This window comes from Parasegetibacter sp. NRK P23, assembly GCF_023721715.1.
GTDB lineage: Bacteria > Bacteroidota > Bacteroidia > Chitinophagales > Chitinophagaceae > Parasegetibacter.
In genome coordinates this window covers 1,059,098-1,116,768 of sequence record NZ_JAMDLG010000001.1, presented here as the reverse complement: position 1 = coordinate 1,116,768, position 57,671 = coordinate 1,059,098, and the positions used below count along the sequence as shown (strand labels likewise).

Genomic DNA, 57,671 nt, shown 5'->3' with positions numbered 1-57,671 from the left:
CGACTTCGCGCCCTATATCTACAGCACCGAAGATTATGGAAAAACCTGGCGGAAAATAACTACAGGTATTCCATCCATGCACTTCACCCGCGTGGTTAGGGCGGATAAAAAACGTGCGGGACTATTGTATGCCGGTACCGAGTATGGCATGTACATTTCGTACAACAACGGGGCGGCATGGCAACCCTTCCAACTGAACCTTCCCATGGTGCCCATCACTGACCTGACGATCAAGAACAACGACCTCATCGTGGCTACACAGGGCCGTTCTTTCTGGATGATCGATGACCTTTCAGTGGTGCAGCAGGCCGATAAAGTAACAAAAGGCGGCAAGCCTTATTTCTTTGCGCCGGATACCGCCTGGCGGATGGCCGGCTATCAGCAGAAAGACCCGGTGAATGCAGGCATGAATCCGCCCAATGGCGCGGTGCTACGCTATTACCTGTCGGCTGATACAGGGAAGGCGCTGGTGAAAATCATCGATAAATCCGGGAACGTGATCAGGTCGGTGGAAACGAATGGCAAGAAAGAACAACTGCCCTGGAAGAAAGGCATGAACACCTGGGTATGGAACATGCAGGATGAACCCCTTGAACGGGTGGAAGGCATGATCCTTTGGAACGGCGTACCCGGTTCTGTGAAAGTGCCGCCAGGTAACTATACCGCACGGTTCGTGTATGGAAAGGATTCCACGGACCTGCCTTTCGTAATTGCGGGCGATAAGAATTTCACAACTTCAAATGCAGATTACGAAGCACAATACGCTTTTCTGAAGGAAGTGAAAACCACTTTCAAAGATGTGCAGGATGCTATTGTGAACGTGCGTTCCATCCGCAACCAGCTCAACAGCCTGAAAGAACGGACCGATTCCACGCAATGGAAAGCGCTGCAACCTTTGTCGGACAGTATCCACAAGCAGATCACCGCAATCGAGGAAACGCTTCACCAGACCAAAGCGAAAAGTGGTCAGGATGTGCTGAACTACCCGATTAGGCTGAACGATAAAATATCAGGCGTATTCGATGCGGCAGCAAGCGGCAACATGGCCCCGTCTAAACAGGCAAAGGATGTGTTCGCTGAACTGAAGGCAGCCGCCGACGCTGAATTGAAGAAGCTTAAACGTATTTTGGAGCAGGATGTGCCATCGCTGAACAAGTTGGCAAGAAACAGCGAAGTTCCTTTCATTTATATCAAAAACTAAACAGGCCTGTCTGCACAACTGGTTTTTTCTGCTCTTGATGGGGCGGAGAAAACCAGTGTTTTTATGTGAGGATTTGACATAAACCCCAAACAGGAAGTTTATGGGGCAGGGCTTGCGCCACAAACTTTTTTTCTGAATTGTAGCATTTACACTTATCTTTAGTCTGCGGTTAAAGTTATAAGTGTAAAAAGTACAAATAACTGTATGATTGGTTGCGTTGCTATGCTGCGCATACTTTTTATTAAGGGCTTTTATTCTTAATGTAAACTGATTTATGCGATTGTTTTGCCTGCTTCCCCGGCGCCTTGCGCCATGGGTTCAACCATATACCGTGGTAAACTCTCCTCCTTATAGGAATTCTCCTCTTTATTCTTTCAACACAAACAACAACTGATAATGAAACGTTTTCTACCATTCGCCGTAGCGGCGGTTTGCGCGCTGCCGGCTTTCTCGCAGAATGCGGGTGTGCTCCAGGCCGATTCCGTGAAACAACAGATCAGCAAGCATATTTACGGGCATTTCGCCGAGCACCTGGGAAGATGTGTTTATGACGGTTTTTATGTGGGTGAAAAAAATACCACGATCCCGCACGTGAACGGCGTGAGAAAAGATGTGATTGACGCGCTCAAAAAATTGAAAGTGCCCAACCTGCGCTGGCCCGGCGGTTGCTTCGCGGATACCTACCACTGGAAAGATGGTATTGGTCCGAAAGAAAGTCGTCCTTCAATCGTGAATACCTGGTGGGGCGGTGTTACAGAAGACAATAGCTTCGGAACGCACGACTTCCTGAACATGTGCCAGTTGCTGGGCGCCGAGCCTTACCTGGCCGGGAACATAGGCAGTGGAACGGTACAGGAGCTGATAGACTGGGTGCAGTACGTGAACTTTAATGGAAAGAGCCCCATGTCGGACCTCAGGAAGCAAAACGGCCAGGATAAACCCTGGAACGTAAAGTTCTGGGGCGTTGGCAATGAAGCCTGGGGATGCGGTGGCAATATGCGCCCCGAATATTATGCCGACCTCTATCGTAAATACGCCACGTTCATGACCGGCTGGGGCGATGCCCAGGTGTTCCGCATCGCGTCCGGTGCGAACGGTGATGATTACAATTGGACGGAAACACTGATGAAGCAGATCCCGCTCAACATGGTGAATGGCGTGGCATTGCACCATTACTCCGTGATTAACTGGGGCAAAAAAGGTTCCGCCACCAATTTCGATGACAGCATGTATTTCAAAACCATGCAGCAGGCTATTTTCATGGATTCACTGGTTGCCCGCCACTCCCGCATCATGGACAAATATGATCCGCGCAAACGCGTAGCGCTGGTGGTGGACGAATGGGGCGGATGGTACGATGTGGAACCAGGCACCAACCCAGGTTTCCTTTACCAGCAGAATACCATGCGCGACGCCATGATCGCTGGTGTTACCCTGAATATCTTCAACAACCACAGCGACAGGGTGCGTATGGCCAACCTTGCGCAGACCATCAACGTATTGCAGGCGGTGATCCTTACAGAGAAAGAAAAAATGTTGCTCACGCCCACCTACCACGTGATGGAGATGTACAACGTGCACCAGGACGCGAAGCTGCTGCCACTTAAAATCCAATCTGCCGCTTACGAATGGAAAGGACAGAAACTGCCTGCCGTATCGGGTTCCGCCTCCAAAGATTCCACCGGCATTACACACATGTCTCTTGTAAATATCCACCCCACGCAGGCACAGGACATCACCATTGATGTGCAGGGTGGAAATTATAAGAATATAACAGGACGAGTACTGGCAAGCAAATCTTTACAGGATTACAATTCCTTCGATAACCCCAATAAAATCAAGCCCGCCGTATTCCGCGACGCGGTATTGCGCAACGGGAAACTACAGGTGAAGTTGCCGCCCTTCTCCGTGGTGGTGCTGGAAATGAAGTAAAGAAGAACATTGATTAATATCCTGAAACATCTGTCAGGGATAACAAACTGTATGAAGCAAAAAATAAAATTGCTGGGATTACTGGCCGGACTTTGTTCCGGTCAGTATGTTTCAGCGCAGCTGAAAGTGAATGTAAAGAACCACGTGGCGGAAGTGAGTCCGGTAATGTGGGGTGTTTTCTTTGAAGACATCAACATGGGTGCCGATGGTGGTATTTACGCGGAACTGGTGAAGAACCGTTCCTTCGAGTTCTACAAACCATTAATGGGGTGGACCATTCAGCAAAAACATTTCCGTGAAGGAACAGTGATTGTTCAGAACCGGCAGGAAAAAGAATCGGCCAACCCCAGGTATATCCAGGTGCTGCTGAACAATACTTCAAAAGGTGAACTTGGCTTAACGAACGAAGGATTCCGCGGAATGGGCGTGAAGAAAGATGTGCGCTACGATTTTTCACTGCAATACCGAACAGAAAACAGCGGTATAAAACTGCACGTGGAACTCGTGGATGAAGCGGGGAAAACACTTGGCGGTGAAACGATTGAACTCACGCCCACCAACGGGAAATGGACCAAAAAGAAGGGGGGTGGATTTGTTGCCGGTGGAACGGCGATGAAAGGTAAACTGAACATCTGGCTGGAAGGGAATGGTAAGGTGGATATGGATATGCTTTCTCTTTTTCCATCGGATACCTGGAAAGGCCGTCCCGGGGGCATGCGCGCGGATATGATCCAGATGCTGGCCGATATGAAACCCGGGTTCATCCGTTTTCCCGGCGGTTGTATCGTGGAAGGGCACGACCTTTCCGTAAGATACCAATGGAAAAAAACAATAGGCCCCGTTGAGGAAAGACAACTGATCGTGAACAGGTGGAACACGGAATTTGCACACCGTCCAACACCGGATTACTACCAGACCTTCGGTCTCGGTTTCTTCGAATACTTCCAGATCGCCGAAGATATTGGCGCGGAACCCCTGCCCATCCTGAACTGCGGCATGGCCTGCCAGTTCAATACTGCTGAAGTGGTACCGATGGATGAGCTTGGTCCCTATGTACAGGACGCGCTCGACCTGATTGAGTTCGCCAATGGCGATACAAACACGCCATGGGGAAAGAAACGTGCTGAAATGGGACATCCCGCACCGTTTAACCTCAAGATGATCGGCATCGGAAACGAAAACTGGGGACCGCAGTACCTGGAACGTCTCGCTGTTTTTCAAAAGGCCATCAAAGCAAAATACCCTGAGATCAAAATTGTTGGCAGCTCTGGTACCGATCCCGACGGGGATCGCTTCAACCTTCTCGATACCGCTATGCGTCGCATGAAAGTGGACATCATCGATGAACACTATTACAGGAGACCCGAATGGTTCCTGCAGAATGCTTCCCGCTACGACAAATACGACCGGAACGGTCCCAAAATATTCGCAGGTGAATACGCGGCCCAGAGTGATAAAACCGTAAGTGTAAAGAACGAAAACAACTGGCAGACCGCGCTCGCTGAAGCGGCTTTCCTTACCGGGCTCGAACGGAACGCAGGCGTGATCCACATGGCATCCTACGCGCCGTTGTTCGCGCATATCGATGGCTGGCAATGGCGCCCGGATATGATCTGGGTCGATAACCTGCGCATTCACGGCACCCCCAATTACTACGTGCAGAAGCTGTATTCCACGAACAAAGGAACACATACGCTTTCGATTGCCGGGAATAATGGTGTGCCCGCTGGACAGGATAGCCTATATGCCTCCGCTGTATTGGATCGGCCCAATAAAGAAGTGATCGTGAAACTGGTAAATGCCTCGGGTAGCGCGAAGGAGGAACTCGTTCAGTTGGATGGCGCGACGCCTGCTGGAAAAACAGGAACGGTCGTGGTAATGAAAAATGAGCTTTCTACTGTAAATACACTCGATAACCCGGAAGCGGTTGTGCCTTCCGCGGGAACGTTGCCGGTAAAAGGAAATAAAATTTCCATAACATTGCCTCCTTATTCGCTGACTGTCGTTAAAATTCCGGTTAAATAACAGATACGGGTATGCGGAAAATAATGGTATTGCTGGTGTTGCTATTTGGAGCGGGGCGTGTTTCGGCGCAGCCTGATCCGGCAATTTCAGTGCATGATCCCGTAATGATACAGGAGAATGGTACTTATTATATTTTTTGTACCGGAAGGGGGATATCGGTGTTCTCTTCAAAAGACATGAAAACATGGAGCCGGGAAAAGCCTGTGTTCAACACGCCACCGCAGTGGGCCGTGGAAGCGGTGCCGGGGTACAGTGGACATACCTGGGCACCCGATATCAGCTTTCATAACGGATGGTATTACCTGTATTATTCCGTATCGGCCTTCGGGAAAAACACCAGTTGTATCGGAATGGCCGTAAACAAAACACTGGACCCATCCTCCCCTGATTTCAAATGGATCGATAAAGGAAAAGTAATTCAATCCGTTCCCGGACGGGATCTCTGGAACGCAATCGATCCCAACCTGCAACTGGATGACAAAGGTGCGCCCTGGCTGGTATTCGGTTCTTTCTGGGATGGCATGAAACTCGTAAAACTGGATTCAACCTTTTCGAAGCCCGCTGTTCCTGAAAAATGGGTAACCGTGGCCAGGCGGAGCAGGAATGGATTTATAAACGATACACTCGCAGGAAACGCCGCCATTGAAGCGCCTTTTCTGTTCCGGAAGGGGAAATATTACTATCTTTTCGTTTCCTTTGACTACTGTTGCCGGGGAGAAAAAAGCACCTATAAGATGATGGTGGGCAGGAGTGAAAATATTGAAGGTCCTTATTTTGACAAAGAAAAAAAGCGGATGGACGAAGGAGGCGGAAGCCTGGTGCTGGAAGGAAACAAACGCTGGAATGGCGTGGGGCACAACGCGGTGTGCAGCTTCGATGGAAAGGAGTATCTCGTGTTCCACGCGTATGATGGAAAAGACAACGGGCGTTCCAAACTGAAGATCATGCCGCTCACCTGGGATGAAAACGGATGGCCCGTTACTGAACAACTGGATCAATAACATTAATATACAAACGAAAAGATCAACAACATGCGTAAATTGTTTGCCGGCGCAGCCCTGCTTGCTTTAGGTACATCATTGTTCACGGCTTCCTGCGGGAATGCTCCCGAAACACCGGGTGCAGATTCAGCCCTCGTTAACACCGCGGCTAAAAGTTCCGTAACCGTAGCCGATTGGGGCGAAGCCGATGGTAAAAAAGTTTCCCTCTACACCTTGACTAACGGTGTGGGCACCCAGGTGAAGATCACCAACTATGGCGGCGTGGTAACGGCCTGGAACGTAGCCGATAAAAATGGCAATTCCGGCAATATCGTATTGGGCTTCGACAGCCTTTCCGGTTATCTGGCCAAACCACCTTATTTCGGTGCCATCATCGGCAGGTATGGCAACAGGATCGCGAAAGGTCAGTTCCAACTGGATGGTCAAACCTACAAACTGGCCACCAACGATGGTCCTAATCACCTGCATGGCGGCAATAAAGGTTACGACAAAGTGGTATGGGATGTGGCGCCTTATGCGGATTCCGTTTCCGCACTCACGCTCTCTTATATAAGTCAGGACGGGGAAGAAGGCTATCCCGGTAACCTCAAAATATCCGTTACCTACACGCTTACTAACGACAACGAACTGAAAATCGACTATTCCGCTGAAACCGATAAGGCCACGCCTGTTAACCTGACCAACCACAGTTATTTTAACCTGACGGGCAACGTGGAAAACACCATCCTTGACCATCAGCTCTGGGTTGATGCCGATAAATATACTCCGGTAGATAAAACACTGATCCCAACCGGTGAACTGGCTCCTGTATCCGGTACCCCTTTCGATTTCAAAAAAGCGGAAAAGATCGGCGCCCGCATCGCGAATGTGCCTGGGGGGTACGACCATAACTTTGTGCTGAATAAAAAAGAGGGGTTGGCCCTGGTAGCCTGGCTGAGCGATTCCACTTCCGGCCGCAAACTTGAAGTGTACACCACCGAACCCGGACTGCAATTCTATTCCGGCAACTTCCTGGACGGCAAAATCAAAACTTCAGATGGAAAGGCCATCAATAAGCATACGGCCCTTTGCCTGGAAACGCAACATTATCCTGATTCTCCCAACCAGCCTGCTTTCCCCTCCACTATCCTGAAGCCGGGAGAGAAATACAGCACTTCGACTATCTATAAAATTGTAGTGGCGAAATAATCTGAACAAGACCATTAATATATGAATAAGCCCATCTTCTTTTTCCTGTTCCTGTTTGCATCCCTCCGCGTGCTGGCTGCACCTCCGGTTGTATTGAGCAGTCCCGACCGCAAAATAGCCGCGCGTATTTTTTTGAATGAGGCCGGCAGCGCTTTGTATGAGATTTCTTACCTCGGAAAGCAGGTGCTGTATCCTTCGGCGCTTGGACTGAAAAGAGAAGATGGCGATTTTATGGATGGGCTCACGATGGAGCCTGTTGGCAATGAGTTGACCATTACGGACAAGTACAACTTGTTGCACGGCAAAAAAAAGAACGTTACCTATACTGCGAAGGAAAGAACCATCCGCCTGCGTAATAAAGCGGGCAAAACACTGGATGTGGTGTTCCGTACTTCCAACGATGGCGTGGCCTTCAAATACATGCTCCTGGGCAACGATCCCGTGATCCGCAAAATTGAAAAGGAGTATACCGCCTTCGCTTTCGATACAGCCACACGCGCCTGGATACAACCGGTGGCGGTGGCCAAATCAGGATGGGAAGCCACCAACCCGTCTTACGAAGAGTATTACGAACAAAACATACAGGCAGGGAAGGAGTCGCCCACCCAATCCGGGTGGGTGTATCCTGCCCTTTTCAGGACCGGAAACGCCTGGGTCTTAATTACCGAAGCGGGCATGGATGGCAACTACTGCGCCACCCGTTTGGTGAGTGATGGGAAATCCCCCGTTTACCAGATCGGCTTCCCCGACCCGAGAGAAGTGATCTTCGGGAAAGCCCTCGTGCCCACTTCAACCCTGCCCCAGGTTTCACCCTGGCGCATCATCACCATCGGTTCGCTCAAAACCATCACCGAATCTACGCTGGGTACCGACCTTGCCGCTCCGCAGAAAGAAAACATTCCAACTGATTGGATAAAGCCCGGAAAAGCCTCCTGGAGCTGGATCATCAGCAAAGATGATTCCATCGTATACAACGAACAGGTGCGCTACATCGATCTCGCCCACCAGATGAAATGGCCCTATTGCCTGATAGACGTGAACTGGGACCGGAACATCGGATACGATAAAATGAAGGAACTGTCGCGCTACGCCGCTTCAAAAAACGTAGGCCTTATTTTATGGTACAACTCCGCCGGAGATTGGAACACCGTGAAATATACGCCGAAGAACAAGTTGCTCACCAAAGAAGCCCGCGACGCCGAATTCGCCCAGCTTCATGAAATGGGCATCAAAGGGGTAAAAATAGATTTCTTCGGCGGCGATGGACAAAGTGTGATCCAGTATTACATCGATATCCTGGAATCCGCGGCAAAACACCAACTGCTCGTGAACTTCCACGGCGCCACGCTGCCCCGCGGCTGGTACCGCACCTACCCCCACCTCATGACCGCCGAAGCGGTCCTGGGCTTCGAAATGGTGACCTTCACACAAAACGGAGCCGATAAACAGGCCAACCATTGCGCCATGCTGCCCTTCACCCGCAATGTGTTTGATCCAATGGACTTCACGCCCGTGAACCTCACTTCTTATCCTGGTTCCTCCAAACGGAGGACGAGTGCAGGCTTCGAGCTGGCGCTCTCCGTGCTTTTCGAATCCGGCATCCAGCATTACGCGGAATCTCCCGGAGGCATGAACAGCGTTCCCGCGTATGTCCGTGCTTTCCTCACCAACCTTCCCTTCACCTGGGAAGACATCCGTTTCATCGACGGGTTTCCGGGTGAATACATAGTACTCGCCCGCAAAGCCGGTACCCGCTGGTATTTCGCGGCCATCAACGGCACTGCTTCTCCCAAAAAAATCACCATCGATCCGAAGCAGTTCGGGGCGAAAGGGGCTTATGTGATTGCCGATGGGGCCGAGGCGGGTGGTTTCAGGGAAAGCAATGTGGCGGGGGCTATAACGGTTGAGCTGGCGCCCGCTGGGGGTGTTACGGGGTATTTCAGGTAAGGGTGAATGTTTTTTTCACGCAACTGCTTTGTGCTTCGCACTGCGCAGCGCAAGGGGGCAGGGACGCAAGGAGCGGCTGATGTGCCGCGGGTTGAGGGATGATGCACTACTTCGTTCCTCGTAGGAGCTGTTTATTATTTCTACTCTTTCGGGAAGATTGCTTTTATACAGGTGTTATTTATGGCAAAGGTTGAATGATTTTCTCGCAACGACGCTACGGCGCAACGCGGGTAAGCGTGCGCAAGGACGCTGGAAATTTTCCCGCAACTGCTTTGTGCTTCGCACTGCGCGGCGCAAGGGCGCGGAGACGCAAGGGACGGTTGAGGTGCCGCGGGTTGAGGGATAATGCACTACTTCGTTCCTCGTAGGAGCTGTTTATTATTTCTACTCTTTCGGGAAGATTACTTTTATACAGGTGTTATTTATGGCAAAGGTTGAATGATTTTCTCGCAACGACGCTACGGCGCAACGCGGGTAAGCGTGCGCAAGGACGCTGGAAATTTTCACGCAACTGCTTTGTGCTTCGCACTGCGCGGCGCAATGCTTCGTTACTCGCAGACTAAAGGAGTTGTTGTGGTATGGGGGGCTAAAAAAATAATCCTGTCACAAAAAAACCAAGGCTTTGCGTCGTGGCGTCGTTGCGAGACAATCCTTTCTTTAGCACAATAGCCGATACACTCCTCGCCCGAGAGGCACGAAGCAGCAAGAGCCAAAAAATCTTCCCCTTTCAGCAAGCTGCCCAACAAACAACGCCTTGCGTCCGCGAGGAACGAAGCGGTGCTCCCTTGCGTTGCGCAGTGCGAAGCACAAAGCAATCGCGTGGAACCTCCCCTATCAAAATCCGCTAACTTTTCGTTCAAATCATATAATTGTAACTTTTACACTTCAAAAGAAATACATTACCTTTAGCGGAAATTTATTGTTTGCCATGGCTTCTTCAAATTATGTGATCGGAGTGGATTATGGTACCGACTCCGTTAGAAGTGTGATCGTGGATGCCGCCTCCGGCAAAGAGATGGCAGCTTCCGTGTTCTATTACCCCCGTTGGAAGAAAGGTCTTTATTGTGATCCCCGCAGCAACAGGTTCAGGCAGCACCCGCTGGATTATGTGGAAGGACTGGAAACCAGTATCCGCCAGTGTGTTGAAACCGTGGGCAAAGAGGTGGCCGCGAATATCCGTGCCATTTCCATTGATACCACCGGTTCCACGCCCATTGCCGTGAATGCCGATGGTGTGCCCCTGGCGCTGACCCCCGGTTTTGAAGAGAATCCCAACGCGATGTTCGTGTTGTGGAAGGACCATACTTCCGTAGATGAGGCGGCCGAGATCAATGCGCACGCCGAAAAATTCGATACCAATTACATCCAGTTTATAGGAGGAATTTATTCTTCAGAATGGTTCTGGGCCAAATGGCTGCACATCCTCCGGGGAGATAAAGCCGTTCGTGAAGCCTGCCAGTCGTGGGTGGAACATTGCGATTGGATTCCCTTCCTGCTTACCGGAGGTAAGGGGGTTGAAAATATCCGTCGAGGGGTATGTTCCGCAGGACATAAAGCATTGTGGGCCGAAGCCTGGGGCGGACTTCCGCCAGAGGAATTCTTCGCTACACTTGATCCACTGCTGGCCGGAAGAAGGGACCAGTTGTTCACCGAGGTGTACGATTCCGCGCAGGAAGCGGGCACCATCAGCGCTGAATGGGCCGCTAAACTGGGCGTTCCTGCTGATGTAAAAGTCGGTATCGGCGCCTTCGATTGCCATATGGGCGCAGTGGGCGGACAAATAGAACCTTATTACCTCAGTAAAGTGATGGGTACCTCCACCTGCGATATGCTGGTGGCGCCCGTTGATGAAGTGGGCGATACACTTGTAAAAGGCATCTGCGGTCAGGTGAATGGCTCCATTATCCCCGGAATGATCGGGATGGAAGCCGGGCAATCCGCTTTCGGGGACGCTTACGCCTGGTTCAGGAACGTACTCGCCTGGCCCGTAAAGGAACTGGTAGGAAAATCTTCCCTGATAGATGCCGATACCGCTGATAAATTAGTGAATGAAGCCGTAGATAAGATCATTCCCATGCTGGCGCAGAAAGCCGCTGAAATTAGTCCGGATGAATCGACCGAACTGGCCGTGGATTGGTTGAATGGAAGAAGAACACCCGATGCGAGCCAGTTGCTGGAAGGCGCTTTCGCCGGACTCAACCTGGGAACCGATGCACCGAGAATGTTCCGCGCATTGGTGGAAGCCACCTGCTTCGGCGCTAAAGCCATCGTAGATCGTTTCATACAGGAAGGTATTCCTGTAAAAGGATTGATCGGAATGGGCGGCGTGGCCCGCAAATCGCCTTTCATCATGCAGATGATGGCCGATGTGATGAACATGCCCATCAAGATTCACCGTTCCGAACAAACCTGTGCCATCGGCGCGGCCATGTTCGCCGCCACTGTGGCTGGTCTGTACCCCAAAGTGGAAGACGCCATGAACGCGATGGGGCAGGGCTTCGACGCGGAATACCATCCCGATCCCGCACGCGTGGCCATCTACAAAGAAAAATACAATCTTTACCTCCGCTTCGGCAAACAGGTGGAAACACTTTTTCCAGCTGAACAACCTGCCCTTCAACCCGTATGAGCTACCAACATATAAAAGAAGAAGCATACGCCGCGAATATGCAACTGCCCGAACTCGGGCTCGTGATATTCACCTTCGGTAACGTGAGCGCCGCCGACAGAAGCAAAGGCGTTTTCGCCATTAAACCCAGCGGTGTACCTTACAAGGACCTTTCACCCGACAAAATGGTGATCGTGGATTTCGACGGCAACACCGTAGAAGGTACATTGCGCCCGTCATCTGATACCCTTACCCATGCTGTATTGTACAAACACTGGGAAGGAATTAACGGTATCGTGCATACGCATTCCACCTACGCCACTGCATGGGCACAGAGCCAGCGCGATGTTCCCATCTTCGGAACAACGCACGCCGACCACAACACCCAGGATATTCCCTGCGCGCCTCCAATGAGCGATGAAATGATCGCAGGCAATTATGAATACGAGACCGGGTTCCAGATCCTGAACTGCTTTAAAGAACGCGGGCTCGACCACAAAGAAATGGAAATGGTGCTTGTAGGCAACCACGCGCCTTTCACCTGGGGCAAGAATGCCGACAAAGCCGTGTACAACAGTGCGGTATTGGAAACTGTGGCCCAGATGGCGCTGCTCACCGAGCAGATCAATCCCAATGCGCCGCGCTTGAAAGACGCGCTCATCAAAAAACATTTTGAACGCAAACACGGACCTCATTCCTACTACGGACAATAAACTCAAAACACCATTATGATCGATTTTAAAAAGCTTGAACTCTGGTTCATTACCGGTAGCCAGCACCTGTATGGCGAAGAGGCCCTGAAACAAGTGGCCGCGCACTCCGAGATAATCGTAAAAGAACTTAACGGCGCGGGAAGAATTCCCGTTCAGATCGTATACAAGCCCCTGGTGACCACACCAGAGGAAATCTACAAAGTTTGTGTGGAAGCCTCTTCCTCTACTTCCTGCGTAGGCATCATCACCTGGATGCACACTTTCTCTCCCGCCAAAATGTGGATTGGCGGACTGAAAGCGCTCAGCAAACCCATGCTGCACCTGCACACCCAGTTCAACCGCGATATTCCCTGGGGAGACATTGACATGGATTTCATGAACCTGAACCAGAGCGCCCACGGCGACCGTGAATTCGGGTTTATGGTGAGTCGTCTGCGCCAGAACAGGAAGGTATTGGTAGGACACTGGCAGGAAGAAGAAGTGCAGGACCAGATCGCCTCCTGGAGCCGCGTGGCCGTAGGTTGGCACGACTGGCAAAACGCCCGTTTCCTCCGCATTGGCGATAACATGCGTTATGTGGCCGTAACAGAAGGCGATAAAGTAGAGGCTGAAATGAAGTTTGGCTATGCCGTAAACACCCATGGGGTGGGCGATGTGGTGAAAGTGATCAACGAAACCACCGACGCGGAAATCGATAGCCTGGTACAGGAATATGCCGATACCTATTCCCTGATGACTTCCCTGCTGAAAGGCGGAGAAAAACACGAATCACTGCGTGATGCCGCGCGCATCGAGATCGGCCTGCGTCGTTTCCTCGAAGCCGGCAACTACAAAGGATATACCGATACTTTCGAGGACCTGTATGGCATGAAGCAACTCCCCGGCATCGCCACCCAACGCCTTATGGCCGATGGCTATGGTTTTGGCGGAGAAGGCGACTGGAAAACCGCTGCGCTCGTGCGGGCCATGAAAGTAATGGGCCACGGCCTGGAAGGTGGTAACTCCTTCATGGAAGACTATACCTACCATTTTGAGCCGGGCAACAACCTGGTGCTGGGATCACACATGCTGGAAATCTGCCCAAGCATTGCTTCCGGCAAACCAAGTTGTGAGGTCCACCCCCTGGGCATCGGCGGCAAGGAAGATCCCGTGCGCCTGGTGTTCAACGTAGCGGGTGGTAACGCGCTCAACGCGTCTATCGTGGATATGGGCAACCGTTTCAGGATGATCGTGAACACGGTGGAAGCGGTTTCTCCTGTGCATGATCTCCCCAAATTACCCGTGGCACGCGTGCTTTGGAAACCAATGCCGGATATGAAAACGGGCTGTACGGCCTGGATACTGGCCGGCGGCGCGCACCACACCGGCTACAGCCAGAACCTGAGTGCCGAACAGATGCAGGACTTCGCCGAAATGGCCGGCATCGAATTCGTGCTGATCGGTAAGAACACCAATCTCTACGACTTTAAAAACGAGCTGCGTTGGAACGATGCAAGTTTCCGGCACGGTTGATATGAGTAATCGTTAAATTGGCGCTGCCTTTTGGCGGCGCTGATTTTTTTATCTTAAACCAAACAAACAATTGCTTCCAGATGAAAAATGGACTCATTTTCTCGGATTACCTGGTTTTCGTGATCTACTTCGTGATCGTAGCCTCTTATGGGATATGGATCTACCGGAAGAAAAAGCATGAACAAGCCAGCACCAAAGACTACTTCCTGGCGGAAGGTTCCCTTACCTGGTGGGCCATCGGCGCTTCGCTGATCGCTTCCAACATCTCCGCCGAACAGTTCATCGGTATGAGTGGTGAAGGCTTCTTTGTAGGCATCGCCGTAGCCGCGTACGAATGGGTGGCCGCCATAGCCCTCATCATCATCGCGGTATGGTTCATCCCCATCTACCTCAAGAACAAGATATTCACGATGCCGCAGTTCCTGACGCGGCGCTACAACGAAACGGTGGCCATGATCATGGCTGTCTTCTGGCTGTTCCTGTATGTATTCGTGAACCTCACCTCAATTTTGTACCTCGGCACCCTGGCCATTAACGGACTGGCGGGTGGGGAATACCTGCATACCATTATGCTGGGTCTCGCCATCTTCTCCATCTTCATCACCCTGGGCGGTATGAAGGTGATCGGTTATACCGATGTGATCCAGGTGGCCGTACTCATCATCGGCGGATTGGCAACAACTTATATGGCGCTTACTCTGGTGAGTGAGAAGTTCGGTCTGGGCAAAGACGCCATCGCGGGCTTCGGCGCACTGATGAAAGACGCGCCCGATCACTTCAAAATGATCCTGGAGAAACCAGGTCCCGACGCGCCACAGGAATACATCAACAAATACCTGGTACTGCCCGGCATCGCCATGTACCTTGCCGGCCAGTGGATCGTGAACCTGAACTACTGGGGCTGTAACCAGTACATCACCCAGCGTGCGCTGGGCGCGGACCTCAAAACCGCGCGTACCGGTATCCTGTTCGCGGGTATGCTGAAACTGATGATGCCCATCATCGTGATGCTCCCCGGTATCGCCGCGTATGTACTGCATAAGAACGGACATCTTCCTGAGCTCACAGGCGGTAAGGACGGGGCTTATTCCGCGATCCTGGGCTACCTGCCCAACGGGCTGAAAGGCCTTTCCATCGCTGCGCTCACCGCGGCCATCGTGGCTTCGCTGGCGGGAAAGCTGAACAGTATCTCTACCATCTTCACACTTGATATTTACCAGAAATACATGGGCAAACAGTCCAGCGAGAAAAAACTCGTTTGGGTAGGACGCGTTACGGTGGCCATCTCCATGCTGGTGGCTGTATTATTTACCTGGGACGACCTTTTGGGCATCGGCGGAGAAGGCGGGTTCACCTTTATCCAGAAATACACCGGCTTTATTAGTCCGGGCGTATTCGCCATGTTCATCCTCGGCATGTTCTGGAAACGGACCACAGGCGCAGCCGCCATCGCGGGTGTGATCGCCGGGTTCCTGCTTTCCGTATTATTCAACAACTACGCGCCGGGCATCTTCGGCAACGAAACGCTGTTGTACACCGCGTTCCCCAACGGAAAAGGCGGATACGAAATTCCTTTCCTCATCTGTATGGGCTGGTCCTTCTTCTTTACCATGGTATTGATGATTGGTATGAGCCTCGCAGGTCCGAAAGTGAACCCGAAAGCATTCATCCTGGACAAAGGCATGTTCAAAGTGGAAACCTCCACCATCGTGCTTATTATTATGACCTTCCTGATTCTGGCTGCCCTTTACGCTAAATTCTGGTAAGGATAGGATAAGTATTGAATTTGATATATTAAAACAGGTTGTTATTTTCGGGCAGAAATAACAAAGAAATAATGATTGCTGAGTACCAACAATACGACCGCCTGCTTGTAGCGATAGATTGTATCATATTTGGTTTCGATGGAAACCGGCTCAAAGCCCTGCTCATCAAGCGGGGTTTTGAGCCGGAACTCGGCAAATGGTCGTTAATGGGAGGTTTCGTAAACAAGGCCGAAGGGGTGGACGATGCCGCCCGACGGATCCTCTACGAACTCACCGGTCTCGACCGTATTTACATGGAACAACTGCACTGCTTCGGCGATACCGACCGCGATCCCGGCAGCCGTGTACTCTCCATCGCCTACTATGCGCTCATCCGCCTGGAAGACTACTCCGAAGAACTGATGAGCACCCACAACGCCAAGTGGTTCGACCTCAAAAAGATTCCCCCCGTTATCTTCGACCACAAAAAAATGATCCGCATGGCCAAAGAACGCCTGCGCCAGAAGGTATTGAACCACCCTATCGGATTTGAATTACTCCCCCATAAGTTCACACTTCCTCAACTGCAATCCTTATACGAAGCGATCTACGAATCCCCGTTGGATAAAAGGAATTTCTCGAAAAAGATACTCTCCCTTCAGATACTGAACAAGTTGAATGAGAAAGAAAAGGAATCATCCCGCAAAGGAGCGTTCTACTATGTTTTCGATGAGCAGAAGTATATGGAGTTGGATAAGTCGGGGCTGAAGTTGATTTAGTTTTTTACTTCATTGCACTAACGCAGATACACAAACGTTTGCGTAGCGCTTTCATATTCACTTTATTCTCAATTCATGATTTGGTAAAGGCCATTTAACAATCTGTTAAAAGGACACAGCTACGTTTGCGGCACAACACTAAACAACCATTTCATGAAGAATTTCCTGCGTGGCTGCACCCTTGCGGCCGTGGCAAGTTTTGCCTGTACCGGTTCGTATGCCGGGGATCTTTCAGGTGAAAAACCTTTGTTCTCTTATTTCCAGCAACAAACTATTTCCGGGATCGTAAAAGACAGTACAGGTGCGCCTTTGCAAGGTGTTTCCGTAGCCGTAAAAGGGAGTCCGCTCACCACAGTAACCGGCGCAGGTGGCGCTTTCAGGATCGCCGCCGACGATAATGCCACCCTCGTTTTTTCAATGATCGGTTTCGCGCCGCGGGAAGAACAGGTGAATGGCAGGAACAACCTTACTATTACACTGCAACCAGATGCCGCAAAACTGAATGAAGTGGTGGTAACGGCCATCGGTATCAAACAACAGAAAAGAAAACTGGGTTACGCCACGCAGGAAGTAAACACAGATGTGTTAGCGGAATCTAAAACATTGAATATAGGTTCAGCGCTATCCGGCCAGGTGGCGGGTTTAACCGTAACCAACCCAACAGGATTGTTCCAGACCCCGGGCTTTTCGCTCCGTGGAAAAAGTCCGCTGATTGTTATTGACGGCGTTCCCGTTGAAACAGATTTTTATGATGTGTCAGGCGAAGACATCGCGAACATCAACGTGCTGAAAGGCACTACCGCCGCTGCGCTCTACGGCTCACGCGGAAAGAACGGCGCCATCCTCATCACCACGAAAAAAGCTTCAAAAAGCGGCTGGAACTTTAATGTGGGAACCAACAACATGGTTACCGCTGGGTTTACCGTTTTTCCTGAAACGCAAACCGAATATGGCAACGGTTCCAACGGTAAATACGAGTTCTGGGATGGCTCCGATGGCGGTATTTCCGATGGCGATATGATCTGGGGACCAAAATTCGGCACCGGTATCAAAGTAGCCCAGTGGAACAGTCCCATCCGCAACAAACAAACCGGTGAAGAGATTCCCTGGTGGGGCGATGTGCGCGGAACGGTGTACAACGATAAATCTAAATACGAGCGTGTGCCCATCGACTGGGTGCGGCACGATAACCTGAACGATTTCCTCCGCACCGGGTTGGTGACCGAAAATACTTTTTCAGCCGCTTACAAAGGGGAAAAAGGACAATTCTATTTTTCAGGCAAACAGGCCTACCAGCGCGGTCAGGTGCCGAATACTTCCCTGAATACCGGTGGACTTACTTTCAACGCCAGTTATGAACTCGCGAAGAATGTGACCATTGATGCCGGTCTTTCCTACAATAAAGTGTTCTCGCCTAACTATCCCCGTTATGGATACGGTCCTAAGAACCACATGTACACCATCCTCATCTGGATGGGAGATGATGTAAACGGGAAAGAACTGAAGGAACACATGTATGTTCCGGGAATGGAAGGTTACCGCCAGGCCAACTACAACTATGCCTGGTACAACAACCCTTACTTCGCATCTTACGAACTGGAGCAGAAGCAGAACAGGAACACCCTGAACGGCCAACTGAAACTCGCCTGGGAAGTAATGCCCGACCTTACTTTGCAGGTGCGTGGCAATGCGCGTGAACGTTCTTCTTTTGAAGACATGAAGAGTCCGAAGTCTTACATGAACTACGGCGATTCCAGGAATGGCGATTACAAAATGTGGAACCGCTCCCAGCTTAACCTGGACGGGGATTTCCTGGCCGCTTACAACAAAGAAATCAGCGACAATATCCAGTTTGGCATCAATGCGGGCGCATCTACTTTCTACCGGAATTACCAGGAAGAATATGCTTCCTCCGACGGGTTGATCGTGCCGTTTGTGTATAGTCTGAACAATACACAAGGTCCTGTTCAGGCCACGAACTACCTCGAAGAAAAAGCCATCAATAGTATTTACGCTTCGGCGAACCTCGATCTTTACCGTGCGGTGTACCTGAACTTTTCGGCGAGGAACGACTGGTCATCCACTCTTCCTTCCAAAAACAATTCTTATTTCTATCCCTCGGTTTCCCTCAGTACCATCGTATCAGAATACCTGAACCTTCCTTCTGCGGTGGATTACCTGAAACTCAGCGGGTCCTGGGCCGAAGTATCCAGCGACCTTTCTCCTTACAGCATTGCCTCTACTTATTACAAGGGCGTTACTTACGGAAGTACACCTTCAGTGTATTATCCTGCCTCTCTCATCAATCCCGATATCAAACCGGAGAAATCCACTTCGTATGAATTCGGTCTGGCTACTTCTTTCCTGAAGAACAGGTTCTCGGTGGAAGCAACCTATTACAATATTGTAGATGAGAACCAGATCATTGACCTTTCCGTTTCAGAAGCTTCCGGCTTCAATTCCCGGAAAGTAAATGGCAACCAATACACGACCAATGGTTTTGAAGTGGTGGCCGGTATTAAACCGATTCTTCAGAAGAATTTCTCCTGGAACATGGGCCTGAACTGGAGCCGTTCTGTCCGTAAACTCACAGAGATTTACAATAACCAGGCGAAGTACGGCAACTTTGTAGTGGGCGACCGCGCCGATGCTTACTACAGCACGGTTTGGCAGAAGAGTGCCACCGGAGAAGTGATCCTGGACGGCAATACAGGTCTGCCCATCAAAGACCCATTTGTGAAAAACGTGGGCAACCTGGATCCGAACTGGAGACTGGGTATGCAGAACAGCTTTAAGATTGGAAACTTCACCGTGAACCTGGACATCGACGGCGCATGGGGTGGCCTGCTCCGCTCCGTGACCATCGAAAAAATGTGGTGGGGCGGAAAACACCCGTCCTCCGTGGAATACCGCGATGCTGAATATGCTGCCGGTCAACCGGTATATGTTCCCCAGGGCGTAATCGTTACAGGTGGTACGCTGCAAAGAGATGTGAACGGAAACGTGATCTCCGATACCCGTACCTACAAACCCAATACCCGTGCGGTGAACTGGCAAACCTGGTCGCAGGTGTATCCCTACCAGGCAAGGGTAACCGAACAGGAAAGCGAGAAATTCGCGAACATCTTCGATCGCTCTTACTTCAAACTGAGAAGACTTTCCATTGGATACGACCTCACCAAACTCGTGAAACTGGGCAGTCTGAAAGGTGTGGATCTTTCGCTCTACGGTTATAACCTGCTTATGTGGAAGAAAGTGCCGTACCTGGATCCGGATTACGGTAACGACGACAACCTCCAGGACCCTTCCGCCCGCTATGTAGGCTTCTCCATCAATGTTAAACTCTAACTGAATTAACCTGTCATCATGTTGAAAAAAACACTCCATATAGGACTGATCGCCGGAATGAGTCTGCTCTTTTCCTGCAAGGATTTCTCTGAAATGAACACCGATCCCAACCGTGCAACCACCACCCACCCGCAGTTGCAACTCACCAAAATTGAGTGGGAAGCGTTCCGCGATTTCGGTGGAACAACACCGCTGTACGCCACGAAAATGCTGGTGCAAACCGATGGTGAAAACACCGCGCAGTATTACAAATGGGGACGGGGCGATTTCAGCGCCTACGGCAGGCTCCGCGATATCACCAAGATGAACGAAGAAGCGATCCGCATCGGCGTTCCATCTTATTCGGCACTGGCTAAGTTTTTCCGCGCGTACTATTTTTATAACCTCACACTTACTTTCGGAGACGTGCCCTATACCCAGGCACTGCAGGCTGAATCGGAAACAGAACCTTATTTCGCCCCGGTATACGACGACCAGAAAACGGTATTAAAAGGTGTGCTGAAAGAACTGGAAGAAGCGAATGATATACTCTCCAAAGAGAACACAATCATCAACGGAGACATCATCTACAGTGGAAGTGTGGCACAATGGAGAAAGCTGGTGAACAGCTTCCGGCTGAAAGTATTGCTTTCGCTTTCCAAAAGAACCGGCGAAGCCGACCTGAACATCGTTTCTTCCTTCAAAAACATCTACCAGACCCAGCCCCTGCTTTCCGGTACGATCGATAATGGCCAGCTTGTTTTCCGCGATCAGCAGGACAACCGCTATCCTGAATTCAACTCCAGTGGTTTCGGCTCCGGCATGTACATGGATTCCACTTTTATCAAATTGCTACAGGACAAGCAGGATCCGCGCCTGTTCATCTTCTGTACCCAAACCAAACTGGGCAAAGAAGCGGGCAAACCGGAAAGTGATTTTACTTCCTACGAAGGAGGCGATCCCGCCGCGCCTTACGCGCAGGTGAACCTGAAAGCCGCTGCCGGTAAAACATCTAAAGTGAAGGAACGGTACTACCAGGATCCAACAACAGAACCGCGTGTTTTGGTGAGTTATGCCGAACAACAACTCATCCTGGCTGAAGCGGCCGTGCGTGGCTGGATCGATGGGAATGCAGGCACTTTCTTTAACCAGGCGGTGAAAGGTTCTTTCAAATTTTATGAAACGTATGCCAAAGGCCTGAACGCTTATGTAAGTGAAGATGCCGCCGGTATGTATCTGGCGCACGCCGCCAACAATTTCTCTGCTGCCGCAAGCGATGAAGAAAGAATCAAGATGATTATCACGGAAAAGTACATTGAATCTTTCTTCCAGAACGGCTGGACCGCTTTCCGGGAACACCTCCGCACCGGGTATCCCGCTTTCCGCAGGCCTTCCGGCGTCACCATTCCATTCAGGTGGATCTATCCGCAGTCGGAATACAACTTCAACGCGAAGAACGTGGGAGCCGCCATCAAAACGCAGTTTGGAGAAGGCAACGACGAGATCAATAAAGCCACCTGGTGGGTGAAATAACCAAAGTTCAGTAACATTGCCGCACAAATTATAAGCTTCAGCAACATGCAGGATTCAAGGAGAGACTTCATCAAAAAAGCCACCATGCTGGCCGGCGCAACGGGTATGGCACAACTGCTGCCCGCTTCCATTCAACGGGCCATGGCCATCAGCGCCGATCCCGGTACCACGTTCATGGACGCCGAGCATGTGGTGTTCCTGATGCAGGAAAACCGCTCCTTCGATCATTGTTATGGCAGGCTGAAAGGGGTACGCGGCTTCAACGATCCGCGTGCCCTCCGTTTACCCAACGGTCTCCCGGTATGGTTCCAGCAGAATAAAAACGGTGACACCTATGCGCCGTTCCGGCTGGACATCAAAAACTCGAAAGCCACCTGGATGGGTTCATTGCCCCACTCCTGGACCGATATGACCGATGCCCGCAACAACGGGAAAATGGACAACTGGCTCGAAGCCAAAAAGCCCGGCAACAAAGCGTACAAAGAAATGCCCCTTACCATGGGCTTCTACGACCGGAACGATATTCCCTTCTATTATGCCCTGGCCGACGCGTTCACGGTTTGCGACCAGCATTTCTGCTCCTCTTTAACAGGAACCAGTACGAACAGGACTTTTTTCTGGTCCGCGGCTTTCCGGCCCGAACCCCACAACCCACAATCTCTGCCCCACGTGATGAACGGGCAGATCGACCACAAAGACATCACCTGGAAAACATTTCCCGAACGCATGGAAGAAGCCGGCGTTTCCTGGAAGGTGTACCAGAACGAACTCAGCATTCCCGTAGGATTGGGAGATGAAGAAGATGGCTGGCTCGCCAACTTTACCGACAACAGCCTTGAATTTTACAAGCAGTACAATGTAAGGTTACATCCCGCGCACCTCGATTTCCTGGCCAAACTCCTTAAAGAACTGCCCGGTGAAATAGAGGCGTTGACCAAAGATTTAAACGAAAATCCCGCGGATACTGAGAAAACTAAAAAGCTGGAAGAAAAGAAGAAGTTGATGAAGCAGGTAGAAGAAGCTTCAAAAGAATGGAACGCAGCACGCTGGGAAAAACTTTCTGAATTTGAAAAGAACCTCCACAAAAGGGCGTTCGTTACCAATACGGGTGATCCCGATTACCATGAAGTGGAATCCATTTTTTACGGAGAAGGTGCAGAAAAAAGAGAAGTGAAAGTGCCCAAAGGCGATATCTTCCACCAGTTTCGTAAAGATGTGAACACAGGGGAATTGCCCGCCGTATCCTGGTTGGTGGCGCCCTGTAATTTCTCCGATCACCCCGGGGCACCCTGGTATGGCGCCTGGTATGTTTCCGAAGCGCTGGACATTCTTACCAAAAACCCGGAAGTGTGGAAGAAAACCATTTTCATCCTCACCTACGATGAGAACGATGGCTATTTCGACCATGTTCCGCCTTTTGTGCCGCCACATTCCGATAAACCCTGGACGGGCGCTGTTTCCAAAGGAATGGATACCCGCTCCGAATGGGTAACCATGGATATGGAGGAGAAAAGAACTTCAAAAGCGGAGAGCCGCCGGGAAAGTCCCATCGGACTGGGCTTCCGCGTTCCACTGGTGATCGCGTCACCTTGGTCGCGCGGCGGTTGGGTGAACTCGGAAGTGTTCGACCATACTTCTTCCCTGCAATTCCTGGAAACCTGGCTCTCGGGCAAAGGGAAAAATGTAAAGGAAGCAAACATTACCGAATGGAGACGGACGGTTTGCGGGGACCTTACTTCGGTGTTTCGTCCCGCGGTAAAAGAAACCGGCACCAATCCCACTTTCCTCGAAAGAGATAAGGTGGTGGAAGACATACACCGCGCCAGTTTCAAGGAGCTTCCCGGCAATTACAGGAGACTCGATGCCACACAACTGGGTAATACGGCAAACCAGGTAAACGCCGTTCCTCAACAGGAACCCGGTACACGACCCGCCTGCACAATTTCGTCCGAATGGTACGCTGATGCCGCCGTGAAGAACGGGACATTGGAAATAAACATGGGTGCCGCGAATAAACTCTTTAGCAAACGCGCCATAGGCGCTGCTTTCCAGGTGTATGCGCCGGGTAAGTTTAAACGGGAAGATGGAGAAGCGTTGATGCACAACTGGAACTTTACCGTAAAACCCGGAGATGAAATAGGTTATTCCTGGCCGTTAGTTCAATTTGAAAAGGGGCGGTACCACCTTCAGTTACATGGTGCAAACGGGTTCTTTCGCGAATACAAGGGGGATGGCAGTGATGCGCTGCAGGTAAAGCTCACCTACACCAAAGGACTGGAGTATGCTACGCTTATAATTACGAACACAGGGAATACCAATACTCAATTGGAAGTGGCAGATCCTTCTTACGGTACCGGCGGGAAAAAAATGGCTGTTAAAGCCGGTGCTTCTGTGGAATACAAAATCCCGCTGCAAAAAACCAACTGCTGGTACGACGTGGTGATTCGTAAATCGGATGCCGCCAACTTTTTGTGGCGCTTCGCGGGCAAGATAGAAACGGGTAAAAGCACCACTACCGATCCTTTGATGGGGAAGGCGCTTTCGTAGCGTCGGGTTCCATCAGGTCGGGGCGGCGTTGGGTGGTGCGGCGGATGGCTTCTTCGTGGCGCCATTCATCCACTTTACGGTGGTTGCCTTCCAGCAATACTTCGGGTACTTTCCAGCCCCTGAATTCCGCGGGCCGCGTGTATACGGGCGGTGCGAGCAGGTTATCCTGGAACGAATCGGTGAGGGCGGAGGTTTCATCGCTCAGTACGCCGGGTATAATCCTGCCGATAGCATCTACCACCACGGCTGCGGCCAGTTCCCCGCCACTCAGTACATAGTCGCCGATGGATATCTCCATGGTCACAAAATGTTCGCGTACGCGTTCGTCGATCCCTTTGTAATGTCCGCAGATGATGAGCAGGTTCTCTTTTAAAGAAAGCTTGTTGGCGGTTTTCTGGTTGAAAGTGGCGCCGTCGGGCGTCATGTAAATGATCTCATCGTAAGGGGTTTGTGCCTGTAATGTTTCAATGGCGTTCACCAGTGGCTCTATCATCAGTACCATACCAGCGCCTCCGCCAAAGGGGTAATCGTCTACCTGGGCGCGTGGCAGCGGCGTATAATCTCTCAGGTTGATGAGGTTCACTTCCAGCAGTCCTTTGTCCCGCGCACGTTTCATGATAGAGTGGGAGAAGGGGCCTTCCAGCAGGTCGGGCACTACGGTGAGGATATCTATTTTCATCAGTATCTTATCATTTTGCTTTGGCCGGAGGAATGCCCATCCGGTGCCGGTTTACGGCCTTGACCCGGCGAAGATACGATCAATCTTCATCGTCCATAAAACCTTCGAGGTCGCGGCGTTGCTTTTTGGTGGGGCGGCCGATCTTGCTGAGGCGTTTCCCGGTGTGGAACGTATCGGCCTGGAACTGGATGCCATCAACTTCTTCCGGTGGGGTAAGGTCGGTATAATATTTAATGGCTTCGCTGTAGGCCTGTCGGGTATGGAGCAATCCTGTAACTTTGATCACCCATTTCCGGGTTTCGGCGCGCACTTCATATTCATCGCCCACATTCACTGTTTTGGCGGGTTTGGCGGAAGCGCCCATGAATTTCACTTTCCCTTTTTCACATGCTTCGGAAGCGATGGAGCGTGTTTTGAAAAGGCGGATGGACCAGAGGTATTTATCGAGCCGGAGTTTTTCTTTTGCTACTGCCATAATTGTAAAAGTTCCTTTGAAAGCGGTTACCGGCCCTTTTTCCTGAAGACTGTCCTGAGGAGAAAAAAACCGGCAAGGAAGCCGACGAGGAACAAAAGGGCTGTATTCATGATAAAGTTTTTTATGCTTAAATATGGGCCATTATTTCCTTCGGTTCATAGGAGCAAATTTAAAAAATACTGTTCAAGCGGGCCCGATTAATTGTTGTTCCGGGAACAACTTCAGTGTTTGCGGGGCAGATTTTCGGAAAATTGATATAGTTTGCGCACTTAGCGCAATTCAAATTCACCTGTTGTTGACCGATCAGAAATATTACGACGAAGCGGCTTTGCTCCTGCGGATGGCGGAAAACGATCAGGCTGCACTGGGGGCCATCATGGACCATTATACCCCGGTTGTCTATCCCTATCTCCTGTATTGGGTGAAAAACGCGGAACTGGTGCAGGAAATTTCCCAGGATGTTTTTATCAGTGTGTGGCGGAACAGGCACAGGTTGCTTGAAGTCAGTAACTTCTCCGGCTACATTTATACCATTGCCCGCAACAAAGCTATTTCGGCCATCAATGCTGATCTTTCCCGTATGCGGAATGAAGTAAAGGAGGAGGCGCCTGAAATAACGGCCACTTCAGCACCGCAGGTGGAGTTGAAAGAACTTTCCAACCTTATTGATGCCGCCGTGGCCACGCTTCCACCCAAAAGAAAAGAAGTATTCCGCCTGAGCAGGGAAGAGGAGCTTACGTATGAAGAGATCGCAGAAAGGCTGAGCATTTCCAGGAACACCGTGAAAGGGCATATGGTGGCCGCGTTGGTATACCTGCGGGATTACCTGAAAACACATGCGGATATAGTATGGATACTGCTGTTGTTCTGGTGAAGCCTCACCCCCGGCCCCTCTCCCGGGGGAGAGGGGAGCTGAATGGGTTGGCATGTGGGTGAGTTTAATGGATTGCTTTTAAAACACGAGATGTGGTGGAATTTCTTTTGGCTGTGATTTAGTTGAATGGATTGCCATAAAAACCTTGAGCAGCGTGCAGGCCTCTTACGTGAAAAAAAATTTTAAAAAAACTTTACTCCTGACCGACCCTATCTTTCAAAACCCCGGTCTATTAATACAAGAACATGGTAAATAAGTCGCTTTCATATTATATGACCCGCTACGCGGAAGGCAATCTTTCGGAGGAAGAAAGGGCGCATTTAACCGAAATGCTGCGTTCTCCCGCCCACCAGGAAGAACTGGCCGCGTTGCTGGAAAGCGACTGGGCATTCTGGGAAGCTTTGGGCCTTGATTTGCCCGAAAGGTACGCCGCGGTAAAGAAAGGTGTTTTCGCGCAGCTGCAGGCGGAAGAGGCCGTTGTACCCGCCGCGCCTGTGGTGAAAGCGATACCGTTGTACCGCCGTTGGTGGGTCGCCGCCAGTATTCTGCTGCTGTTGGCCGCGGGTGGCTACTTCATGACGACGTACACAACTGATGTTCCCGATATGGTGGAGGTGGGCCCGCCTATGATAGCTCCCGGCAAAGAGGGCGCGGTGCTTACGCTGGCAGATGGTTCTCAGGTGTTGCTGGATACCATAACGAGTGGAACCGTGGCTTTGCAGAACGGCGTAACCGCCAAAGTAGTGGATGGCGCACTGGTATATGAAGGCAAAGGCAATGCGGTGGTGTACAATACCATGTCTACGCCCAAAGGACGACAGTTTCAGCTTACCCTTCCCGATGGTACAAAAGTGTGGCTGAACGCCGCGAGTACGATCCGTTACCCGACCGCGTTCTCCGGTACTGAACGTAAAGTTGATATTACCGGCGAAGCCTATTTTGAAGTAACCAAAGGCACGATCCCGTTTGTGGTGAATGCCGATAACCGTGCTGAAATAACGGTGCTGGGCACGCACTTCAACGTGAACAGTTACAGCAATGAGGAGGGGCTGGCCACTACCTTGCTGGAAGGATCAGTGCGTGTAAGCAAAGGAAATACAAGCAGGCAGATAAGGCCCGGGGAGCAGGCGCTTGTAACGGAAAGTGTTCAGGTGGTGAGCGGTGTGAATACGGCCCGGGTAGTAGCCTGGAAAGACGGACTTTTCGATTTCGACGGAGCATCGCTGGAACAGGTGATGCGCCAGTTGGAACGCTGGTACGATATCGAGGTAGTGTACAAAGGCAAGGTGCCGAACATTACTTTCTGGGGTGGGATCACAAAAGACCTGGCCCTGGCCGATCTGTTGACAGGCCTGAAGCGTTCAGAGGTGAATTTTAAAATAGAGGGCAGGCAACTGATCGTACTCCCTTAACATCATTACACCGCATCCTATGTGGCCGTTCCGATGGAACAGGCGGCTTTTTAATAGTATTGGGCGACCCCAAAAAACAAACCGGAAGTGTTTGCTCCACTCCCGGTAATATTGGGTTGCTCCAATGACGTGATACCATTTTTAACAACCAAAACAGTGCACAATTTATGCAAAAAACTGCTGATTGTGGCAATCCCCTCGTGTCCGTGAACATGTTGTTGCGGAGCCGCAGGCCCCGGGATCGTCACCGCCTCGCTAAAATGTTGAGGATTATGAGACTAACTGTTCTTTTTCTGATTGTAGCTTTCATGCACACCTATGCTGCCGGAACGGCGCAGAACGTGACATTGACCGGCAGGAACCTTTCGCTGAAACAGGTATTTTCCGCCATCAGGAACCAGACGGGTTATGTCGTATTCGCGAACGAGAGAATTATTTCAGGCACAAAACCGGTGTCTGTATCCGCAACGGGCATGCCCCTGGAAGAATTGCTGGATATTGTGTTCCTTGACCAGCCATTGGATTATTCGATAAAAGGAAAAACCATTTTTCTTTCGCGGAAGCCGGTGGTAAACCCGTCGCTGCCGTTGGGGAACGAAATTTTCCTGGCCCCGCCCGTGAAGTTGCGCGTGGTGGATTCTACCGGTCGCCCGCTTTCCGGCGCATCGGTAACATCGCGGAACGGACAGGTATCGGGTGCCACGGATGCTGATGGTTTCTTCAATGCGACTGTGAAGGAAGGAGAGGTGCTTATCGTTTCTTATATCGGTTTCGAAACGCGGCGCATAACGGTTACGGCTGCTATGCTTACCCTGAACGATGTGGTGATCAGGCTGGTTCCCGCTGAAGAGCGGTTGGAAGATATACAGGTTTCCGTGAACACCGGTTACCAGCGGATTCGCCCGGAACAAAGCACCGGTGCGGTATCCAGGATCAGCACCAAAGAATATGAATCCCGGATCAGCACGAATTTCCTGGATGGCCTGGTGAACAGGTTGCCGGGACTGATGATCAACAACGATGTGAATTTTACGGCTAACGGCACCTCGCGCCCGCTGTTCAATATCCGCGGTATCTCTACCATGTCTGCCAACCAAAGTCCGCTTATCGTGATAGATGGTTATCCTACGGAGCTTACGTTGGATATGATCGATCCCAACGAAATAGAATCCGTCACCATTCTGAAAGATGCGGCCGCGGCTACCGTTTATGGGGTGCGCGCGTCAAATGGCGTGGTGGTGATCGCGAGGAAACAGGCGGCGCAGGGCAAAACGCGGTTCACGTTCAGGACCACATTGGGCATTACACCCAAAGAGGATTACAGCAGGTTCCGGTGGGACGATAACGCCGCTTCCATTGTCGCCAATTACCAAAGAACCCTTTCCTCTTCCAGCATCAACGCCAGTTCATGGGGCCAGTTGGCTACCTCCACCGGTGGTGCGGTGCAACGCAATATGGTGTACTACCTGCTGGCGCAATCCGCCGCCAATATGGTAACGCCCGACCAGGCGGCGAAGTCGTTCGCTGAGCTGGAAAATTATGATAACCTCGAAGATTACAGCAGGCTGTTCCTGCGTTCCGCCGTTACCCAAACCTATAATTTTAATGTGTCGGGCGGTTCGGCGAATGCCACTTATTATATCACCGGGAATTATACCGGAAACCGTTCTTCACAAATTAAAAACACCAACAACCGGTTCCTGCTTTCCGCACGCAGTAACCTGAAACTGTCCAGGAAACTTTTCCTTGAACTGACCACCGATTACCTGGAAAGAAGGGTGAACAGTGCGCCCGTGCCCGGCGTAACTTCCTTTTCACCTTATGAGCGTTTCCAGGACGTGAATGGCAACCCTGCTTCTATTGTGGGTTCCGGAATTTCTCCCTGGTACAACAATGTGCTGATTTCTCAAGGGTTGTACGATCAGTTGTATTACCCCTTGGTGGATGTGAACGAGGTGTCGGACAAAACCCGTACCGTAAACAACCGCTTCAATGCCAACTTCAACTATGCCATTGGCGGCGGCTTTAATCTTTCTTTCGGCGGTATTTATGAAACCTCTCGTTCCGATATGGATTACTTCGCCTCCGAACTTTCTTCGGTGGCCAGAAGGTACACCAACAGTTATGTGGTGGTGAACACGGATGGCACCATGAAGTACAATATCCCGAGAGGTGGTTATCTCCGCCAGATAGCGGGCAATACATCCAGTTATACGGCACGCGCGCAGTTGAATTATGACAAAAGGATTAAAGACCATTCCTTTAATGGCATCCTGGGTGGTGAAATAAGAAGCCTGGTGGATAAAAGCAACCGCGCCTCTTACTTCGGTTACAACAATGAAACATTGCTGCATCAGCCGGTAGATTACGCGGCCATTACCACGGGCTCCGTGCGGGGAACATTTAACCTTGGCTCTCCTTTCCAGAACGGGTTCACCACCCTGTTCGATCAGCAATATGTGGAAGACAGGTTCCTTTCCGGTTATTCCAACCTGGTGTATTCGTTCAGAAATACGTATTCCCTTACCGGCAGCGCCCGTATCGACCAGTCCAACCTGTTTGGTACGAATCCCAAATACAAATACAAACCGCTTTGGTCGCTGGGTGCCGCCTGGAACATCCACAATGAAGCTTTCCTGAAAGAAGTGAACTGGCTCACGCAACTGAAACTGCGGGTGGCTTACGGGTTCAACGGAAACGTAGCTAAAATGTCGCTCCCTCAGGTGATCGCCCAATCTACCCTGAACAATTATACGGTGCCCGCCAGTCCGGCGCTGCGCCTTGCTTCTTATGCCAACAGCAGTTTGCGCTGGGAGCAAACCAAGAGTTTCAATGTGGGGGCAGACTATGGCATTCATAAGAATATTTCAGGAAGCATTGATTATTACAGGAAGAACAGCACCGACCTGCTGGGCAACGCACTTATCGATCCCACGATAGGCGTGAGTCCTTCTCTTATCAACCGCGCGGTCATCCAGAACAATGGTATTGAATTCGCGCTGCGCGCGGATTGGATCAAAACCCAAAAACTGCACTGGAATATGGGGCTGGTACTGGCCCGCAATACCAGTAAAGTGATGGATGTTTACCAGCGCGGTGATTATAATCCGCAAACGCTTAATTCCATTGGATTCGTAAAAGATTATCCCGTGGGCGCCCTGTTCGCATACCGGTATGCCGGGATTGACTCCGCAGGCTATTCCCTCATCATGAATGGGAAAGGAACATTGTACCATACCAACAACAACAGCCTGGGTTCTCCCACCACCGCGCTCATGGCCAGCGATACATCCGACGTTTCGCGCTACATGGGTTCTTCCATCCCCACTATTAACGCAGGGTTGAGCAATACGGTGGATATCGGCCGGTTTTATGTATTCTGCATGATCAATTATTATGGCGGATTCAAAACCAGGATTCCGCGCCCCAACCCATCCGCACCCAGGCCATTGGAAGGCGCCGGAGACTATTGGAAAACGAAAGGCGATGAACTTACTACCGACGTAATGGGACTTGCAGCATACCGAAGCGCCAATTCAAACAACGCGTACAATTATGCCGATAAATATGTGGTGAACGCGGATTATATCACCTTAGCCGATCTTACCGTTTCTTACCGCATCGACCATGTAGGATTTATTAAGAAGGCGGGTTTCTCTCTCTTCGAACTGAAAGCCCAGGCCTCTAATCTTTGGACGGTAGGACTGAACAAATACAATTACAGTATGGCCACGGGCAGTTTCCAGAAAACATATTTAACGCCCACTTACACCTTTGCCATATTTACCAACTTCTAAATCGCAACATCGTGAAACGTTACCGATATATCTTTATTCCATTGCTCTTGTGCGGCTTTCTGCTGGCAGGATGCGATAAATACCTTGAGATTACGCCCAAAGGGAAAAGGCTGCTTTCCACCGTTGCCGATTACGACCAGTGGCTGAACGATGAGTCACTGGTACTCGGACTGGCACAGCCCACCAATCTTTTTAATTATTTCGCGGACAATGTGGATTATCCCAATGTTCCTACCCCTGCTGTGCTTTCCAGCGACCTGGTGTACACCTGGGATGAGCAGTTTTCAACGGATATCAATGTTGCTCCTTTGTTCTGGGGCGAACATTACGCGAAGATTAATGCTTTCAATACGGTGATTGTAGGCATAGATGATGCTATCGCGGGCACGAACAGCCAGAAAAGAAGCCTGAAGGCGGAAGCCTTGCTGGGGCGCGCGTTGGAGTACTTCTACCTCGTGAACGAATATGGCAAGCCTTACGATTCCACCACGGCAGCCACGGATTTGTCTGTGCCCTGGGTAACTTCCAATGATGTTTCCCAAACCGTTCCGCCCAGGAGCACGGTGGCTGCTGTGTACGATCAACTCATCAGCGACCTGAACGCGGCCATTCCCGACCTTCCGGCAGACAACAGCACCAACCGCTTCCGTGGTTCCAAATCCGCCGCGTACAGCGTGCTGGCGCGCATATACTTCTATGCAAGGAATTATTCCGCGGCAAGAACAAACGCGGAACTGGCCATTCAGCAATCCAAAGCAACCATGATCGATTTTAACGGTGCAGGCCCGGCGTCAGACAGGTTAAGCATTCATCCCGATGTGCTCTATGGAAGAATGGTGATCGCAAACGCCACGCCTACCTTGGAACTGATGCGCTCCTTCGCGGCCAATGACCTCCGGGTACGAAAACTGTACCGCAGTACCGATGGCTATGCTTTCACCACCCGCGGCGCTACCATTTATTATCCCGGACTGGTTACGCCCGTGTTCACCTATGCGAACACCGGCACTTCCCTCCAGGAAATGAAACTCATCATAGCCGAATGCGCCGTGCGCAGCAACGACCTCTCCACGGCGCTCCAGCAACTCGACGATATCCGCAAAAACAGGTTCGCCACCGCCACCTATGTCCGTTTTCAATCTACCGACCAGGAAGCCGTATTGCAGGAAGTATTGAAGGAGAGAAGCCATGAACTCCCGTTCAACGGATTGCGCTGGTTCGATATGCGTCGCCTTGATAAGGAGAACAGGATGGATACCGTGCACCGCTACAACGCGCTGGGTGGCATTGTGGCCACGCTGGCGCCGCACAGCAACCGCTATACTTTACAGATTCCGGTGCAGGTATTGAGTTTTAACCCGGGGATGCCACAAAATCCCTAATTAAACATGAACAAAATGCAGAACAAATATATTGCGCTGATTTGCGCCTTCCTCGTGCTGTTCACCGCCTGTAAAAAGGAGAACGAACGTGTTCCCCTTCCCGAAGGAAGTGTGTCTTTTCAACTGGCTGCCGGTAAGGATACCATTGAAATGCCGCTTTCCATTTTAAAGGATTCAGTCATCGTGATCGGCATGAAAGCCGCGTTGTCCGGCACCCCTTCTCCCAGTGAACATTGGGTGAGTTTTTCAGTAGATACCACGAAGCTGGCGGATTACAGGTCGCGTTTTGGGAACGCGCTGCTGTTGCCGTCTTCAGCGTACCTTTTCTATAAATCCACCACGCGCATTCCGGCAGGTGCCACGGCGTCCGATTCGGCGCAGCTGAACATCGGGCAGCAAACAAAACTGAATGAATACAGCACGTATGTATTGCCGTTAAAAATTCATTCGGTGGATGGCAATACGGAAGGAATAGCCACTGATCGTGTGGTGTACCTTGTATTTAAAACCGGCAAGCCTTTGTTCATCAACAAAACGGGCTGGACCATCGCGGGGAATTCTTCTCAGCAAGGCACTTTCGCACCGGCGAATTTGTTGGATGCCAATACCACCACCACTTACTGGGCAAGTAATATTACACAGCAGATGCCGCAGTTGGTGGCCATTAACTTTAACCGCGACATCACGTTCACAGCTGTGAACTATTCATTACCTACGGCGCTGAATTATCCCAATCTCGGTGGTTACCCTACTTCCATCAGAATTGAGACAAGTATGAACGGGACTACCTGGGAGGAAAAAGGCGTATTCACCGGCAACGTAGTGGGCAACCTGCAAACACTGAATACCGGGCAGGTAACGGCCCGATACCTGCGCTTCACCGCGCTGGCCTGTGTGAAGTACGCATCCGCATACGAAGCTGTTTTTATAAGTGATGTATCACTTGTGCCATAACCTGTGCAACCTTATTCAATAATTAATCAGAAGAAAATGATGAAAAGAAATTTGCTGGCGGCCTTATGCTGCCTTCCATTGACCCTGCTCGCGCAGAAAGGATTTAAGCTCACCGGAAAGATCGGAACGCTGGATGCGCCCGCAAAAGTATACCTTAATTATACCGATGCCGGAAAGGAGGTGAAGGATTCCGCTTTGTTGAGTAAAGGGAAATTCAGTTTTGCCGGAACCTTGGATGTGCCCGCTTATGCGATACTGATGCTGAAAAAAGATACCACACGCAGGGGAACGGAGTATTTGTATTTCTACCTTGAAAACTCTAACATCAGCATAAGTTCCGGCGACCAGTTGCGCAACGCTGTGGTGAAAGGCTCATCCACGAACGATGATTACACAAAGCTCACGGCCATGCAAAGGCCATACAAAAAAGTAGCCGATTCACTGGTGGCGGACTACAACGCCCGTACGCCTGAACAAAAGAAAGACAGCGCTTTCCTGCTCGCGGCCAGGAACATCATGCAGTACACGCAAAACGGTTACGACAGCGTGAGCCGCGCTTTTATAGCGCAGCAGCGGAACTCCTACATTGCACTGAATACTTTCGGTACCGTTGAACTGGCTTATAATTTCAATCCGGATACCGCTGCCGCCCGCTTCGCATTGTTCCCGGAAAAACTGAGGAATTCCACCACCGGTAGGAAAATGGCCGAAGTGATAGAAAAAGGCAGGAAAACCAACACGGGTATGATGGCGATGGATTTCACGCAGAATGATACCACCGGCAAACCCGTTAAGCTTTCTGATTTCCGCGGGCAGTATGTGCTGGTGGATTTCTGGGCGTCCTGGTGCAAACCCTGTCGTGCGGAGAACCCGATTATGCTGGCGGCATACAACAAATTCAGGGATAAAAACTTTACCATCCTCGGCGTTTCGCTCGACGATGAAGATGCCCGCAGGGCATGGCTGGGGGCGGTGAAGCAGGATAAACTTCCCTGGACGCAGGTGTCGGAACTGAAAGGTTTTAAAAGTAAAGCCGCGGTAATGTACGGCGTATCCGCCATCCCCACCAATTTCCTGGTGGACCCGAATGGAAAGATCATCGCGAAAAACCTGCGTGGGGAAGATTTGGAAAAGAAGTTGAGCGCGTTGTTTTCGATGAAGTAGCTGTTGTTTTAAACCAGTGCACTATAAAAAAATCCCGGTTAAAATAGCCGGGATTTTTTTATATTTTTCTATACTGAAGCATTCGCGCATTCACGTCTCCAACGTAGCGTCGTCGCGCCGTTGCGAGAAACCCTACACTTACCCTTCCGCAAAATACTGATGGAAATAAGGGATCGTCTCAATCCCCTTATAATAATTCGCCACATCAAATTTCTCATTGGGCGAATGCAGGTTATCGCTGTCTAACCCGAAGCCCATGAACACGATCTTGATACCGAGTTCCTGTTCGAACAGCGCGCAGATGGGGATGCTTCCGCCACCTCTCACGGGGATGGGTTGTTTCCCGAAGGTGGTTTCAATCGCTTTTGCCGCGGCCTGGTATCCTTTACTGTCGATGGGGGTCATGTAAGGTTCACCACCGTGGTGAAGTTCGGCTTTCAGTTGTATATAGGGCGGAGCGATTTTTTTGAGGTGGTTGATGAGCAGGTCCGTGATTTTGTGGGAATCCTGGTTGGGCACGAGCCTGCAACTGATTTTCGCGAAGGCTTTAGAAGGCAGTACCGTTTTGGCGCCTTCTCCCGTGTAGCCGCCCCAGATGCCGTTCAGTTCCAGGGTTGGACGGATACCCGTTCTTTCATTGGTAGTATATCCTTTTTCACCCCAAACTTCTGCAATGCCGAGATCGGCTTTGAATTCGTGCTCATCGTAAGGTGCTTCAGCCATCAGTTTGCGCTCTTCCGGTGTGGCTTCCACCACATCATCATAGAAACCAGGGATCACGATATGGTTGTGCTCATCGTGCAGCGAAGCGATCATCTTCGCGAGGATGGTGATGGGATTGGCTACGGCGCCGCCATACACCCCGCTGTGCAGGTCGCGGTTGGGACCGGTTACTTCCACTTCAATATAGCTGAGCCCCCGCACGCCAATGTCCATGGAAGGCGCATCCAGGCTGATCATCGCGGTATCGCTGATGAGGATCACATCGGCTTTCAGCAGTGCTTTATTGTTCTTCACGAAATCGGCCAGGTTGGGACTGCCCACTTCTTCTTCTCCCTCAATCAGGAATTTAATGTTGGTGGTGAGTTGTCCGGCGGCTTTCATTACTTCAAGCGCTTTTACGTGCATGAAAAACTGGCCCTTATCGTCGCAGGCGCCGCGGGCATATATCTTTCCATCTTTTATAACGGGTTCAAAAGGGCCGCTGTGCCAGAGTTCCAGCGGATCGGGCGGTTGTACGTCGTAATGACCGTAAACGAGTACGGTGGGCAGTGCCGGATCGGTGATGATTTCTCCGTATACGATGGGGTGACCCGGCGTTTCAAACAATTCGGCTTTGGCGCAACCCGCTTTCAGTAAATGTGCTTTTACGGCTTCCGCGCAGGCGATCATATCCTGTTTGTGTTCGCCACGCGCACTCACGGAGGGTATACGCAGCAATTGCAGCAACTCGTCCAGGAAACGTTCTTTGTGTTGTTCCTGGTAATCTTTCCATGCTTCCATTGATGATGTTTTTCGGTTGGGGGCGAAGGTAGAGAATTTCCCTAAAGACTATGCTTCTCGTTCGACAACACATTCTCCGGCTTCCATTCCACGGCCTTTACGAAATCGTGTTGCCGCACCCCGCAATCCTGTTTGATGCAGATGGGGCATTGGGCGGGAAGACAGCCATCGGAGTGGACGAAAAGTTCCAGCGATTCGCCATATTCTTTCCGCACGATGCCGGATAACGCTTCTATTTCCCGGTGCGATTCGTGCACATTAAAATACCAGGGGACCGTAAGGTGGCAATCGAGGTGAAGGATACTGCCGTATTTGATCACGCGCAGGTTGTGGAGGTCCACCCAGTTCCTGCTCCGGTTCTTTTCGAGTTTACCGATCATTTCGTTGAGCAGTTCCATATCGGCTTCGTCCATGATCCCGGCGATAGAACTGCGCAGTATTTTCCAGGAGGTGAACAGGATGATGAAACCGAAAATGGCGGCTACGGCGCTGTCGATCCACTGTATATTGGTGAAATAAAGCAATAGGAGTCCTGCTACGATGCCCGCGGTGGTGAGTGTATCAGTCTGAAGGTGCCTGCCGCTGGCCACCAGTGCCGGGGAATGAAGCTTTTTGCCCTGCCGGATGCAGATGCCGCCCATGAAATAATTGACGATGGCGGTAGCGGATACAAGGTAAATGCCGGTATCCAGTTGGTGTAGCGCTTTGGGATGAATCAGTTGTTTACAGGCTTCGTAAATGATGAGTATGCCGGCGATCCCGATGAGTGTGCCTTCAATGGCCGCGGAAATGAACTCGGCTTTCCCGTGCCCGTACGGGTGATTGGCATCACGGGGTTTCGCGGAAAGATGAAGGCTGTACAGGCCAATGAAACCCGCTACCAGGTTCACGATGCTTTCCAGCGCATCGGTTAGAATGGAGACGGAATGGGTGAGTATATAAGCAATCAGCTTCAGCACAAAAAGTACTGAAGCTGTTACCACTACCCATTGCTGGATTCTTACCTGGTTCATTTAAACCAGTGCTTCATATCGTTGCTGAATATAGTCCCAGTTTACGGTCTTCCACCAGTTGTCGATGTAGTCCGGGCGTTTGTTCTGGTATTTGAGGTAATAAGCGTGTTCCCACACGTCCAGGCCCAGCAGGGGCGTTCCGCGGAAGAGGGAAACATCCATCAGCGGATTGTCCTGGTTGGGGGTGGAGCCCAGTTTCAGTTTTTTATCGGCATCAATCACGAGCCATGCCCAGCCGCTTCCGAAGCGTGTTTTGGCTTCATCCGCGAATTTCGTTTTGAAATCGGAAAAAGTGCCGAAAGTGGATTCTATGGCGCTGAGCAGTTTTCCCGAAGGCGTTCCTTTTCCATTAGGGGTCATGCTTTGCCAGAACAGTTCGTGGTTGTAATGACCGCCCGCGTTGTTGCGCATTTTTACCGATGTTTTGGAAATGCGGGTCAGCACATCTTCCAAAGGTTTTGTGGTATCAATCTGCAGCACCTGCGCCTCTTCGTTCAATGCTTTCGCATAGGACGCGGCGTGGCGGGAATAATGTATTTCCATGGTCATCGCGTCGATCATGGGTTCGAGCGCTTTGTACGCGTAGGGCAGCGGTTGCTGGGTAAAACCGGTATGCAGCACGTTGCTTTCGGGCATTGATTTTCTGAAAACGCTGCAGGACTCCAGCAGGCTTCCGGCGATGGTAATCCCTAATCCTGTTGCCAGACTGGCTTTAGAGGTGTCGCTTAAAAATTTTCTGCGGCTGGTACGTTCATTCATGGTTGCTTTTTTAAATTTTGTGCAAAATCCATTCCTCACTGGCCGGCGGGTTCTGGTGCTTTTTTCTTCCTCAACTTAGTGATGAACCTTGTATAGAATTCCTTATTGAACAGTTGTGAGTCGTGCATAGCCTTGTACACGAGGAACAGGCCAACGGGCGTAAGCACATACGTGGCGAGCCACATACCGATCCAGGCCGTGGTAACGCCCTCTTTCGCGAACTTGGTCCCAAAGTTATTGAGAAGGAAGAAGATAACGAAGAATATTACCGCGAACACCAATGGTGTGCCGAGTCCGCCTTTCCGGATGATGGAACCCAATGGCGCGCCGATCAGGAACATCACCAGACAGGCTACAGACATCGTGAGTTTGGCGTGCCATTCAGCAAGCAGGCTGCGCAACTCTTTCATGCGGCCCTCAAAATCGAAAGTGGTGGCTTCCAGGTTCGATTTGATGCTCGCCGCCTGGGAGAGCGCCCTCTCGGTGATCTGTATGCGTTTATCAGGGGCGATCAGAGAATCAAGGTTTTTGGGAACGGCTTTCAGTTCCTTCGCCGTAAGCGGTTTCCAGGCGGAATCCAACAGGCGCGAAAAGTTATTGTATTGGTACACTTCATATTTGGCGCGTTTCCTGAATACATCGTTCGTTTTTTTGAGCGAATCGATTCGCGTGGACAACTGTTGCAGGTTCAGCATCGGGCCGCGGTCGCGGTAAGTGGTGTCGGCTGTTTCGAGCAGTTGGAAGGAGCTGAGGTCGAATTGTTTGGTGAAGGTCTGGAAGTTCATCCGGATGTACTGCGTGTTGGTACTCATGCGGGGACCCTTTTCTTCATAACGTGCGCCGTTGATGAGGAGGAATTCGAGGAAGCGCTTGTCGGGTGTAACACTCATTTTCCCGCTTTCCGCCACGATGATGTCATCTTGCAGACCATAGTTTTTCTGGTAGATCACCACGTCGCGCAGCGTGGAGCCGTCTTCTTCCTTATGCCCGATCTTGATCACATAACCTTCCAGTTTATCGTAGAATATACCAGGTTTGAGGTCGAAGGTGGGTTTGGAGTTCACGATATCGTACTTCATGGTTTCCATCTTCAGCTTGGCCACCGGGATGAAGTGGTTGTTGAAGAGGAAGGCCAGGCCGCAGATCACGAGCGAAGCGAGGAAGAGCGGGCGCATAAAGCGCAGCAACGGGATGCCGGCCGACTTAATGGCTACCAGTTCGAAGGTTTCTCCCAGGTTCCCGAAGGTCATGATGGAGGAAAGCAGCACCGCGAGCGGCAATGCGAGCGGCACCAGCGTGGATGTAACGAACAGGATGAACTTGGCGAGGGTAATGAGATCAAGTCCCTTCCCAACGATATCATCAATCCAAAGCCAGAAGAATTGCAGCACCAGAACGAAGAGCGTGATGAAAAAAGTAGCGATGAAGGGCCCGATGAAGGCTTTCAGAATAAGTTTGTCCAGTTTTTTTATCACAGCCTTTTGGAAGGATTGATGAAACAATAGATGGAACGCGAAAATAACATATTCTCTCCATCAGGCGGGCTGAAGCAGTGCTCTTAACAATATCTTGGCAGCGGTTAGGCGCCGAGGCGGTGGAAGAGTTCTTTCACCTGGTAATCCCAAAGCTGGCTCTGGTCCTTGATTTCTTTTTTCTCCGCGAAATCCTTCACCATCAGGATGGTCTGGTTGGTCACCTCCGATTTCTCGATGGCGAATTCAAAGTATTCTTCGGTGGGGGCATGCTGCCAGTGGAAACGGATGAATTTTTCTTCTTCCTTCTCCAGCACATTCGCCTTATCTACGGAACCGTTCCATGAAAAACTGAAAACGCCGTCGCGCTCATCCACTTTATCGGCGAACCATTCCTGGAGTCCGGCGGGTGTGGAAAGGAACTCATACAGTATAGAGGGGGAACACCTAACGGGGAATTCCAGGGTATATAATTGCTTTTTACTCATCTACAGCTCAATTATGTCGTTTAGTCGAAAGTTGTCTGCAATAATAGAAAATTAATGGTTGCAGCAAAATAAAATATATACGGATTTCTGTTGGAAGATAAGTGGATTCACCCTGAACAATTTTGAAATATTCCGTCTGGTAAGGGTTTTTCTTTACAATAAATAAATTTGGAATGCGTTTTCTAAAATGTTAAATTGCTGATAACGTGTTTTGAGCGGTGGGAAAGTGAAGTTTATTGGCTGATTATCAAATTTTTGAGCATCCAAATTTTTATATAGCGAATCAAATTTTACCCCAGAAACCCTTAAAAACGCGTCATCCTATGAGTATGCGTCAACTCAAGATCTCGAAATCCATTACCAACCGGGAGTCTCAAAGTCTGGAAAAGTACCTCCAGGAAATTGGTAAAGTGGAACTGATCACGCCTGAAGAGGAAGTGAAACTCGCCATCCGCATCAAGCAAGGCGATCAGCGCGCACTCGATAAACTCACCAAAGCGAATCTCCGCTTCGTGGTATCGGTGGCCAAACAATATCAAAACCAGGGACTTACCCTTCCCGATCTCATCAACGAAGGCAATCTCGGCCTGATCAAAGCAGCCCAACGCTTCGATGAAACCCGCGGTTTCAAATTCATTTCCTACGCCGTTTGGTGGATCCGCCAGTCTATCCTCCAGGCCCTCGCCGAACAGGCAAGAATCGTAAGGCTTCCCCTCAACAAAGTAGGACTCACTAACCGCATCCAGAAAGCGTTTTCCCAGCTGGAACAGGAGTTTGAACGCGAACCTTCCCCAGAGGAACTGGCCGAAATGCTGGAACTTGAAACGGAAGAAGTAGCCGCCACACTCGGTGTTTCCGCCCGCCATGTAAGCGTGGATACACCCCTGGCCGATGGCGAAGACAATACGCTCCTCGATGTACTCACCAATCCCGATGCCGAAGGAACGGATTCCCATGTGGAACACCATGAATCCCTTCGCCTCGAAATAGACCGCTCCCTCCAAACACTTACCGAACGCCAGAAAGAAGTGATCTGCTATTTCTTCGGTATTGGCGTTGACCATCCCATGAGCTTGGAAGATATCGGCGAAAAGTTCAACCTCACCCGTGAAAGGGTGCGCCAGATCAAAGACAAGGCCATCACAAAGCTGCGTACAACGAACAGGTGCAAAATGCTGCGGGATTACCTGGGCAATTGATCGGTAAAGCGTGTATATTTGCGGACTTTTGTTTCAGGGTGAATTTTGTTTTCACGCAAAGACGCAAAGGAGCCAAGACGCAAGGAACTGTTGCTGTTCTTTCCTTACTCCTTTTCGAAGAAACATAAGAGGGGTAGTAGCTGGCGCATGCCAGCCGCTCTTTGCGTCCTTGCTCCTTTGCGTCTTTGCGTGGCCTATTTCCCCTGGAACAGCATTAAAGTCCACAAACAACAACCATGTTCGAATCTCTCAGTGAACGGCTCGAAGGCGCGTTCAAACAGCTCAAAGGCGAAGGCCGCATCAGCGAACTCAACGTTGCCACCACCGTAAAGGAGATCCGCCGCGCCCTGGTGGATGCCGACGTGAACTATAAGATTGCCAAGGAATTCACCGACAGGGTGAAAGATAAGGCATTGGGGGAGAAGGTGTTGAATGCCATCAGCCCCGGTCAGTTGATGGTGAAGATCGTGAAAGACGAACTCACCGAACTGATGGGCGGTACCGAATCTTCCTTCCAGGCCAACGGTTCTCCCGCCGTGATATTGGTGGCGGGTCTCCAGGGTTCCGGTAAAACCACCTTCAGCGGTAAACTGGCCAACTTCCTCAAAACGAAAAAAGGCAAATCGCCCCTGCTGGTGGCGGCAGACATTTACCGTCCCGCGGCGATCGACCAGTTGAAAGTTCTGGGCGGCCAGATCGGGGTGGATGTGTACAGTGAACCTGAGAACAAAGATGCCGTGGCTATCGCGAAAGCCGCGATCCAGCAGGCTAAATCCCAGAATAAAAATGTGGTGATCATCGATACCGCCGGCCGCCTGGCCGTGGATGAAGCGATGATGACTGAAGTAGCCAACATCAAAGCCGCCGTTCAGCCTACCGAAATATTGTTCGTGGTAGACTCGATGACCGGTCAGGATGCCGTGAATACCGCGAAAGCCTTTAACGACCGCCTCGACTTCTCCGGCGTGGTGCTCACCAAACTGGACGGTGATACCCGCGGTGGTGCCGCACTCTCCATCAAGTACACGGTGCAGAAGCCCATCAAATTCATGAGCAGCGGGGAAAAAATGGACACGCTCGATGTGTTCTACCCCGAAAGGATGGCGCAGAGAATCCTGGGTATGGGCGATATTACCACGCTCGTGGAACGCGCCCAGGCCCAGTTCGATGAAGAACAGGCCAAAAAGCTCGAGAAAAAGATCCGCAAGAACCAGTTCGATTTCGAAGACTTCAAACAACAACTCGACCAGATCAAAAAAATGGGGAACCTGAAAGACCTCATGGCCATGATCCCCGGCGTTGGCAAAGCGATGAAAGACATTGACATCAGCGACGACGCCTTCAAAGGCATCGAAGCCATGATCAACTCCATGACCCCCTTCGAAAGAAATAATCCCGATACCATCGACGGCAACCGCAGAAAACGCATCGCCAAAGGCTCCGGAAAAGACATTTCAGAGGTGAACGCCTTCATGAAACAATTCGAACAAATGAGGGATATGATGAAAATGATGAATAAAATGCCCATGGGAGGGCGCCTGGGATTAGGGAAAAGATAATTTTTTTGGTTTGTTTTGAAAATTAGCACACGAGCCTTACTTTTGCCCTTCTAGCATTTTTGCTAGGTTTAACCCAATTTCATAACGCATTTAAATTTTTATTTACGATGCCGGTAAAAATGAGACTTCAACGTCACGGGTCTAAGAAAAGACCTTTCTACTTCATTGTGGTAGCGGATGCGAGAGCGCCAAGAGATGGCAAATTCATCCAGAAGATCGGTACTTACAATCCATTGACTGTACCTGCAACTGTTCAATTAGATCGCCAGAAAGCACTGGAGTGGCTGCACAAAGGTGCCCAGCCTACCGATACAGTTCGCCGAATTCTTTCCTACAAAGGAGTGTTGTACCTGAAACACCTTTTACGCGGAGTGAAACTGGGCCTGTTTGATGATGCAACTGCTATGGAGAAATTCCAGAAATGGCATTCCGAGCACGAAGCAACCATCAACAAGCGCCAGCAGGAAAACAGGAAAGCGCGCCAGGCTCAACGCCGCCCGCCTTTCGTGAGACGCACACCAGCTCCCGCTCCGGAGAAAAGGGATGACGCTGCTGAAGCATAAGCACTGTTTCCAAAAAAATTCAGAGGTTGTTCTTTTTAAGGACAGCCTCTTTTTATTTTAAGGGGTTCATGCAATTGTTTCGTTCCACGCGATTGCTTCGTGCCTCGCAACGCAAAGATGCAAGGGACGCAAAGAGTTGTTGAGGTGCTGTAGTAAGAGATAGGATTTCTCGCAACGACGCTACGACGCAACGGGAGGCTTATTTTGTACCGTATTGCTTTCTCAAAATAAATCCTTTGCCAGCTTATCAAGGCTTTGCGTCCGTGAAGAACGAAGCTGTGCTCCTTTGCGTCGCGCACTGCGAGGAACGAAGCAGTAAGCGATTGCGTGAAAACTACCAGGAACCAACGTTGCGCCGTAGCGTCGTCGCGTGAAAAAAACAAAACTTCATGAAATACTTCTCCATCGGCAAAATAGCCGCCGCCTTCGGAACCGACGGCGAAATGATCCTCCAGCACAGCCTCGGCAAAAAAAACGCCCTCAAAGACGTACGCGCCATCTTCCTCGAAGACCGCAAAAACGCCTTCCTCCCTTATTTCGTGGAATCCATCCGCCCCAAATCGCTCACCGATCTGTACATCAAACTGGAAGATATCTCTTCCCGCGAAGCGGCCCGTAAATTCCTCCAGAAAGAAGTATGGCTGGAAGAAGCCGATTTCAAAGGACAGGCCGCCGCCAAATCACCGTTATCGCTGCTGGGTTACACCCTTGTACAGCAAAACGAAGTATTGGGAGAAATAGAAGAGATCATTGAACAGCCGCACCAGGTATTGTGCCGCATCACCTACAAAGGGAACGATGCACTGATTCCCCTGCACGAAGAAACACTGGTTTCCGTTAACCACGAACAGAAGCAGGTGGAAGTGGACCTGCCGGATGGATTGCTGGATCTTTATGCAGGTGTGTAAACGCCCGTTTCATCTGCCTGCCATGCCGGCTATTGTGCGCGGTAATGAAACGGAACACATCACCCAGTTTCAGTTTAATGAACGGCGCAATGGAGATGGGAATCCGCCAGTAACCGATATCGGTGGTGAAAGAACGATCGAATAGATAGAGCAGGCGCCGGAGTTGTAAGAAAAATTCATCGCGCACTTCTGTTGCCGGGAGCTCAGCGGGCGGAATATGTCCTTTGAAAGCCTTCATTTTTTTCTGCGGTTTCCCCGCAGGTGCGGGCTGCATCATTGCTGTAAAATAATTGCCAAGCCATCCGGAAGTAAATTCATGTTGAGGGATTACATCTTTGCGCAGGCTACCTTTTTCAAGCTTTTTTTCCATCAGTGGAAGGTAGAACTTGCCATAACTATTCAGGTGGTCCATCACCTGTGCAATGCTCCAGCCTCCGCCGGGCATGGGTTGCAGCAATTGCGCCGCGCTCAGTGGCGCATACAGTTTTTCTGCTTCTTCCAGCAGTTCGAGCGTGTCCGTTTTCAGCTCGTCGATCAGTGTTTGTGTAAGGACCTTTTTCATTGTTGACTGTTTTTCGGCTTACCCTTCTCCGGAAACATATATTATACAGGAGTTTCAGGGCTATACTTTGATTACGGAACAAAGCTAGTGGTAAGCTGAAACCGGAATCTTGGCGCGCACCAAGATTTTATAAACGAACCGAATGTAACAGTTTGCTGAAGGTGGTAGCGTCTATCCCGAGATATGAGGCCAGGTATTTGTGTGGAATAAATTGGAGGATATGCGGACTGCGGTTCAACAATGCCCTGAACTTCTCTTCCGCGCTGTACACCTGCAATTCGATCTGCCTTTCCAAAACACCGGCAAATGTATGGCAGATAGAGGTGTAGAGCAGTTCCCGGACGCTGATGTGTTCCGTGGCCACTTTTTCCAGTTGCAGGTAATGCGTGTACAGCATATTGCTTTTGGTAATGGCCTCCAAATAGTAACGGGAAGGTTTGCGCAGCAGGAAGGAGTCGGCCACACCGGAGAATGATCCTTTGTAAGTGAATACCAGCGTGGCTTCCCGGTCGCCATGAAAGCAGAATGCCCGTTGCAGCCCGTCCAGTACGAAATAAAGATGGTTTTCTACCTGACCCGCGGCCGTAATGATGTCCTTTCTTTTAAAGGAAACCGGCTGCCATATTGCGGCGAATGATTGCCAGGCTTCTTCAGGCAATGGTTTCACGGCGAAGATGGTATGTCGGAGCTGGTCCAGCGCTTCCATTGTACAATGTTATTATCCTTCAAATTTGCGTATTCCCACCCGTTCCGTAAATTTTTCTTTTAATAACCTACTTGTTTAGTAGGGAATGCGTATATTCGCATTCCATAACCACTAAAATTTGTTCATTATGAGTTTACGTTTAGGGGATGTTGCTCCCAACTTCAAGGCCCAGACTTCCCAGGGCGAGATTGATTTTTATGAGTTCCTCGGTGATTCCTGGGGAATCCTGTTCTCGCATCCTGCCGATTATACGCCCGTTTGTACCACTGAACTGGGCAGAACCGCCGCGCTGAAAGATGAATTCGCAAAGCGCAACGTAAAAGTGCTCGCACTGAGTGTTGACCCTGTGGATAAGCACCTCGGCTGGATCGGCGACATCAACGAAACGCAGAACGTTTCAGTTGAGTTCCCCATCATTGCGGATGACGATAAAAAAGTATCTGAACTATATGGCTTTATTCACCCCAATGCTTCGGCTACCGCCACTGTTCGTTCACTGGTAGTGATTGGTCCGGATAAACTGGTGAAACTGATCATCACTTACCCCGCCTCTACCGGCCGTAACTTCGTGGAAGTGCTGCGTGTAGTGGATTCACTGCAACTTACCGCACACCATAGCGTGGCTACGCCCGCCAACTGGCAACAAGGTGAAGATGTAATTGTGGTGCCTTCCATTTCTACGGAAGATGCTATTAAGAAATTCCCTAAGGGCGTGAAAGAGATCAAGCCTTATCTGCGCTATACGCCGCAGCCTGATGTGAAATAAGTAAACACACACTGGTTATATAGAAACGGCCCGCCTTTTTTAAGGTGGGCTTTTTTCACGCAATCAATTAATGCAGGAGTGGTTTTTTCTCGCAACGACGCAAGGGAGCAAGGACGCAAGGCCTTGTTTGTGTTTGGAGTGGTTCATGAAGGGCGTTTTTTTTGTTTCTCGCAAAGGCGCGGAGGCGCAACGTTTGAGGACTATATAATTATTTTGTGAAGTAGTGGGCAGAGACATATATACGCAGACCTCTACATTACAACAGCCCGTTGTGTTGTTGTGCTGCCGCGGGAAATGAATTGCCTCCATTGAACCCGCTCTCCAAATAACTACAGTGCGCCATTCCTCGGCCTCTCCTTACGTCCTTGCTCCCTTGCGTCGTTGCGCGAAACGAAGCAATTGCGAGAAAATGCCCTTCAACCAGTTGCACTTGAACAGTTCCTTGCGTCTTCGCGAGAAATGAAGCAGTGTGTCCTTGCTAGAAACGAAGCAATTGCATGAAAAACTACTCCGTGAAACCTAACACCCCTCAAACACCACTGCCGCACCCTGCCCCACGCCCACACACATCGTTGCCAGCCCATACCGCGCCCCCTTCCGTTTCATCTCGTGCAATAGTGTAGTGGATATCCTGGCCCCGCTGCAACCCAATGGATGCCCCAAAGCAATGGAGCCGCCGTTCACATTTATAATATCCGTATTCAGGTCCAGTTCATGGATGCAGGCCAGCGCCTGTGCGGCGAATGCCTCATTCAGCTCTATCAGTGAGAGGTCGTTGCGGGAGATGCCTGCGCGCAGCAGGGCTTTTTCCGTGGCGGGAACGGGACCGATGCCCATAATAGATGGATCCACCCCGGCGATGGCCATGCTCACCACCGAAGCGATGGGGGTGAGGTTGAATTTTTTTACGGCTTCTTCGCTGGCGAGCAGCAATGCGGAGGCGCCGTCGTTGATGCCCGCGGAGTTGCCGGCGGTAACGGAACCATCTTTCGCGAAAGCGGGTTTAAGGCCGGAAAGTTTCTCAATCGAGGTGGGGCGCGGGTGTTCGTCCTTCTCCATGATGGTGGGTTCCCTGTTTTCGGTGATTTCCACAGGGATGAGTTCATCGTTCCATTTGCCCGCTTCGTGCGCGGCAGCATATTTGTGCTGACTTCCGGCCGCGAAAACATCTTGTGCCTCCCGGGAGATATTCCATTGGCGGGCAACATTTTCGGCGGTTTCACCCATGCTGTAGGGGGGGTACAAGTCGGCGAGTTTTTTATTGGTGAAGCGCCAGCCGATGGTGCTGTCGTAAATTTCTGTTTTCCGGTTCCAGGCGCCTTCTGACTTTGGCATCACGAAAGGTGCACGGGTCATGCTTTCCACGCCGGCGGCAATGTAAAACATGCCTTCGTTGCAGGAAATGGCGCGGGCGGCATCCATAATGGCCTGTAAACCAGAGGCGCAGAGGCGGTTCACGGTATTGCCGCCGGTGGTAACGGGCAATCCGGCGAGCAGCGCGGCCATACGGGCCACATCGCGGTTGTCTTCCCCGGCCTGGTTGGTGGCCCCGGCAATCACATCTTCTATAAGGGCAGGATCTATACCTGGATTGCGTTTCAGTAAACTTCTGATCATCAGCGCCAGCATATCATCAGGACGAATGGTACTCAGTTTGCCACCATATCTTCCTATGGGGGTTCTAACGGCATCTATTACGTAGGCTCTTTGCATCGTTCAATAATTAAAGCGTAAATCTATGGTTTTGAAAAGGAAGGACCCGCTGAAAATGGACCAGTTCCCTGTTTAAGCGGTTCAACCCGTTAACATGCGCTTTTAAAACTTATCCCACAAAACCTTCCAATTATAGTATTTTTGCACGATGAATGAAAAAAGGAATATCCGGCACCTCAGCAAAGAGGAGATCGGGGCCTGGCTCGCCCAGGAAGGTGAACCCCGCTTCCGTGCCGGACAAGTGTATGAATGGCTGTGGCTGAAACAGGCCCGTAGTTTTGATGATATGTCGAATGTGAGCAAGGCGCTCCGTGCCAAACTCTCAGAAGCGTTCTCCCTTCCGGCCCTCACCGTGGATGCTACCCAGTTTTCTGAAGACGGCACCATCAAAAGCAGGTTCAAAACTTATGATGGACACCTCGTGGAAGGCGTGCTGATCCCTACTGAAAACAGGCAGACCGCCTGCGTTTCCTCCCAAATCGGGTGCAGTCTTACCTGTAAGTTCTGCGCCACCGGCTATATGCCCCGGAAAAGGAACCTGAACTACGACGAGATTTACGATGAAGTGGTGCTCATCAACCGCCAGGCGGAAGAAGCCAACGGTAAAAAACTGAGCAATATCGTTTTTATGGGCATGGGCGAACCCCTCCTGAACTATAAGAACGTGTTGAAGTCGATAGAAATGATCTCTTCTCCCGAAGGACTCGGTATGAGCGCACGACGCATCACCGTTTCCACCGCCGGGGTGGCCAAAATGATCAAACAACTAGGCGACGATGAGGTTCGTTTCAAGTTGGCGCTCTCTCTGCACGCCGCCAACGATAAAAAAAGGAACGAGATCATGCCCATCAACGAAACGAATAACATCGAAGCGCTGGTGGAGGCCCTGAACTATTTCTACCAGAAAACCGGCAACGAGATCACTTTTGAATACATTCTGTTCAAAGATTTCAACGATAGCCTGAAGGATGCGGAAGAACTCACCAAAATTTACAGGCGAGTGCCCGCCGACCTGGTGAACATCATCGAATACAATCCCATCGATATGGCCAGGTTCCGCAAACCCGATGAGGAGGTGACCGAACAGTTCATGAACTACCTGGAAAAAAACAGGGTGAACGTGCGGCTCAGAAGAAGCAGGGGAAAAGATATTGACGCGGCCTGCGGCCAACTGGCGAATAAATAGGATCAATAAGTATAAATTTTGATGTTGGATTTTGAATGAAAGGAATCCGTTCACCATTCAACATGTAGTATTCAAATCCCCCAAGGGTATATGGACTTTAATAAATTCACCTCGAAGAAGGGAAGTGTGATCAAGGAAGAGATCAGGCGCGAAAAGAAAGCGGACCGCAAGGAGCGGGAAACCGCCATCAATAAAAAGCGGCAGGAACAGAAACTGATCAAACGCGCGCAGAAGGCGGATGATCCGCGTGCCCGTAAAAAAGGCGCGGAAACTCCCGTGCAAAAAGAGGTGCCCGGTAAGGGGAAAAAACTGGTGAAAGCCGGTGAAAAAACCGCCGCTTCATCCAGGTTTAAAAAAGAAGAAAAATCGGTCGCACGCGAAAGCACAGCGCCTTATAAAAAAGCACCCGGTAAAGAAAAAACACCGGTGCGGTCCGTGGAAAAAACGGAAGCTCCGGTAAGAACTTCCAGGGAAGATAAATTGGAAACAGGGTCCGGAGGAAAAATGCCCCTGAACAAATACATCGCGCACGGGGGCATCTGCTCACGCCGTGATGCGGCCATCCTGGTGAAAGAAGGAAAAGTAACGGTGAATGGCACGCCCGCCACCGAACCCGGCATGAAAATCAACGATGGCGATGTGGTAAAAGTGAACGGCAAAAAGGTTACGCCCAGCCGCAACTTTGTATATATTCTTCTAAACAAACCCAAAGATTACCTTACCACACTGGATGATCCTCAAGGTAGAAAAACAGTGATTGACCTGGTGAAAAGCGCCACCGATGAACGTGTTTACCCCATCGGCAGGCTCGACAGGAACACTTCCGGCGTATTGCTGCTCACCAACGACGGAGACCTGGCCCAAACACTGGCCCATCCTAAATTCGAAGTGAAAAAAATCTACCATGTAGGTTTGGATAAACCGCTCACAAAAGCTGATTTCGATAAAATCATGGAGGGCCTTCAACTGGAAGACGGTCTGGCGCTGGTAGACTCCCTCGCTTATGCCGATTCAAAGGATAAAACCCAGATCGGTATTGAGATACACAGTGGGAAGAACCGCATCGTACGCCGTATTTTCGAGCACCTAAAATACGATGTGCGCACCCTCGACCGCGTTATGTATGCCGGTTTAACCAAGAAGAACGTACAACGCGGCAAATGGCGGCTGCTTACCGAAAAGGAAGTACGCATCCTGAAATTCTTCAATGCCGCTAAAATGAAAAAGGACCCCACCCGCAACGAAGCGCCCGTCAAAGGCAAAAAGCACCACGGAAAATGAACCTTCAGCAGTTGATCATCCGCGAGAACGACCAGTTCATCGCCCTCAATAAACCCGCAGGCATGCTCTCCATCCCCGACAGGATGCAAACGGCCGTTTCCCTCAAAGACCTGCTCCTCAAAAAATACGGGCAGATATTCACCGTGCACCGCCTCGACCGCGATACCAGCGGCGTGATTGTTTTCGCGAAAAATGAAGCCAGCCACAAACACCTTTCGGCTCAATTCGAAGAAAGAAACACGGTAAAAATCTACAACGGTCTCGTGCATGGCAATCCCATTCATGATGAACAGCTGATAGACTCACCCATCGCCGAACACCCCGCCGCCAACGGCACCATGGTGGTGTATAAAAAAGGAAAGCCTTCCCAGACCCTGTACAAAACACTGGAGCGTTTCGGGGCTTTTTCCTGGATGTCGTTCCGTATTTTCACGGGGCGTACCCACCAGATCCGGGTGCACATGAAGCACGCCGGTCACCCCATAGTTTGTGATGAATTGTATGGAAACGGCCAGCCTTTCCTGCTTTCTTCCATCAAAAAGAAATTCAAACTCTCCCAGAACGAACTGGAAGAACGGCCCATCGTTGCACGACTCGCATTGCACGCTTCGCGACTAGAATTCACCGATATGAACGGAGATGTTGTAGTGCTGGAGGCTGAACCGCCGAAGGATTTGCGGGCGGCTTTGCAGCAGTTGCGGAAGTGGGGGAAGTGAGTTTTCACGCGATTAATTTGTACCTCGCAAACGCAAGGGAGCAAGGACGCAAGGCCTTGTATGTGTTTGGAAATTTCTGTTGAGGCGATGTGTTTTATTTCTCGCAACGGCGTTACGACGCAACGAGCTGTTCATTTGCGGAATGGATGCGTTGTAGTGCGAAAATTTCTTAGCTGGATTTTAGTTATTGAGTACTTTTTTAAGCTCAAAAAAATGTTGCTACTCTTAAGGAGCCTATAAATTAAACCTTTGGCGTTGCGCTTTTGTGTTGCACGAACCAATTGCGAGAAAAAATCTCTCCTACTGAAACCTGCCCCAATCTAATTAAGGCCTTGCGTCCTTGCTCCCTTGCGTCTTTGCGTGACCGGAAAAAGAAACAATCGCGTGACCTGAAGAACGAAGCAGCCGCGTGCCCCTAAAAAATCGTACGTTTGAAAAAAAACACGTGAGATTCCTTCTGCCATTTTTCTTCGTTCTCCTTGCTTGCAGCAATCCCTACCGTTCCACCAACAAAGCATACAAAAAACAAGCGAAGCAATTCGCGAAAACACTACGTGCGCAGCCACCGAACTGGCAAAGTGATTCCATCCTGCAACCGCAATACTGGGCGGGAACCGTGAACTTCAACCTGCGTAAGCCCAACTACATTGTCATACACCATACCGCTCAAAACAGTTGCGCGCAAACACTGCGCACTTTCCAGCTCACAAGAACCCAGGTGAGCGCACATTATGTGGTTTGTAAAGATGGTACGGTGCACCACATGCTGAACGATTACCTCCGGGCATGGCACGCCGGCTCCGGAAGCTGGGGCGGCAATACCGATGTGAACTCCGGCTCCATTGGTATAGAACTGGACAACAACGGGTTTGAACCCTTCCCCGATACACAGTTGAATAGCCTGATGGCCTTACTGAAACGACTCAAATCATCCTACAATATTCCCGATCAGAACTTCATCGCCCATGCCGATCTCGCACCCCGGCGCAAGAACGATCCCAACATTCATTTCCCCTGGAAACTGTTCGCGGAAAACGGTTTAGGCAGGTGGTATACGGATACCACCGGTGTAGTGGTGCCCGAAACATTTTCCCACTGGCAGGCACTCCGGCTCATAGGGTACAGCATTGCCGATTCCACCGCTGCCATGCTCGCGTTCAAAAGACATTATATGCAGGATTCCTCCGCTGTTACGGATGAAGCCACCCGCAAGATTTTGTATGTGATGAGCAGGTAACCGTTTATATTTACGGCATGAACGCCCCCCAAAAGATACTGGTACTGCTGGCGCATCCCGTGCTGGAAAGATCGCGCATCCACAGTCGGCTCATCAATCATGTGCAACACCTGGAAGGCCTTACCGTCCATGATCTCTATGAGAAATATCCCGATTTTAATGTAGATGTGAAGGCCGAACAGAAACTGCTGCTGGACCACGATATCATTATTTGGCAACATCCGTTCTACTGGTACAGTGCGCCGCCATTGCTGAAGCAATGGCTGGACCTGGTGCTTACACATGGCTGGGCTTATGGAAAAGGGGGTGATATGCTGAAAGGGAAAGCGGTGATGAATGCTATTTCCTGCGGCGGTTCCGAAAACGCTTACCGCGAAGAAGGCAGGAACAGGTTCACGGTACGCGAACTGCTTGCTCCTTTCGATCAAACCGCCTACCTGTGCGGTATGAAGTACCTTCCACCTTTTGTTATCCACGATACCTACAAATTACAGCAGGCGGATATGGATATGTACGCCATACAATATGAACAGGTACTTACGGCCCTGCTGTGGAACCGTGCGCAGGAAGCGGAATATGCCGCGCTGAAAACGTTGAATGAACTTTGTCCCATCCCTAAAAACCTACAGCAATAACATGGACCAGCAATCATTTTTGTTCCAGGCGCTTATTTTTTTGGCTGCCGCAGTGTGCATGGTGCCGTTGGCCAAAAAACTGGGACTGGGTTCCGTACTGGGCTACCTGCTGGCCGGTGTGCTGATCGGCCCGTTTGTACTGGGGTTTACGGGAATGCCGGGACAGGACATTATGCACTTCGCCGAGTTCGGGGTGGTGATGATGCTCTTCCTGATCGGACTGGAACTGGATCCGGCCGTATTGTGGCAGATGCGGCGCAGCATCGCGGGCATGGGCGGCTTACAGGTGGTGCTGAGCGCGGCCTGCATCGGTGGACTGGCAATACTTTCCGGGATGCAATGGCAGGGCGCACTGGCGCTGGGCATGACGCTTTCTCTTTCTTCCACGGCCATCGTATTACAAACCCTGCAGGAAAAAGGCCTCATGCGAACCGGGGCCGGAAAAAGCGGGTTCTCGGTGTTGTTGTTCCAGGACATCGCGGTGATCCCCATGCTGGCGTTTTTCCCCTTGCTGGCTACCTTGCCCAAATCTTCCGGCGGACACGATGAACATACCATCACCCACGGGCTTTCCGCCTGGATGCACAGCGTCGTGGTGTTGTTATCGGTGGCCGCCATCATCGTATCGGGAAAATACCTGATCCGGCCCATGTTCAAAATCGTGGCCCGGGCCCGGGTACGGGAATTGTTCACCGCTTCCGCGTTGCTTATTGTGGTAGGCATAGCAGTATTGATGACCCAGGTAGGATTGAGTCCGGCACTCGGTACTTTCCTCGCCGGCGTGGTGCTGGCCAACAGTGAATACAGGCACGAACTGGAGAGTGATATCGAACCTTTTAAAGGATTGCTGCTCGGCCTGTTCTTTATGGCCGTGGGCGCTTCCATTAACTTCAATATTATCCTGGAGCAACCACTGCTGATCGCCGGACTGGTAGTTGGCGCAATGCTGGTGAAAGCATTGGTATTAGGCACCATTGGTAAGCTGTTCAGGCTGGGGACCGATCAGAACCTGGTGTTCGCGATCGGGTTGAGCCAGGTGGGTGAATTCGCATTTGTACTGCTCTCTTTCTCTGTACAGGAAGGTGTGCTGTCAAGAGAAATTACGGACATACTTACCGTGGTGGTGGCGCTAAGCATGGCCATCACACCGTTGCTATGGTTGCTGAATGAAAGGCTCTTGCTGCCGCGCGTGGGAACCCGTGCCGAAGAAGAACGTTCCGAAGAAGCTTTCGAAGAGAAGAATGCCGTGATCATCGCCGGTTTCGGGCATTTCGGAAACACGATCGGCCGTTTTCTCCGGGCCAACGGCGTGCACGCCACCTACCTGGATGTGGATTCCGACCGCGTGGACCTGCTCCGCAGAATGGGCTTCAAAGTGTATTACGGCGATGCTTCCCGCCAGGATTTACTCAAGGCCGCCGGTGCTGAAGAAGCAAAGCTGTTGATTATTGCCATTGATTCCGCAGAGAAAAGGCTGGAAATGATTGAGACCGTAAAAAAACATTTTCCCCACCTCCGCATGCTGGTGCGCTCCCGCAACCGCGACGATGCTTATGACCTCATGAATGCAGGTATGCTGCACGTGTACCGGGAAACCATCGACACCGCTTTGCGTGTGGGCAGCGACGCGCTTTCCATGCTGGGCTACCGAAAATATACCGCCCACCGGGCCGCGCAGATGTTCTTCCGTTACGATGAACGCGCTATGAAGGAACTGGCCGCCATTAAAGACCCGGATGAATACCTCGATACCATCAGGAGTAATATTGAAGAACTGGAACAACTGATCCGCAAAGACTTTATGGATGCGAAGCTGGATGCAGATACCGGCTGGACGCGGGAAGAAGAATAGCCCTTTCTTCCAGCGGCTCCCTTTTCCCCTTGGTCCATTTCACCAGCCGGATCATGCCATCGCTCAGTTCGATGCCGGTAATATCGCCATCATTATAACAACAGCAGCCCGTATTAAAATATACCGGGAGTATTTTCGTGTAGTCTATGCCGGTAGTTCCTTCTTCCTTTGTGCGTTTTCTTATTTCCGCCAGTACCTTTTCTTCTTCGGCATGATCTCCTTTTGAACGGGCTTCACTCAGCAGGTGGTATAACCTCTCGAGCCTGGTGAGGGAGTCAAATACGGGTTGGTGCGTGTGGCCGGTTATCAGCAGTACATTCTTTTGTTGCGCGGCCCATTCATACATCAGTTGGTTGTGGGCGGTTTTCATGGCCGTATCGTAGGCGGGTGTGTTGGGATTGATCTTCAGCCAGCTTTGCAACGGCGCCCATATTTTGGAAACGAACCAGGCGCTGAATGGGTTTCCGTCGCTGGCGCCATCGCCCTGGTGGCCGTGTGCCATAAAGATGGAAGTGCTCCATTCCGGGTGCGCCGGTTCCAGCAATACCGCTTCATATACCGGCACTTTTTCGCCGTACCATTTTTTGATTTCCCAGGGCGCGAGCGGATCGTTCTTCCAATATATATCGTGGTTGCCCACTACTTTCACAAAAGCCTGGCGCTGAAGGAATTTTTTCTCCGCCTCAATGCTTTTGGGATTTTGTTTTTTTACTGCGGAAACAAGGGGATTCTCCCAGAATTCTTCGCTGTCGCCGAGACTGATCAGGCCATAATTTTCCGTATTGTAGTGGCCCAGTGCGGTAAGGTAATTCTGCTCCGCTTTCCGAAAATCATCTGCGCCGTTCCCCGCCCCTTTGTGCTGATCGGAAAAGATGATCCATTTGTGCTGAAAAGGATCATAGGGAATGCGGATACCCTTTTGGGGTTGTGCTTTCCCAAGATCATTCAGGAGTTCGGAAAGTGCGGAGCATATCCGTGCCTTATCGGGCCGGGAAGCGAATTTATGAGAGAGGTAGAGGATGAGTTTTTTCAGCATAAACGTTTTTTAACTTGGCTGCGCTCCCGTGTTTTTCTTTTCTTTCTGCTGTGTTTTTCCGGCGTTCGCTGGGTGTTAATACCGTTGATGCGGTTGTAAAGGGTGAAACCCGCACTGGATAATGGGTTCGCGCGATTTCCGCTTTCGCGGAACAGGGTACCCGGTGCCACCGACGTTGTTTTCCCCGGGCGTTCACCGTTGAATTACCCGCAGTTCATCCGTTATTTTACGGTATAGTATACACGCTTTTCTGAATGTAAGGCTTATCACCCACCCTTACACCCTGATATAAATTTTTCGCTTATCCAGTACATAAACAATGAGCCAGTAAAATACGATCAGCACCAACGCGTACAGCAGCGAGCCGTTTCTCGGATCATCAGAAATTGGCGCGCAGACGTTTTCGTAGAACCAGTTAAACGGGCTCTGGTATTTTGGTGTTCCGTCTTCCTTCATCCCGTTGGGGATACGGATCAGCCCGAGTGCCCGGGGTAAAAACCCACTCAGCACGAAAATGAACAGGGGGTTCTTTCCGAATACATCGAAGAAGCGCGTGATGCCACCTTTAGCGCCGCGGAACTCAATCAGGTAGATCATGGCGGAGAGCGTGAGCATGGCCAGTCCCGAGGTATACAATACGTAAGAACTGGTCCAGATTTTTTTGTTGATGGGGAACATGGTATCCCAGATCCAGCCCGTTACCAGCAACAGGAATCCTGAAAGCAGGAGGGTGGAAAGCATACTGAATTCCTTCCCTTTGTTCAGAATTGTATATCCGGTAAGGTAACCGAACACCACCTGGGTAATGGCGGGCAGGGTGCTGGCCAGTCCTTCCGGGTCGAAAGACACGCCTTCTCCTTTATACAGATGCGAGGAGGGAAGCAGTGCACGGTCGAGGTGGGTACCGAAGAATCCTTCTAACGAATAAGGATCACCGGGCGTACCGAACTGCACGCACAGGTACCAATACACCAGTAAGATGATGCCGCTGGCCACGAATGCTTTTTTGGGACCGAGATAAAACACAAGTACAGAAGCGAAAAAGTAGCACAGGGCGATACGTTGCAGCACGCCGAATATGCGCAGGTTCTCCAGTGGTTTCAGCGTTAGCGCCCCTTGCTGCCACGCCACGAATGGCGACCAGTTGAGGAGCAGTCCGATCCCGAAGATGAGCAGGGTCCTTTTGATGACTTTTCTCCAGAAAACGGCTGGTCCGGCTTCCTGCAGTTTGGGCATTACAAACGCCATGGCGTTGCCCACGGCGAAAAGGAAAAACGGGAAAACCAGGTCGGTGGGCGTGCACCCGTGCCAGGAGGCGTGCTGCAGGGGCGGGTAAATATGCGACCAGCTACCGGGGTTGTTCACCAGGATCATGAGGGCCACCGTGGCGCCCCGGAACACGTCGAGGGAGTAGTATCTTTTCAAGTGGTTGGTTTTGCAGGAGGAAGTTAGGGAGATTTTGGATTTTGGATGTTGAATTTTAGATTGTTGGATGTTGAATTTTAGATTGAGCCGGTGGCAGATTACGGTTTTCCCTGATTTTTAAGCGGGGAAAATCCTAATTTGAGCGCCTATCTATTGAATATGCAGGAACCAGTTTCATCCCCTTATTATATACATCCGAGCGCCATTGTGGATGAAGGCGCGCAAATCGGGGCCGGTACCCGTATCTGGCACTTCTCCCATGTTATGCCCGGCGCTTCTATCGGAGAACGTTGTATT

At 50.8% G+C, this 57,671-nt stretch carries 44 protein-coding genes (2 of these 44 running past the window's edge); 32 read left to right on the top strand and 12 right to left on the bottom strand.

Translation table 11 applies throughout. The features are described from left to right. The 14 genes from M4J38_RS04460 to M4J38_RS04395 form a co-directional block, all read left to right on the top strand. Nucleotides 1-1,201, top strand: partial view of a hypothetical protein gene (locus M4J38_RS04460; protein ID WP_251758328.1) — the final stretch only. 1,916 nt of this gene lie to the left of the window's left edge; 1,201 of the gene's 3,117 nt are visible here — the last part of the coding sequence; the start codon falls outside the window, past its left edge; it ends in the stop codon at nucleotides 1,199-1,201. Nucleotides 1,202-1,597: 396 nt separating this feature from the next. Continuing rightward, nucleotides 1,598-3,133: an alpha-N-arabinofuranosidase gene (locus M4J38_RS04455; protein ID WP_251758327.1), complete on the top strand. Its 1,536-nt coding sequence runs from the start codon at nucleotides 1,598-1,600 to the stop codon at nucleotides 3,131-3,133. Nucleotides 3,134-3,184: 51 nt separating this feature from the next. After that, entirely contained in the window at nucleotides 3,185-5,158 is a 1,974-nt protein-coding gene (locus M4J38_RS04450; protein WP_251758326.1) for an alpha-L-arabinofuranosidase C-terminal domain-containing protein, read from the top strand. Between the two features lie 11 nt (nucleotides 5,159-5,169). Continuing rightward, a complete protein-coding gene (locus M4J38_RS04445; protein WP_251758325.1) occupies nucleotides 5,170-6,159 on the top strand; it encodes an arabinan endo-1,5-alpha-L-arabinosidase in 990 nt (329 codons plus the stop codon). A 30-nt stretch (nucleotides 6,160-6,189) separates the two neighbouring features. After that, a complete protein-coding gene (locus tag M4J38_RS04440; protein WP_251758324.1) occupies nucleotides 6,190-7,347 on the top strand; it encodes an aldose epimerase family protein in 1,158 nt (385 codons plus the stop codon). Between the two features lie 21 nt (nucleotides 7,348-7,368). Then, nucleotides 7,369-9,294, top strand: coding sequence for a glycoside hydrolase family 97 protein (locus M4J38_RS04435; protein ID WP_251758323.1), 1,926 nt, complete (start codon nucleotides 7,369-7,371; stop codon nucleotides 9,292-9,294). A 928-nt stretch (nucleotides 9,295-10,222) separates the two neighbouring features. Further along, nucleotides 10,223-11,923 (top strand): ribulokinase, encoded by a 1,701-nt coding sequence (locus tag M4J38_RS04430; RefSeq protein WP_251758322.1) that lies wholly within the window; start codon nucleotides 10,223-10,225, stop codon nucleotides 11,921-11,923. After that, a complete protein-coding gene (locus M4J38_RS04425) occupies nucleotides 11,920-12,615 on the top strand; it encodes an L-ribulose-5-phosphate 4-epimerase (protein WP_251758321.1) in 696 nt (231 codons plus the stop codon). Before M4J38_RS04430 ends, M4J38_RS04425 begins: the two co-directional genes overlap by 4 nt. A gap of 15 nt (nucleotides 12,616-12,630) precedes the next feature. After that, the gene (gene araA / locus M4J38_RS04420; protein ID WP_251758320.1) at nucleotides 12,631-14,127 is read left to right on the top strand and encodes an L-arabinose isomerase; all 1,497 of its coding nucleotides are present in this window, start codon (nucleotides 12,631-12,633) and stop codon (nucleotides 14,125-14,127) included. Between the two features lie 80 nt (nucleotides 14,128-14,207). Further along, nucleotides 14,208-15,893: a sodium/solute symporter gene (locus tag M4J38_RS04415; protein WP_251758319.1), complete on the top strand. Its 1,686-nt coding sequence runs from the start codon at nucleotides 14,208-14,210 to the stop codon at nucleotides 15,891-15,893. Between the two features lie 71 nt (nucleotides 15,894-15,964). Next, nucleotides 15,965-16,651 (top strand): NUDIX domain-containing protein, encoded by a 687-nt coding sequence (locus M4J38_RS04410; RefSeq protein ID WP_251758318.1) that lies wholly within the window; start codon nucleotides 15,965-15,967, stop codon nucleotides 16,649-16,651. Between the two features lie 153 nt (nucleotides 16,652-16,804). Continuing rightward, complete coding sequence (locus M4J38_RS04405; RefSeq protein ID WP_251758317.1) at nucleotides 16,805-19,999, top strand: SusC/RagA family TonB-linked outer membrane protein; 3,195 nt, start codon at nucleotides 16,805-16,807, stop codon at nucleotides 19,997-19,999. Nucleotides 20,000-20,017: 18 nt separating this feature from the next. Then, complete coding sequence (locus M4J38_RS04400) at nucleotides 20,018-21,511, top strand: SusD/RagB family nutrient-binding outer membrane lipoprotein (RefSeq protein WP_251758316.1); 1,494 nt, start codon at nucleotides 20,018-20,020, stop codon at nucleotides 21,509-21,511. Between the two features lie 45 nt (nucleotides 21,512-21,556). Continuing rightward, nucleotides 21,557-24,058 carry a phosphocholine-specific phospholipase C gene (locus M4J38_RS04395; protein ID WP_251758315.1) on the top strand — a complete coding sequence of 834 codons (2,502 nt, stop codon included), beginning with the start codon at nucleotides 21,557-21,559 and terminating at the stop codon, nucleotides 24,056-24,058. Here M4J38_RS04395 and trmD read toward each other — a convergent pair. After that, on the bottom strand, nucleotides 24,024-24,737 hold the full coding sequence (trmD, locus tag M4J38_RS04390) for a tRNA (guanosine(37)-N1)-methyltransferase TrmD (RefSeq protein ID WP_251758314.1): 714 nt from the start codon (nucleotides 24,735-24,737) through the stop codon (nucleotides 24,024-24,026). The genes M4J38_RS04395 and trmD overlap by 35 nt on opposite strands. 79 nt (nucleotides 24,738-24,816) lie before the next feature. Further along, nucleotides 24,817-25,212, bottom strand: coding sequence for an RNA-binding S4 domain-containing protein (locus M4J38_RS04385; RefSeq protein ID WP_251758313.1), 396 nt, complete (start codon nucleotides 25,210-25,212; stop codon nucleotides 24,817-24,819). Nucleotides 25,213-25,504: 292 nt separating this feature from the next. Here M4J38_RS04385 and M4J38_RS04380 point away from each other — a divergent pair, with 292 nt between their 5' ends. The 6 genes from M4J38_RS04380 to M4J38_RS04355 all read left to right on the top strand — a co-directional run bounded on the left by M4J38_RS04380 (nucleotide 25,505) and on the right by M4J38_RS04355 (nucleotide 34,795). After that, nucleotides 25,505-26,086, top strand: a complete 582-nt coding sequence (locus M4J38_RS04380; protein ID WP_251758312.1) for an RNA polymerase sigma factor — start codon at nucleotides 25,505-25,507, stop codon at nucleotides 26,084-26,086. Nucleotides 26,087-26,331: 245 nt separating this feature from the next. Next, the gene (locus tag M4J38_RS04375; protein WP_251758311.1) at nucleotides 26,332-27,498 is read left to right on the top strand and encodes a FecR domain-containing protein; all 1,167 of its coding nucleotides are present in this window, start codon (nucleotides 26,332-26,334) and stop codon (nucleotides 27,496-27,498) included. Between the two features lie 272 nt (nucleotides 27,499-27,770). Further along, nucleotides 27,771-31,295: a SusC/RagA family TonB-linked outer membrane protein gene (locus M4J38_RS04370; RefSeq protein ID WP_251758310.1), complete on the top strand. Its 3,525-nt coding sequence runs from the start codon at nucleotides 27,771-27,773 to the stop codon at nucleotides 31,293-31,295. A gap of 11 nt (nucleotides 31,296-31,306) precedes the next feature. Beyond that, nucleotides 31,307-32,677 (top strand): RagB/SusD family nutrient uptake outer membrane protein, encoded by a 1,371-nt coding sequence (locus M4J38_RS04365; protein WP_251758309.1) that lies wholly within the window; start codon nucleotides 31,307-31,309, stop codon nucleotides 32,675-32,677. Nucleotides 32,678-32,683: 6 nt separating this feature from the next. After that, nucleotides 32,684-33,631, top strand: a complete 948-nt coding sequence (locus M4J38_RS04360) for a BT_3987 domain-containing protein (RefSeq protein WP_251758308.1) — start codon at nucleotides 32,684-32,686, stop codon at nucleotides 33,629-33,631. Nucleotides 33,632-33,667: 36 nt separating this feature from the next. Next, nucleotides 33,668-34,795 (top strand): TlpA disulfide reductase family protein, encoded by a 1,128-nt coding sequence (locus M4J38_RS04355; RefSeq protein ID WP_251758307.1) that lies wholly within the window; start codon nucleotides 33,668-33,670, stop codon nucleotides 34,793-34,795. Between the two features lie 138 nt (nucleotides 34,796-34,933). On the opposite strand, the gene M4J38_RS04350 is transcribed toward M4J38_RS04355, so the two are convergent. The 5 genes from M4J38_RS04350 to M4J38_RS04330 form a co-directional block, all read right to left on the bottom strand. Next, nucleotides 34,934-36,298: a dipeptidase gene (locus M4J38_RS04350; RefSeq protein WP_251758306.1), complete on the bottom strand. Its 1,365-nt coding sequence runs from the start codon at nucleotides 36,296-36,298 to the stop codon at nucleotides 34,934-34,936. A gap of 41 nt (nucleotides 36,299-36,339) precedes the next feature. Then, nucleotides 36,340-37,311 carry a cation diffusion facilitator family transporter gene (locus M4J38_RS04345; RefSeq protein ID WP_251758305.1) on the bottom strand — a complete coding sequence of 324 codons (972 nt, stop codon included), beginning with the start codon at nucleotides 37,309-37,311 and terminating at the stop codon, nucleotides 36,340-36,342. After that, entirely contained in the window at nucleotides 37,312-38,070 is a 759-nt protein-coding gene (locus tag M4J38_RS04340; protein ID WP_256469191.1) for a superoxide dismutase, read from the bottom strand. Between the two features lie 35 nt (nucleotides 38,071-38,105). After that, nucleotides 38,106-39,545, bottom strand: coding sequence for an LptF/LptG family permease (locus M4J38_RS04335; RefSeq protein WP_251758304.1), 1,440 nt, complete (start codon nucleotides 39,543-39,545; stop codon nucleotides 38,106-38,108). A gap of 104 nt (nucleotides 39,546-39,649) precedes the next feature. Further along, a complete protein-coding gene (locus tag M4J38_RS04330) occupies nucleotides 39,650-40,030 on the bottom strand; it encodes an START-like domain-containing protein (protein ID WP_251758303.1) in 381 nt (126 codons plus the stop codon). A 329-nt stretch (nucleotides 40,031-40,359) separates the two neighbouring features. Between M4J38_RS04330 and M4J38_RS04325 the strand changes: the two genes are divergently transcribed. From M4J38_RS04325 to rimM, 4 genes are all read left to right on the top strand, one after another. Then, a complete protein-coding gene (locus M4J38_RS04325; RefSeq protein WP_251758302.1) occupies nucleotides 40,360-41,229 on the top strand; it encodes an RNA polymerase sigma factor RpoD/SigA in 870 nt (289 codons plus the stop codon). Between the two features lie 236 nt (nucleotides 41,230-41,465). After that, nucleotides 41,466-42,788 carry a signal recognition particle protein gene (ffh, locus tag M4J38_RS04320; RefSeq protein ID WP_251758301.1) on the top strand — a complete coding sequence of 441 codons (1,323 nt, stop codon included), beginning with the start codon at nucleotides 41,466-41,468 and terminating at the stop codon, nucleotides 42,786-42,788. A 107-nt stretch (nucleotides 42,789-42,895) separates the two neighbouring features. Then, nucleotides 42,896-43,351: a 30S ribosomal protein S16 gene (rpsP, locus tag M4J38_RS19785; RefSeq protein WP_308217811.1), complete on the top strand. Its 456-nt coding sequence runs from the start codon at nucleotides 42,896-42,898 to the stop codon at nucleotides 43,349-43,351. Nucleotides 43,352-43,740: 389 nt separating this feature from the next. Beyond that, nucleotides 43,741-44,259: a ribosome maturation factor RimM gene (rimM, locus tag M4J38_RS04310; RefSeq protein WP_251758300.1), complete on the top strand. Its 519-nt coding sequence runs from the start codon at nucleotides 43,741-43,743 to the stop codon at nucleotides 44,257-44,259. Here the strand turns inward: rimM and M4J38_RS04305 are convergent. Beyond that, on the bottom strand, nucleotides 44,189-44,821 hold the full coding sequence (locus tag M4J38_RS04305) for a DinB family protein (protein WP_251758299.1): 633 nt from the start codon (nucleotides 44,819-44,821) through the stop codon (nucleotides 44,189-44,191). The genes rimM and M4J38_RS04305 overlap by 71 nt on opposite strands. Nucleotides 44,822-44,948: 127 nt before the next feature. Then, nucleotides 44,949-45,527 carry a Crp/Fnr family transcriptional regulator gene (locus M4J38_RS04300; RefSeq protein ID WP_251758298.1) on the bottom strand — a complete coding sequence of 193 codons (579 nt, stop codon included), beginning with the start codon at nucleotides 45,525-45,527 and terminating at the stop codon, nucleotides 44,949-44,951. 127 nt (nucleotides 45,528-45,654) lie between these two features. Between M4J38_RS04300 and M4J38_RS04295 the strand changes: the two genes are divergently transcribed. After that, complete coding sequence (locus M4J38_RS04295; protein ID WP_251758297.1) at nucleotides 45,655-46,293, top strand: peroxiredoxin; 639 nt, start codon at nucleotides 45,655-45,657, stop codon at nucleotides 46,291-46,293. A 519-nt stretch (nucleotides 46,294-46,812) separates the two neighbouring features. On the opposite strand, the gene M4J38_RS04290 is transcribed toward M4J38_RS04295, so the two are convergent. Continuing rightward, nucleotides 46,813-48,006, bottom strand: a complete 1,194-nt coding sequence (locus M4J38_RS04290; protein ID WP_251758296.1) for an acetyl-CoA C-acyltransferase — start codon at nucleotides 48,004-48,006, stop codon at nucleotides 46,813-46,815. Nucleotides 48,007-48,154: 148 nt separating this feature from the next. Here M4J38_RS04290 and rlmN point away from each other — a divergent pair, with 148 nt between their 5' ends. The 6 genes from rlmN (at nucleotide 48,155) to M4J38_RS04260 (ending at nucleotide 54,913) form a co-directional block, all read left to right on the top strand. Next, nucleotides 48,155-49,192, top strand: a complete 1,038-nt coding sequence (gene rlmN, locus M4J38_RS04285) for a 23S rRNA (adenine(2503)-C(2))-methyltransferase RlmN (RefSeq protein ID WP_251758295.1) — start codon at nucleotides 48,155-48,157, stop codon at nucleotides 49,190-49,192. A gap of 90 nt (nucleotides 49,193-49,282) precedes the next feature. After that, nucleotides 49,283-50,473 (top strand): pseudouridine synthase, encoded by a 1,191-nt coding sequence (locus M4J38_RS04280; protein WP_251758294.1) that lies wholly within the window; start codon nucleotides 49,283-49,285, stop codon nucleotides 50,471-50,473. Further along, the gene (locus tag M4J38_RS04275) at nucleotides 50,470-51,189 is read left to right on the top strand and encodes an RluA family pseudouridine synthase (RefSeq protein ID WP_251758293.1); all 720 of its coding nucleotides are present in this window, start codon (nucleotides 50,470-50,472) and stop codon (nucleotides 51,187-51,189) included. The genes M4J38_RS04280 and M4J38_RS04275 overlap by 4 nt, the downstream gene beginning before the upstream one ends. A 445-nt stretch (nucleotides 51,190-51,634) precedes the next feature. After that, nucleotides 51,635-52,426: an N-acetylmuramoyl-L-alanine amidase gene (locus tag M4J38_RS04270; protein WP_251758292.1), complete on the top strand. Its 792-nt coding sequence runs from the start codon at nucleotides 51,635-51,637 to the stop codon at nucleotides 52,424-52,426. A 17-nt stretch (nucleotides 52,427-52,443) separates the two neighbouring features. After that, on the top strand, nucleotides 52,444-53,061 hold the full coding sequence (locus tag M4J38_RS04265; RefSeq protein WP_251758291.1) for an NAD(P)H-dependent oxidoreductase: 618 nt from the start codon (nucleotides 52,444-52,446) through the stop codon (nucleotides 53,059-53,061). 1 nt (nucleotide 53,062) lies between these two features. Next, nucleotides 53,063-54,913: a monovalent cation:proton antiporter-2 (CPA2) family protein gene (locus M4J38_RS04260; RefSeq protein WP_251758290.1), complete on the top strand. Its 1,851-nt coding sequence runs from the start codon at nucleotides 53,063-53,065 to the stop codon at nucleotides 54,911-54,913. Here the strand turns inward: M4J38_RS04260 and M4J38_RS04255 are convergent. Both M4J38_RS04255 and M4J38_RS04250 read right to left on the bottom strand, forming a co-directional pair. Further along, complete coding sequence (locus M4J38_RS04255; protein ID WP_251758289.1) at nucleotides 54,861-55,949, bottom strand: metallophosphoesterase; 1,089 nt, start codon at nucleotides 55,947-55,949, stop codon at nucleotides 54,861-54,863. The two genes, M4J38_RS04260 and M4J38_RS04255, sit on opposite strands and share 53 nt — an antisense overlap. 276 nt (nucleotides 55,950-56,225) lie before the next feature. Beyond that, nucleotides 56,226-57,374, bottom strand: a complete 1,149-nt coding sequence (locus M4J38_RS04250; RefSeq protein ID WP_251758288.1) for an acyltransferase family protein — start codon at nucleotides 57,372-57,374, stop codon at nucleotides 56,226-56,228. A gap of 159 nt (nucleotides 57,375-57,533) precedes the next feature. Here M4J38_RS04250 and M4J38_RS04245 point away from each other — a divergent pair, with 159 nt between their 5' ends. Further along, nucleotides 57,534-57,671, top strand: the beginning of a protein-coding gene (locus M4J38_RS04245; RefSeq protein WP_251758287.1) for an acyltransferase. 372 nt of this gene lie beyond the right edge of the window; the window shows 138 of its 510 coding nt (coding positions 1-138); it begins with the start codon at nucleotides 57,534-57,536; the stop codon falls past the right edge of the window.

What these genes read in the sequence shown, in the direction of transcription:
- M4J38_RS04455 (WP_251758327.1), top strand. Translation starts at nt 1,598, where the DNA reads ATGAAACGTTTTCTACCATTCGCCGTAGCGGCGGTTTGCGCGCTGCCG.
- M4J38_RS04450 (WP_251758326.1), top strand. Translation starts at nt 3,185, where the DNA reads ATGAAGCAAAAAATAAAATTGCTGGGATTACTGGCCGGACTTTGTTCC.
- M4J38_RS04445 (WP_251758325.1), top strand. Translation starts at nt 5,170, where the DNA reads ATGCGGAAAATAATGGTATTGCTGGTGTTGCTATTTGGAGCGGGGCGT.
- M4J38_RS04440 (WP_251758324.1), top strand. Translation starts at nt 6,190, where the DNA reads ATGCGTAAATTGTTTGCCGGCGCAGCCCTGCTTGCTTTAGGTACATCA.
- M4J38_RS04435 (WP_251758323.1), top strand. Translation starts at nt 7,369, where the DNA reads ATGAATAAGCCCATCTTCTTTTTCCTGTTCCTGTTTGCATCCCTCCGC.
- M4J38_RS04430 (WP_251758322.1), top strand. Translation starts at nt 10,223, where the DNA reads ATGGCTTCTTCAAATTATGTGATCGGAGTGGATTATGGTACCGACTCC.
- M4J38_RS04425 (WP_251758321.1), top strand. Translation starts at nt 11,920, where the DNA reads ATGAGCTACCAACATATAAAAGAAGAAGCATACGCCGCGAATATGCAA.
- araA (WP_251758320.1), top strand. Translation starts at nt 12,631, where the DNA reads ATGATCGATTTTAAAAAGCTTGAACTCTGGTTCATTACCGGTAGCCAG.
- M4J38_RS04415 (WP_251758319.1), top strand. Translation starts at nt 14,208, where the DNA reads ATGAAAAATGGACTCATTTTCTCGGATTACCTGGTTTTCGTGATCTAC.
- M4J38_RS04410 (WP_251758318.1), top strand. Translation starts at nt 15,965, where the DNA reads ATGATTGCTGAGTACCAACAATACGACCGCCTGCTTGTAGCGATAGAT.
- M4J38_RS04405 (WP_251758317.1), top strand. Translation starts at nt 16,805, where the DNA reads ATGAAGAATTTCCTGCGTGGCTGCACCCTTGCGGCCGTGGCAAGTTTT.
- M4J38_RS04400 (WP_251758316.1), top strand. Translation starts at nt 20,018, where the DNA reads ATGTTGAAAAAAACACTCCATATAGGACTGATCGCCGGAATGAGTCTG.
- M4J38_RS04395 (WP_251758315.1), top strand. Translation starts at nt 21,557, where the DNA reads ATGCAGGATTCAAGGAGAGACTTCATCAAAAAAGCCACCATGCTGGCC.
- trmD (WP_251758314.1), bottom strand. Translation starts at nt 24,737, where the DNA reads ATGAAAATAGATATCCTCACCGTAGTGCCCGACCTGCTGGAAGGCCCC.
- M4J38_RS04385 (WP_251758313.1), bottom strand. Translation starts at nt 25,212, where the DNA reads ATGGCAGTAGCAAAAGAAAAACTCCGGCTCGATAAATACCTCTGGTCC.
- M4J38_RS04375 (WP_251758311.1), top strand. Translation starts at nt 26,332, where the DNA reads ATGGTAAATAAGTCGCTTTCATATTATATGACCCGCTACGCGGAAGGC.
- M4J38_RS04370 (WP_251758310.1), top strand. Translation starts at nt 27,771, where the DNA reads ATGAGACTAACTGTTCTTTTTCTGATTGTAGCTTTCATGCACACCTAT.
- M4J38_RS04360 (WP_251758308.1), top strand. Translation starts at nt 32,684, where the DNA reads ATGAACAAAATGCAGAACAAATATATTGCGCTGATTTGCGCCTTCCTC.
- M4J38_RS04355 (WP_251758307.1), top strand. Translation starts at nt 33,668, where the DNA reads ATGATGAAAAGAAATTTGCTGGCGGCCTTATGCTGCCTTCCATTGACC.
- M4J38_RS04350 (WP_251758306.1), bottom strand. Translation starts at nt 36,298, where the DNA reads ATGGAAGCATGGAAAGATTACCAGGAACAACACAAAGAACGTTTCCTG.
- M4J38_RS04345 (WP_251758305.1), bottom strand. Translation starts at nt 37,311, where the DNA reads ATGAACCAGGTAAGAATCCAGCAATGGGTAGTGGTAACAGCTTCAGTA.
- M4J38_RS04340 (WP_256469191.1), bottom strand. Translation starts at nt 38,070, where the DNA reads ATGAATGAACGTACCAGCCGCAGAAAATTTTTAAGCGACACCTCTAAA.
- M4J38_RS04330 (WP_251758303.1), bottom strand. Translation starts at nt 40,030, where the DNA reads ATGAGTAAAAAGCAATTATATACCCTGGAATTCCCCGTTAGGTGTTCC.
- M4J38_RS04325 (WP_251758302.1), top strand. Translation starts at nt 40,360, where the DNA reads ATGCGTCAACTCAAGATCTCGAAATCCATTACCAACCGGGAGTCTCAA.
- ffh (WP_251758301.1), top strand. Translation starts at nt 41,466, where the DNA reads ATGTTCGAATCTCTCAGTGAACGGCTCGAAGGCGCGTTCAAACAGCTC.
- rpsP (WP_308217811.1), top strand. Translation starts at nt 42,896, where the DNA reads ATGCCGGTAAAAATGAGACTTCAACGTCACGGGTCTAAGAAAAGACCT.
- rimM (WP_251758300.1), top strand. Translation starts at nt 43,741, where the DNA reads ATGAAATACTTCTCCATCGGCAAAATAGCCGCCGCCTTCGGAACCGAC.
- M4J38_RS04305 (WP_251758299.1), bottom strand. Translation starts at nt 44,821, where the DNA reads ATGAAAAAGGTCCTTACACAAACACTGATCGACGAGCTGAAAACGGAC.
- M4J38_RS04300 (WP_251758298.1), bottom strand. Translation starts at nt 45,527, where the DNA reads ATGGAAGCGCTGGACCAGCTCCGACATACCATCTTCGCCGTGAAACCA.
- M4J38_RS04295 (WP_251758297.1), top strand. Translation starts at nt 45,655, where the DNA reads ATGAGTTTACGTTTAGGGGATGTTGCTCCCAACTTCAAGGCCCAGACT.
- M4J38_RS04290 (WP_251758296.1), bottom strand. Translation starts at nt 48,006, where the DNA reads ATGCAAAGAGCCTACGTAATAGATGCCGTTAGAACCCCCATAGGAAGA.
- rlmN (WP_251758295.1), top strand. Translation starts at nt 48,155, where the DNA reads ATGAATGAAAAAAGGAATATCCGGCACCTCAGCAAAGAGGAGATCGGG.
- M4J38_RS04280 (WP_251758294.1), top strand. Translation starts at nt 49,283, where the DNA reads ATGGACTTTAATAAATTCACCTCGAAGAAGGGAAGTGTGATCAAGGAA.
- M4J38_RS04275 (WP_251758293.1), top strand. Translation starts at nt 50,470, where the DNA reads ATGAACCTTCAGCAGTTGATCATCCGCGAGAACGACCAGTTCATCGCC.
- M4J38_RS04265 (WP_251758291.1), top strand. Translation starts at nt 52,444, where the DNA reads ATGAACGCCCCCCAAAAGATACTGGTACTGCTGGCGCATCCCGTGCTG.
- M4J38_RS04260 (WP_251758290.1), top strand. Translation starts at nt 53,063, where the DNA reads ATGGACCAGCAATCATTTTTGTTCCAGGCGCTTATTTTTTTGGCTGCC.
- M4J38_RS04255 (WP_251758289.1), bottom strand. Translation starts at nt 55,949, where the DNA reads ATGCTGAAAAAACTCATCCTCTACCTCTCTCATAAATTCGCTTCCCGG.